Raw genomic sequence first — 44,447 nt, forward strand, 5'->3', positions numbered from 1 at the left:
TGAAAGATTGGCGGCGAGTGGCAACCCGATACGACAGGTGCCCAAAGGTCTTCCTCTCAGCCATCGCACTGGCGGCTACCGTCATCTATTGGCTATGAGTCCTGACCCTAGCTATAAAATGCCGTAGCTTTGCTTCGCCGGGGTTTACCTTCCTCCATTCACATTCAAGAAAATTGAATAGAGCGAGCTGGTCGCCGTTACAAAAAGCCGATTTAGCTTCGCGCCACCAAAGCAGACATTCGAGACAATTTCAGGAATATGCACTTTCCCGATCAAAACTCCTTGGGAATTGATGCAATGCACGCCGTCAGCGGCTGAGCTCCAAATACGGCCATCCCGATCCAGCCGGAACCCGTCAAAAAACCCGTTTGTACATTCGGCAAAAACATCGCCTCCGGAGAGAGATTTACCATCATCGCTAACCGAAAACTTGCGGACATGCGCGGGACCACCCGGTGTATGAGTACCACCAGTATCCGCCACAAAGAGCGTCTTGCCGTCACGTGAAAAGGCCAGACCGTTTGGTTTCATAAAATCCGTCGCGACCGCTGTCACCTCTTTCGTGTCGGGATCGACACGATAAACATGGCAGGCACCAATCTCGCTTTCGGCACGCTCTCCTTCATAGTCCATCATGATCCCGTAAGACGGGTCGGTGAACCAGATTGAGCCATCTGATCTAACGACTACGTCATTCGGAGAATTGAGCCGCTTGCCTTCCCAAGCATCTGCTAGAATGGTGATAGATCCATCATGTTCTGTGCGGGTCACCCGGCGGGTCAAATGCTCGCAGGAAACCAAACGTCCCTGCCCATCAACCGTATGACCATTGGAGTTGTTTGCAGGCTCGCGGAACACCGACACCGAACCATCCGTATCATCCCAACGCATCATCCGATTGTTGGGAATATCGGACCACACCAGATAGCGTCCAGCAGCAAACCAGGCAGGTCCTTCCGTCCAGCGCGCACCTGTCCATAGCCTTTCAACGCGGGCATGGCCGATGAAACAGCTTTCAAACTCTTTTTCGATGACCTCAAACCCGGTACCTTCTAAGACGCCAAACACTATTCTGCTCCTTCGCTTGAGGGGTTCTCCAATTGGTCCCCGGGCCGGACAGTACCCCATCCCATTTTTGCTCTTCTGTTACCTGGCAATGATGGGTCCGGCCCCCAAATCGCCTGATATGTATCATGTGCTCGGCCAGAGCGCTGCAGGAAAATGGCAACGGCAATCAAAAGGAACCAATATCCGGTGATCATAATCCACATCCAGCGCGGCGCGTTCGACAACCAAAGCCCGCTGAGGACAGCGAGCGCCGCCAAAAGCAGCGCAAAATATCCCAACGCGCGGTGAATATGCTCAAATGCGACTCGCCACGCTGTCATATCGTAGTGATCGCCAGACAGACTGCCATCGCTTGCGGGTGCCGTGGGGCCCCCTTTGCTGCCTCGGAAAATGCCTAAAATAACTTGTGTCGTTCCCAGACCAAGAACCGTATAGCCCAGAGTCGCATGCAGCCAAGCGTCAGGGCGCTCTCCTGTGTTAACAAGGACAAGCCCAAACCCAATGAGTGACAATACATAGGCAAAGGTCTGCCCTTTCCAGTGGCACACCCACCAGAACCGATTGTCCAACTCATGCGGCCAATTCTGACCAGGCAGGATCTTGAGGTAACGCGCTGCCAAGATCGCGGCAGGACAGATCACACCCCAGGCAATCACCATGCACCGAGCATGCCAAGACACGAAGAAACCGACGTCATGTCCACGCGTTGAATCGATAGGTGAAAGCAGCCAATCGATCATCAGCCCTTCACAGCCCCCGCTGTCATACCGGTGATGATCTGCCGCGAAGCCACAAATGTGAAAATGATCGGCGGTACGGCCAACAACATGCCCGTGGCCATGATCACACCCCAATCGATGTCATATTCGGTGATTGAGTTCACGATGGTGACAGGCACTGTCCGTGTCGATCTGCCAAGCAGGGCATTGGCCAAAAGGAACTCATTCCAGGCGATGCGGAATGTGAAGATCGCAGCCGCCGCAAGGCCGGGTTTGATGATCGGCAGAACAACCAGATAGAATACCTGAAAGGGGTTAGCACCATCCATACGCGCCGCTTCTTCCAGCTGTATGGGAACCTGTACGATAAAGCTCTGCAAAATCCAGATCACAAATGGCAGATTCATCGCCGTGTAAACCAGAATGATTCCGGCATAGGATTGATCCAGATGATACTGGAACGTCCAAATGCCAAATACTGGAACCAGCAACACAGCAGGCGGGACCATCCGCATCATCAATGTTGTCATTGAAACGGCACCACGGCCCATAAAGCGAAACCGGACCAGAGCGTATGCCGCCATGCAGCCAATCAGAAGCGTGATACCCGTCGAGATTGTCGCCACGATCAGAGAGTTGCGCAGAGCTCGCCCGAAGGTTGGATCGCAATACTGCACGTGATCCGGGTTGTACCACAGCACGTCGCACAAGACCGTTTCATAGTTCCTGATCGTTGGGGTGAAGAAAAAGGCCGACACGCTTTCATCATATATGTCGACATTCATTTTGAAGGACGTTGCCAGCATCAAAAGGATCGGCCCCGCTGACATGACTACCAGCGCAGCCAGCAAAGCATAGAAAGCCGGATTTTGTTTTTCGGTCTGAATAGCCATGATCTTCAGCTTTCCGTTTGCTCGGCGGCGGCACGCATTCTGGCGGCTCGGGCCTCTTGAACCTTGGTGTACATGAACATCCCCACGGTCAGCCCCATCAGCATCAGCAACAGGACATTCGACATCGCGGCGGCCTCACCCAGTTCCTGAAACTCCTGAGCGGTGCGGAAGATACGCAAGGCGATGATCTCGGTAGAAAGACCGGGACCGCCATTGGTCAGAACCAGAATAACCTCGAGCACTTTGAACGCATCGATCAGCCGCAATAGCAGGGTCACGATCAAAACCGGCATCATCAGCGGTATTTTGATCATGGTGATCTTCTGCCACTCGCTTGCGCCGTCGATCTCAGCTGCTTCCAATGCGGACCGCGGCAGCGACTGCATAGCCGCCAACGCGAGAATGAAAATAAAGGGTGTCCACTGCCAGACATCGGCAATTACAACAGCAATAAACGACCACGTGCTGTCCGACAGCCATGGAATACCTTCCTCAAACCCCAGGCTCTTAATCGTACGGTTAAAGATGCCGACCGTCGGGTGATACATATAGCGCCACATCAGGCCGACCACGATGGGGGCAATCATCATGGGCAGGATGAAAACAGTCCGCAGCATAGACATCCCGCGAATGTTCCGGTCCAGCAGCAAAGCCAGACCAACACCCAGTGCCATCTCCAGCGTCACCACGACGAAGGCAAACTTGATCGTGACCCAGAAGCTTTCGTGAAACGCGCTGTCATGCAGAAGATTGAAATAATTCTTAAGTCCAACAAACTCGGCCTGACCAATCCGTTGGCTGGGGCTCCAGTCGAGGAAACTGGCGTAGATCATATACCCGATCGGATAAAGCAACGCGAAGATCAGCACGAGCGCTGCAGGCGCAAGAAACAGATATGGGGTGAGCCGATTGGCCCGTGCGACAGCGCTCATGACAGCGACCCTTTGACTTGTTGGAGTATCGTCTTGGGAGGCAGCGCCCGAGCAAAACCTCAGGCACTACCTCGGGGAGAACCTATTGCTGCCAGGTGTAGTAGCCGGCGTCATCCATGATCGCTTTGCTGCGTTCAGCTACACCATCCAGCGCTGTCTGGATATCCAGATCTTCGGTCAGAACCTGGCTGAGCGTTGTCCCCAGATCAGCATTGATCTTACCCCAGACCGGGATGATCGGACGCCAGTCGGGATCAGCGTGTTTGAGCGCCTCGCCAAACACCTCAAGATGCGGCTGCTCTGCCAGTACATCCGGATCGGAGTGCGTCGAGAACCGGGATGGGTTGCCTCCGGCAATCGCGATTGCCTTGTCGGCCTCTTTCGAGGTTAGCCATTGCATCAGCAGGAAAGCAGCATCTTTGTTCTGGGCGTTTGTCGGGATACCAATGCCAAACCCACCGGTCTGACTGCCACGGCGCGCGCCTTCGGGATGCGGAGCCCAGCCGATTTGACCCACAACCTTTGATTTCTCGGGGTTGTTCACCTGACCTGCAAACACGGTGGAATCGAGGAACATAGCTGAATTGCCCTGCAGGAAAGATGCGCCTGCTTCGGCGAACCCGAAGGTCTCGGCCCCCTCTGCACCACAATCGACAATTGTCTTCAACGCTTCGGCCGCTTTGACCCCCTCAGCATTGTTCATAATCGGGTTCCAGTTTTCATCGAAGATGCGACCGCCCAGAGGAGCGAGGTGCAGCAGGTAGGCGTGCGATGCGTGATGCCCCGAGGCCGCGCGCGATGCCAACCCACCCATGCCGGGTTCCAGCTCGGGTATTTTACACGCCAGTTCCAGCAACTCGTCGTAGGTCTCAGGAACCTCAAGACCATGCTTTTCAAAGATGTCTTTGCGATACCCGAGGATTGATGTCTCTGACCCGAAGGGGATGCCAAACAGCGACCCGGTAGGTCCCGGTAGATACCCTTTGCTGCCGCCCGCGACACCGATGTTGCCGACATAGCCATCAATCAGATCATCCGCGTCATAGGCCGGATCTGCGAGCGCGGGATTCATGAAGTATTTGGCGAGGTTCTCCAACTGGTCGGCATAAACATAGTCAGCCTTGGAAAACACCACATAAGCGATCAGGTCATAATCGCCTTTGTTCTTGGTCAGTTCCAGTGTCTGCTTCTCGCGCATTTTCAGGTATTGAAGCTGGTCGACTTCCACGCGAATTCCGGTTTCTTCCGTGAATTGCGGCAGCACCTGCATGACCGCATCAAAATGCGGATGGGCCGGGAAGTTCACAACCAATGTCGTGCCTTCATAAGGTTCATATGGGCTGGCAGCGACCAACCCTGTCGTCAGCGCCAAGGCCGCGACGCCCACACCGGTTTGTTTAAGTAAGTTCAGCATTTGCTCCTCCCATGCTGGTCTTGGGCCGCTGTTAAAGGGCGACCTCCCTCTCGCGATCAAAGAGATGAATTGCGTCTGCGTTGACTTCGAACCGAAGAGTTTCACCCAAGGCGATGGGTGTGTCCGATTTCAGTTCGACCTCAACTTTTTGACCTGCGCAGTCACAGATCAGAACCGATTGCGCGCCGATATATTCCGACACCACAACCTTCAGGTCCAAACTGGCGGCTTCCGGGGCATCGGGGTTGTAGCTCAGGTCAGAAGGTCGGATACCGAGGATGACGTTGCTCAGGTCAGCGTCCGATAGTGTTTTCTGACGTTCCTGGCTTAGACCGATGGCAAAGCCTGCCCCGGTCACAAACAGCCGGCCACTTCGGTCTTCGACCGTCGCATCCAGAAAATTCATCGGAGGCGATCCGAGGAAGCCGGCGACAAACTTGTTGGCCGGGCGCTTGTACAGTTCTTCCGGTGTGCCTTGCTGCTGAATGTACCCGCCATGCATCACCACGATCCTGTCGGCGAGTGTCATCGCCTCGATCTGATCGTGGGTGACGTAGATCATGTTTTTCTGCACCTGTTGACGCATCAGCGCCAGCTCAGCCCGCATCTGCCCGCGTAGCTTGGCGTCCAGATTGGACAGCGGTTCGTCGAACAGAAAGGTACTGCTGTCGCGCGTCAGGGCCCGCCCCATTGCGACACGCTGGCGCTGTCCCCCTGACAACTCGCCCGGCTTGCGATGCAGATAATCGGTGAGACCCAGCATCTTGGCGACCTCGCCCACCTTCCTGTCAATCTCAGCTTTCGGGACTTTCTGCAGCCGCAACGCGAAAGACATATTCCGCGCTACGTCGAGATGCGGGTAGAGCGCATAGTCCTGAAACACCATGGCCAGATCACGGGCCTTGGGTTCCAGATGGCTGACCGGCTTTTCATCAATGAAAATCTCACCGTCCGACACCGTCTCGAGCCCGGCGATCATGCGAAGTGTCGTGGACTTCCCGCAGCCGGACGGCCCGACAAAGACCGTAAACTCATTCTCCTCCATCTCGAGGTCAATTCCATGCAGAACCTCAAAGTCCCCGTACCGTTTCACGAGGCCTTCCAACCGTATCCGGGGCATTGCTCCTCCACCCTTTGTTACCGGTCACAATATCAGTTATGTGACCGGTCACATAGTAAATTATATGCATCCTAATCAAAGGTTTAGAAAATTAAAGGGGCTTACAGCTTTCGCGAAACTCGACGCGCGGTGTCAGCGTTACGTGACGAGGCGAATCTGTTGGGCTTTCTTCCTCGCCCAAAAGCCGCGAAATAAGCTTGCCAGTTTGCCGCCCAATCTCGGTCGGATCAACAACAACGGTGGAAATCGAGGGGGAACTGAACCGCGAAACCTCAAAATTCCCAAACCCTACGACAGAGATGTCCTTTGGCACCGATTTACCAATTTGCAAAAGGCGGCTCTGAACACCAAAGGCCGCCATGTCCGACACGCAAAACACGCATTCTACCTCGGGGTATTGCTCCAAAATAACGTCTACAGCAGCGGCACCATTTTCGATGGTTAGCGGCGGCGTTCCCAACATGATCTGTGCTTTTGAGTCCAGCCCTGAACTGCGCATGGCCTGCTCAAAACCGTCCCGGCGTGCTGCGCCTCGGGTCCAGTCATCCTGTCCTTCGCCAAGAAAAACAATGTTCTTAAAGCCACGCTCAATTAGCGCCTTCGTCATGTCATAGGCGGCTTTGGAGTTCGAAAACCCAACCGTGTGCGCAATGGGATGTTTCGGTTTTTCCCAGATTTCCACGATGGGCACCGATACGTCGGCCAGCAAATCAAGCGTACGCTGTGTATGACCGTCGTATGAGAGAACGATCGCTTCCGGGCGGCGGCGCAACATGGTTTCGACCAACTGTTCCTCGCGCTCGGCCGAATAGTCCGTGTGCCCCAGCAGCAGTTGAAGACCCACCTTTTCCAGCTCTTCCGTCAGGCTTTGAACCGTCAACGCGAAGTGCAAGTTGTTCAAAGAGGGCAAAAGCACCGCCACAAAGCCGGATTTCTTTGTCGTCAGAGAACCCGCCATCTGGTCAGGCACATAATTCATCTGCTTGACAACTTGCAGGATATGGTCCCGGGTTTCTTTGGAAATAGGGCTGTTTTTCTTCAGTGCCCGACTGACCGTCATCCGCGAAACGCCTGCCGCTTTGGCGACATCTCGCATGGTGACATGTGTGCGACCGGGAATCTTGTTCGTCATGCAACTACCGCCTTTGGGCAGAAGTTAGACCACCTTGTTCCCGGTCACAATCTCAGAACGTCAGCCCTGCAATTCGCTGGGCAAAAGCGCCGCAGGCATATTCTGATAGCTTACAGGCCGCAGCCAGCGAACGATCCCCAGGGTACCAACCGACGTGGCGCGAACATCTGTGCTTGCCGGATAAGGCCCGCCATGCATCATCGCGGAACACACCTCGACCCCGGTCGGGAAACCATTGGCAAGCAAACGGCCTGCCTTTTCTTCCAGCACCGGCATCAGGTTGCTGGCAAGTTCTGCGTCTGCATCATCTAGGTGCAAGGTCAATGTCAGCTGACCCTCAATGCACTCAGCAACCGCCCGCAACTCGTCAATGTCGTCACAGCGAACGAGTATACCCGCCGCCCCAAAGACTTCGTGCTGCAGCTTTGGATTTGCCATCCATTCCTTGGCGCTGACCTTGAACAGCGCCGGAACGGCCGCTCGTTTTCCGGTTGCCGCCCCGCAAGACGTAACCTCGACCATCAGGTCGCGGAACTCGCGAACGCCTTGTTCGAAAGCCTCGTGGATACCGTCTGTCAGCATCTTCTGTTCAGCCGTATCATTCAGCGCGGCCACACAGGCCGATTCCAGCGTATCAGATTCAGGCCCGGCCAGCATGACAGCGACGCCGGGGTTGGTGCAGAATTGACCCGCGCCCATTGTCAGGGACGCGGCCCACCCTGCCCCGATCTCAGCAGCGCGCGCAGCCATCGCGGCAGGCAAGCAGAACATTGGATTGACCGAACCCAGCTCACCATAGAATGGGATGGGCTGCGGGCGCGCATGGCATAGATCATAAAGGGCACGTCCACCGGCCAGAGACCCGGTGAAACCAACCGCCCGAATCTCAGGATGCTGAACAAGGGCCGAGCCGACCTCCCGGCCTGAACCTTGCACAATTTGAAACGTACCTGGGGGCATACCGCAGATCTCTATCGCTTTTGCGATGGCCTGTGCCACCAACTCGGCGGTACCGGCGTGAGCGCTGTGCCCTTTGACGATGACTGGACAGCCTGCAGCCAAGGCCGAGGCCGTATCCCCGCCCGCCGTTGAGAAGGCGAGCGGGAAGTTTGACGCACCAAAGACGGCCACAGGGCCGATGGCTTTGTGCGTCAGGCGCAAATCAGGACGGGGGAGTGGCGTCCTGTCAGGTAATGCGCCGTCTTTGCGGATATCAAGATAGCCGGTTTCTTCAATCAGGTCGGCGAACATGCGTAGTTGTCCGGTTGTGCGCCCACGCTCACCCACCAAGCGCGCTTCGGGTAGGCCGGTTTCGGCCATACCGATCTGGGTGATTTCATCCCCCAGCACATCCATTTGGTCCGCAATCGTACGCAGGAACACGGCACGCTCAGCTCTGGATTTACCCGAATAGGTACGAAAATCGCGGCGCGCAGCGCGGCAAGCCTCGTCCACCTGAGCGGCTGTTGCCTGTGCAAAGCTTTGTCCGTCCAGATCGTCTGATGCGCGCAAGTTGTCTGATGCGACCCATTTGCCGTCGATCAGGTTTTGTCCAAGGATCATCTTATTTTCCCCATTTCAGGACCATTGGGTCCAACGGTTTCAAAAGGTCTATCAAACGGTCGCGAATGGCCGGTTGTAGCGGGTCAATCGGGTGGCGGCAGAATTCAGATCGGATAACTCCGCCCTCGACCATCGCGGCTTTGCACGACTGCCAGCCGCATTGGCGATTTTCATGATTGATTACCATCGCCACGCGCCCATAGGCAGCGGTGGCCTCTTCAATACAACCGGCATAGTGATGTGTAAGGACCGGCTTGATCTGATCAACGATCATCCCCGAGGTCATTGATCCTGTGGCTCCTGCATCCAGATCGGCCAAAAGGGTGATACCCTCTTCACCATCAAAGGGTGCTTCGATGGCGTCGCCACCTTCCGCAATCAGCGCGCGCAGCTTGTTAGCAGCGCGCGGACATTCGATCTTGAACAGCTTCACCATGTCGATCTCTTGTGCCATGCGCACCAGCAGCGGCACCGGCAGATCGACGCCCGACAATGGAGCGTCCTGCACCATGATCGGAATGCCAACCTCGCCAACGGCAGCAAACTGTTCAAACGTCTGTTGGGCGTTCCCTTTCAGCAGCGCCCCATGGTAGGGCGGCATCATCATCACAATGTCCGCACCCAGATTCTTGGCGAATTTCGCGCGTTCTACCGCGATCTGCGTCGCAAAATGGCTGATCGTCACGATCATCGGCACACGGCCAGCGACATGCTCAAGGCTAAGCCGTGTCAGGACAGCGCGTTCTTCATCCGAGATCAGGAATTGTTCCGAGAAGTTGGCCAGAATACAGATCCCGTCCGCACCCTGATCAATCAGGCAATCCAGAACCCGTTTCATCCCCTCCAGATCTAGCGTTCCGTCATCATTGAACGGCGTCGGGGCTACGGGCCATATACCAGTATAGGTCATATGCTATTCCGTAATTTCGAAATGTTTGAGGTGCTTATCCGTGATTTCGATGCCCAGACCCGGCTTATTATCATCCAGATCAATGAACCCATCGACTGCATCTGGATCACCTTCGAAGATATAATAAAACAGCTCGTTCCCAACCTCGACATCGAAGACGGGGAAGTATTCGCTGATCATGCAGTTGGCGTTGGCCATGGTGAGATGGTAGTTATGCATCTGCCCTGCATGCGGGATGACGGGCACTTGGAAGGCCTCGGCAATGGCGTTGATCTTTTGCGCCGCTGTGATGCCCCCCACCCGATTGGTGTCATATTGCAGGACACTAACGGCTTTGCTGGCGATCAGATCTTTGCAGCCAATAACCGAGAATTCATGCTCACCACCTGAGATCGGCACGATGTTCATTGCGTTGAGCTCCTGATACCCGGCAACATCGTCACCGATCACAGGTTCTTCCAACCAACGAGGCTCGTACTTTGCCAGTTTCGGCAGCATGCGCTTGGTGTAGTCCACGTTCCAGCCCTGATAGCATTCCAGCATCAGATCGGCGTCATAACCAACCACTTCACGCACCGCCTCGACGCGTTTAAGGTTCTCGCGCATGCCTGGCATCCCATCTTTGGGGCCCCAGCCAAAGCGCATCTTATACGCGTTGTAGCCATGCTTTTTAGCCTCTTCCGCCTCTGCCTGCATACTCTCGATCGAACCGGAATACAGCTTCGAGTAGTATACGGGGATCTTTTCCTTGGTGCGCCCCCCAAGCAGCTTGAAAACCGGCTTGCCCGCCAGCTTGCCCATCAGGTCCCAGATCGCCAGATCAACGGCCGAGATCGCTGTCATCCCGATCCCTTTGCGACCCCAGGCATGGCTGCGGCGGTACATTTTCTCCCAGAGATAGGCGTAATCAAACGGGTCTTCGCCGATCACCATGGGCGCAAACCAGTCGTCGATAGCTTTCTTAACTACAGTTGGCGCGAGCGCAGCGTTACCAATACCCACTGTGCCGTCTTCAGTCTCGATCTCGCAGGTCAGCCACTGATGGAAGCGAAACGATGACATGGCATCGCCCTTGTCCCAAAGTACGTCAGACGCATTCGTGCAGAAATTGCCGGTGGGCGGCACGGTCGGCCCGGTCCAGTTCCAGACGCGGGTGCGCACGGATTTAATTTTGGTCATCTTGGTCTCCTCAGTCCGCGCGACGTTCTGCGCGATGCGTCTTTGCCATACGCACCAACAGGTCGAACGCCTGTCGTGTCGCGCCCGGATTGGCCTTGTTCTGCCCGGCAATATCAAAAGCGGTGCCATGGGCCGGGGTCGCCACCGGTATCGGCAACCCGCCCGCAACGGTGACCCCGCGTTCAAATCCCATCAGCTTAATCGCGATCTGGCCCTGGTCGTGATACATGGTCACAACCACATCAACCTCGCCTCGCTGCGCCTTCAGGAACACCGTGTCCGAGGGCCACGGGCCGGTCACATTCATCTGCTTCTGCTGCGCCGTGCGCACGGCAGGCTCCAGAATATCGATCTCTTCTCGACCGAATTTGCCATTGTCCCCCGCATGAGGGTTCAGCGCCGCCACCGCGATATTGGGGCGTGCATTACCGGCTTTGCGCAGAGTGTCATTCGCGAGATTGACCGCCTTTAAAATCCCTTCTTCCGAGATATTTTCCGCCACATCTTTGAGCCCGATATGCGAGGTCACGCGGGTCGTCATCAACTTATCCAGAACGTTAATCTCAGAGTGATAACCCTTGTATCCCATGTATCGCGCCATATAGCGGTGTTCATCCTCGGCATTCAGTCCGGCGGCAGTCATCGCCGCCTTGTTGAATGGGCCAAACAGGATGCCGTCCACCTGCCCGGCCATCGCCATATCCATCGCCTTATCGAGACAGCGCAGAGACGTTGTGCCCCCCTCGACCGTCACCTCAGCGATCTTCACGTCCTCGGGCGCAATCGTATCCAGATCCAGATGTGTCAGACCCGGCTGATCTGCCACCGCGTTCATGGTGTTCAGAGGGACCTCCAGTGCAGCCTGTTCCGCGCCGCGCTGCCAAAGATGGCTGTCACCAATCAGCACAATGTCCGCAGCCTCCTGCACACCCTCCTGATTGAGCAGTTTGGCGATCAGTTCCGGCCCGATCCCGGAAGGATCGCCGGGCACAATTGCGATACGGGGCTTTGTCATGCCGCGTTCTCCCAGTGTTTCGAAAATCCGTCGGGCAGGATGACCATCACATCCGGTTCCTTGCCCGTATCAAAGGTCTGCACCACCTCGAAGGTGTCCAAATTGAACCGCTGCACCTGCTCGCAATCGATTGCGATATAGGCAAAGGCGGCCTCATCATCGATGCACAGCGCCAGCGGGTTTGCGGGCGTTTTCTGTTCATGCAACATCTCGCCTGTGGCTTCGTCGAACACAGAAAACGAGCCGCCGAAGTGGTTCATCGTCACAAGACGATTGCGTTTCGCGTCATAGTAAATGCGGCAAGGATCATCCGGCGTGGGGAAGGTCCGCTCAATCTCAAGCGTATCGGTATTGATTACCGCCACCGTGTTGGAGATCCGTTGAGAGGTATAAAGCGTGCTCGCGTCTTCCCGCAGACAACGCCCTTCAGGTTTCTCGCCGGTTTTGATCGGGGTCGGTGCAACAGACGCATCATACGGATTAAAAACCGTGACATCGCCGGAGGTCAGGTTCATCGAATAAGCTGTGTGCCCATCATTTGTCAGGGCAAACAGATGAGATTTGGAGCCGCCGGTTGGCGCTATATGATCCCAACCTTGATCGAACGCACGCGGGTTCTCCTTCACCAGAAGATGCGCGGTCCATTCCGATAGAACATAAAGCCGCCCTTGCGCGTCCAGTTCAATCCCGTGCGGGCGAGCATGTTCGCCCAGATCATAGGTATGCACGATCTCTTGTTTGCGAATGTCGATCACAACAACCGATCGGCCGTCAGTGCCCTCGATACCAGAGTTCTGAACCCCGTAGTGGCCGACATAGGCATAGTGAAACTCGTCATCTACCACAAATTCGTGGGGAAAGTGCGGCAGGTCCAAACGGCCCTGTAAAGCGCCGGTTTCAATATCATACCAGCTTACGCAATGGCTGCATTTCTCGATCAGCATCATGGATTGCGCCATCTTGGATCCCTTTCCACATCATCTTTTTTTATGTGACCGGTCACATCGTTATTAACCGCACAAGCAATCGTCAATCCCAATTCGGCCTGAACCGGGTGGGTTTGGGCGGGATTGCCCCGCCCAGACCGTTTAACGCTCCAGCGCGCCTACGCCTGAGAAGCGGAATGCTTCCTGTTCCAAGGCATCGATCTCTTCAGCGCTCATCTGGTCATGCGCGACAGTGATCCGACCCAGGAACACAAACGGCAGTTCGTCCTGACGACCTTCCATATGCGCTTTGATTGCCTCAGCGGTTGCGGCGCCGACATCGTCGCCCATCCGCATCGGGGTCGCGTCCAGCTCACCACGGCGAATGGCGTCCAGTTCGAGGCCCGTACCACCCCAACCGGTGGAAAAGACGTCTTTCTCTTTGCCAACGGCCACCTGAGCTTCGACCGACCCCATCGCCATCGCAGTGTTGGCGTTATGGATGATCGTCGCTTCAGGATAGGCCTGCAGGATCAGGCTGGTGCCTTCAAAGCCGCCTTCGCGCTGGTATTCACCGTAATGCTCGTAAACGGTGGTCCAATTGCCCTTCTCTTCGACGCAGGCTTTGAAGTCGCCCGAGCGCTGATCATCAGTAATACCCGGAATGCCCCGGTTCATCGCCATGGTCACGTCGTTGCCCAGACGTTCCAGCATGTAGTCACACATGGTCAGCGCGCCGGCGGCTGAGCTGAAGTCGAACCACGCATCTGGCTGATTTTCCAGCTCTTTCGGTGGAGTGTGGAAGGCCCAGACAAAGGTGGCGAACCCGTCAGTGCCTGCCATCTTATCGATATTATCCGCCTGAATGGCCAACTCTGAGGGACCAAAGATCACGAAATCATACAGATCAGCATCCTGAACGACCTGATTGGCATAGGTCGACTGCAAGCTGTGCTCGATCTGACGGCTGGCGAATTCGGTTGTTTCGTATTCGATCCCCAACTCGTCCAGACGCTTAGTCATCGCCAGATAATTGCGCGCCCAGAAATCCGAAGTATCAGCAGACGGATAGATCAGAGCGATCTGCAACGGATCATCCTGTGTGCCTGAATACTTGACTGCTTCGGCTCCGGTGGTCGCCTGCAGGGCTTCAAGCTTCCCATCGGCGTTGACCTCGCCCGGCACCCAATAGTCCCGATCTTCGATACCTGGCAGTTCTTTCAACGGCAACTTGCCATGGTGGTCTGCCAAGGCGGCAGTCGCACACAGGCAAAACGCGCTTGTCGTCAGTAGTGCTTTGTTCAATTGTTTCACGGTAAGTCCTCCCTTTCGCGAATATTGTGGGGTCTTGCAGGTGCGCCGAGACTCCTACCTCTCGGCGCACCACTTATGCCTTAGCCGCTTGGCGTAGGCTCAGTTGCCAGTCCCGCCCCAATGGCCAGCAACAGGATCAATGCCCCGATCAGCGCGGCCGAGAACCGCAGCAGTTTCTGAGCTTCTTTTGTGCGCAAACCGTCCAGCAGACTGCGTGCGCCATCCCGGTCTTTCTTCTGCATCCAAGTGTACAGCGCGACCGAGCTGACGATCACTACGCCCGAGGCGACGGATTGCCAGAAGAACTCGATCCGCAATGTCACCAGCGCGTTGATCATCATCGACAGCAGCAAGACACCCGCAAGCGAGCCCAACATTGACGCACGCCCACCAAAGAGCGACGTGCCACCCACCACAACCGCCGCAATGACGTGCAGATTGAAGTACGGGGCCGAGGTCGCCTGAATAGCGTTCAACTTACCAGTCAGCATCACACCTGCCATGGCAGCCGCCGCGCCCATCAGCACATAGGCATAGATCTTATGGCGGTCGACGGCGACACCAGTCATCTCACTGGCTTCGGGGTTCGACCCAATCGCGATGGTGTAACGCCCAAAATATGTACGCGTCAGGACAACGTAGCCGATCGCCATAGTAAGAAGACCCAGCACGACCGGCACCGGAATGAAACCCGGGATCTGACCGCGCCCGATCTCGGTGATCAATTCAGGGAACCGGGCCAGTACCAGTCCTTTTGCGATAACCAGCGCCAAGCCGCGATAAACAAGGTCCATCGCAAGTGTGCCGATCAGATCGGGGACTTTGAACCGTGTGATCACGAGGCCGTTTATCAGCCCCATCAGGGCGCCCAGAACTATAGCCAGCGGCACCGCCACCCACGCGGGGAAACCGTATTGCTTGACCAGAAACGCCATCAAAATCGCCGACAGGGCCGCGATGGAGCCGATTGAGAGATCGATCCCGCGTTGGGTGATGACGAAAGTCATCGCCATTGCCATCGGCATGTACAGCGCCGCGTCCAGCAGGATCAGGTTCAGGTTTGTCAGGCGGAAGTACCGCGCCGGTTCGGCAATCCCCATGAAAATCAGGATTGCGAGGATCATGACCATTGGGCCGATGAAGGCCAGATACGGCTCAAGCCGGTCCATTATGGTTCTCTGATCGGGATTTGTCATTGCTGCGGACATGTCGTTCTCCTTCACGCGGCCGCATCCTGGGCGCCAACGATCAGGCCCAGAACATCTTGAACGGAACTCTCCGCAGTTTTGACAACGCCAACAGCACGGCCACGGCGCTGCACATGCACGCGGTCGGCCACTTCGAAAACGTCATCCAGTGAGTGGGAAATCAGGATCACTGCCAGCCCTTGCTCACGCAGGGCTTTGATCAGCTTCAGTGTTCGCGCCGTTTCCTGCGGACCCAATGCCGCCGTCGGTTCATCCATAACCAAAAGACGCAGGTCTTCGTGATAGACCGCTCGCGAGATAGCGACCGCTTGACGCTGACCGCCCGACAGGCTCTCGGTCATGACGTCCATTGATCTCAGACGAACACCCAGACGTTCCTCAAGCACACGCGCGGCTTCTGTTTTCATCCGCTTGTTGTCCAGAAACGGGATGCCCATAAAGCTGCTGGTCAGCTCATTTCCCAGAAACATGTTGGCCGCTGGCGACAGATGATCGGCCAACGCAAGCGTTTGGTACACTGCGTCGATGCCGTTGGCGATCGCGTCCGAGTGACTGGCCATCTCCAGTGGCTGACCGTCCATCAAAATCCGCCCCTCGGTGGGCTGATATACACCGGTAAGGATCTTGATGAGGGTGGATTTGCCCGCCCCGTTATCGCCTACGATGGCAAGGACCTCTCCCGCATAGGCTGTCAGATCGACATCTTGCAATGCGGTCACACCGCCGAAGCGCTTAGTGATCCCTTGCATTTGAACCAATGGCTGTTCGCTCATGGTCTCCTCCTCCGCGCAAAGCTCCGCCATCACGGTCGCTGACCGCGTATCGAAACTGCGCTTTTTCATCTCATGTGTGGACGGCCCGGGCCTTAGATACCCGGGGCCGTCTCGATAGTTACTTGCCCCAGATCTTTGAGTAAGCCTCGCGATAGGGGATGTCCGGATCGAACCGGTTGCTGTCACCCAGCTTGGCCAGCCCTTCCTCAGTCACCAGCGCAGGTGAAGTGATATAGCCCGAGCACGCCTCGCCCTGAATGGCGCGGTTCAGCTCATCCACCAATTGCCAGCCCTGCAAGTTCAGCGGCTCGGCCACGGTGATGGTCTGATAGTTACCGCTGCGAATGCGCTGGAATGCGGCTTCTGATCCGTCACCGGCAGATCCTGCCTGCGGACCGTTGTCAGACGAAATCCCGGCAGCAGCCAGCGCAGGGCCCATGAAGTCAAAATACAGATCGTTGATCGCCAGGGCGTGGGTCCATTGATCGCCGTACTTCTGCAACAAGCTGGTTGTCAGCGGACCCATGCGAGTCGAGGTGTCGGCGATGGGCGTATCGACATATTCCAGCACCGTGCCGCCCTGCGCCTCAATCGTTTCCTTCAGGCGATCAGCCTTGTCGATCGCGATCTGATAGGTCGAGTCGGTGAAGATCACGACACCGACATCCTCACCTCCGTCCTCAATCGCCCATTCGGCTGCAACCTCGGACACGCGCATCGCATCTGTCGAAACATTGGCAAATATGCCACCTTCGGCTTCGCAACCAATTTTAGACCCGGAATGCCAAGCAACCACAGGGATTTCAGCATTGATGAGCCCTTCAAGAGCAGCCTGCTGTTCGACAACATCAAATCCCGTGATCACCACCCCGTCAGGTTGCAGCGCCATCGTCTGACCCAGAGCACCGGATCGTCCCTGAATCGAGCTGCCCCCGTCCAGAACGCGCACATCCCAGCCAATAGACTCTGCCGCTTCCTGAACGCCTTCGGTCACCCCCAGGATACCGCCGTTTTTCAGATCGGCTGCGACCACAACAATCGACTTTCCTTCTGCGGCCTTGGGACCTGCAGTTGGCCCATCCCACTCTGCGGCAATCGCTGGAATTGCCACCATCATCGTTGAAGCCATCAGCCCGGCCATAAAGGTGCGTTTCTGCATTGTTTCCTCCCTATGCAGTTCTTCTGTCTTTCAGACGGCTCTAAAGACAAACGCCTCCGAACCGGTCAAATGGTCCTCACCCTTTGTCAGCACCTTTCTTGCGCTGCGCGTATCCCGCGATGCCAATGGCAACCAGCAAGGTGACCCCGTTGAACATCGGCTCAACCCAGAAAGAGCCACCAAATTGTTGAATGCCCGAAATGCCCACGGCCAGGATGACGACACCAACAACGGTGCCCCAGACATTGACCCTGCCGGGCTTGATCGTTGTAGATCCCAGGAAGGCGCCAACCAATGCAGGCAGCAGGAATTCAAGGCCCACTGAAGCCTGACCAATCCGCAGTTTGGACGCCAGCAGAACACCAGCAAGCGCAGTCATCGTTCCCGAGGTTACAAATGCTCCGATGACGTATTTGCGGGTGGGAATGCCGTTCAACTGAGCTGCGCGCTGGTTGGCCCCGATGGCATAGAGATACCGACCGATCGGCGTGTATTCGAGGACAAGCCACATCACGACCGTGATAACGAGCAGGTAGTAGGCTGTGATCGGCAACCCGAAGACAAAAGTCGTGTTCAGCGCGTAGAAACCATCGGGCAATACGCCGACCATCTGACGTCCGCCGGTATGCCACAGAGCCAGCGCATACAGCACTGTTCCGGTACCAAGGGTTGCAATGAAACTGTCAATCTTGGCCACCTCGACCAGAAGACCATTCAGGAACCCGGTCACGGCGCCCAGCAAGAGAACGATGGCAACCGCAATGGGCCACGGCAAACCCAGCATGGTCTGCAGGCTGATCGCCAGGATGTGCCAGAGCACGATGCCATAGCCCACAGTCAGGTCGATGCGACCAGCCGCCATTGGGATCATCGCCCCCAGCGACAGCAGCGCAATGATCGCCTTGTCCGAAATGATGGACCTCAGGTTCAACATCGTCGGGAAAGTGTTGGGCAGCAGGATCGAAAACAGGATGATTAGAAAGCCAGTTAGCAGAACGAGACCATAAACCGGCAGAAACCTGAAGATACGGGTCTTTAACGAAGCATTTTTCAGCTCTGCTTTAGTAGGTTCCAGCGCGTTGGATTCAAGCGATTGCATAGTCGTATTCCTTAACTCGCCACGGCGTTTGACGCCGAGGCAGCCTGTATCAGGTTTTCAGTGGTCAGTTCGGTGCCGGTTAGCTCGCGTACGATCTGCCCCTGACTGAAGACAATGGCGCGGTGACAGATGGCTGCGACTTCCTCGAAATCCGTCGAGACGACAATAATGCCAACACCGTTCTCCATGGCGCGGTTCAGCAGGGCGTAGATTTCTGCTTTGGCGCCAACATCCACACCCGCTGTTGGATCCTCACAAATCAACAGCTTGCGTTTGGTTTCAAGCCAGCGCCCGATGACAACCTTTTGCTGGTTACCGCCTGACAAGCTTTCAATCGCCATACTCTGGTCATTTGGCGACAGGGCCACTTCGGCCCCTATCCGCGCAGCACTCTCCGTCTCAGCCCGATGGCTCATAAACGACAACAACGACCGCCCGATAGCGGCCGGATTCAGGAACGTGTTCTCACGAATGGTCAGCGACATAGCAACAGATTCTTCGGTTCTATCGCGAGCAACCAAGCCAATCCCAGAGGCCATGGCCGTTTGTGGAGAGCTCAAATCTGGCCGCTCACCATGGAGTATGATATCGCCGTCAGATACTTCGGAACCGAACAACGCACGCGACACATTCTCGTGCCCCGCGCCACGCAAACCCACCAAACCAACGATCTCGTTGGCTTGCAATTGAAAGCTAACATTGTGCGCCGCGTCCATATTTAATCCGGACACTTGGAGCAGAGTTTCACCCGGTGGCGTATCAGGTTTCATCACCTGCCGAGTCTTACGGCCAACGATCATATAAACCAGCTCTTCCGGCGTGGTGTGGTCAATGCTGCGCAGGCCCACCATCTCTCCGTCCCGCAACACAGCAACCCGATCCGCGATCTGAAAAATCTCATCCAGGCGGTGCGACACGTAAATCATCCCAACACCCTGTTCTTTCAAAGGACGCAGAGCCTCAAACAGTCTTTCAACCTCATCAGCAGGCAGCGAAGCCGTTGGTTCATCCAGAACCAGATAGTCGCAGTCCACAGCAAGAGCCCTTGCGATTGCGACCAGAGATTTTTCGGTGCGCGACAAGTCCTGAACTCGCGTGGTCGGGTCAAATTCACATCCGACCTTATCCAAGGCTTCTTGCGCAAAGCTTTCGACGGATTTCCAATTGATCAGCCCGCTTTTGCGAGAGTAGCCGAGCGCAAGTGCTATGTTCTCGGCCACAGTCATCCATTCGATCATGCCCAGATCCTGATGGATGAAGGCAACCGACTGGCGTTCACCGAAACCACCTGGACGATGCTCGTAAGGCTGGCCGTTAATCAAGACCTGACCTTCGTCCGCTTTGTGAATACCGCCAAGGATTTTGATAAGGGTCGATTTACCTGCCCCGTTTTCACCGAGCAGCGCGACAATCTCGCCGCGCTCAACATTCAGCGAAACATCGCGCAGCGCATAGGTGCCTCCAAAATGCTTCTTTATCCCATCAAAGAACAGATTGTTTTGCGCGGTGCCGGGCACAGCTGTCTCCTCCTAGACTTAGGTAACCCCAATGCTCCTCAACATCGTATTGAGTTACCCGTAACGTTACGCTAGCATTCTCACAGGCCATGCGGTTGTCAACAAAAAAGAGTTACCCGTAACGTAAATGAGCAGTGATCCCGATAAAATAAGCAAAAACAACAAGGTAAGCCTCGCAGAGGTGGCGAAGGCTGCGGGTGTTTCCAAGATGACTGCCAGCCGTGTGTTGCGAGACGAAGGCGGTTTCTCTGAGAAAACGCGTGCCAAAGTAATGGCTGAAGTGGACAGATTGGGGTACCTGCCGAATCGTTTGGCGACAGTTTTTGCCGGTGACAAAAAGTCAACTTTTGTCGGTGTCAGCATCCCGGAACTGGGCAACGAAATCTTCGCCCAGGTGCTGGAAGGCATAGACCGCAAACTTGGTGCGTTCGGACACCAGACTGTCTTGGGCCTTACAGAGCACGAGATCGACCACGAAGAAAAATGGATCGAAACCGTCCTGTCCTGGCAGCCTGCCGGGCTGATCATAACAGGCCGTTCTCATAGCCAGAAAGCCATTCAGATGCTGCGCGGCGCGGGAATTCCCTTGGTCGAAATCTGGGACTTCAATTCCAGCCCCCTAGATATGTGCGTTGGGCTGAACCATTTTGACAGCGGCTATAGCATGGGCCGCTACCTTGCCGGAATGGAGTACCAAAAGTTCGGTTACGTCGGCACGTCTCACGATGTCGCAAATGCAGCAACCGCGCGGCTTCATGGTTTCTCGAAAGCAATTGAAGACGCTGATGGACGACTTGAAAAACAACTGCTTCTCAAGGACACTCCGGGCTTTTACACTGGGTTTTATGGTACCGAACAATTGTTGGCGGCCCATCGCGATGTCGAGGTCATATTTTATCAGAACGACAATATGGCGATCGGTGGCCTGCAGTATGCAAAAAAAATTGGCCTGAGCGTCCCAGACGACATCGGCATCGCAGGGTGGGGCGACCTGCCAATTTCGGCGATACAACCTTATCGGTTAACTTCAATCGCGGTCCCTCACCTCAGAATTGGCCAGATCGCTGCCGAGATGGTACTGGCACAGATCAATGGTGAACCGACGAAATCCACAAAGGACGTCGGCTTTCGGCTCATTCCTGGAAGTACAGTGAGGAAAGCAAGGTCGAATGAATAGCTGGGCCTCCTGCATTTACCAGATTCTTTTTTCGCGCCATGCTCTGCGGAAAGTTTGCCAAGTGGAGCGACTAGCCCCTGAGTCTCCCCAACTGAGCTGATCGACCGCTATGTTCGGGAAACGAAGGATCAGGAATCGCAGACAAGAGCCCTAAGAGATTGTCTCGAATTTACGGCAGGTTGAAGTTCTGATGGGCAATGCATTTCCCGTCTTGATCTGATCAGGCAGATCGACGTTGTTGAGCAAGCCTATTGCCGCTGGCGCAAGAAGTACGGCGGAATGGGAGTAGATCAGTTGAAAGAACTGAAGCGGCTTCGGGTCTCTTACCTTTGACGACGTAGTTATAGCGACGCGCGATGCACCATGGGGGTGTTCGCTCGGATCATGAACGGGCTGGCTGCTGAAGACACGGATCACAAGACGATCATGATTGACGCAACATATCTCAAAGCACGCCGCACAGCCTCCAGCCTGCGGTTGGGCGAGCAAGAAAACGACTGGCGAAAGAGTAGAGACAAATCATTTGAGAAAACGCGGGAAAACCGCCCGGAACCGCCACTTTGACGGGTGAAATAGTATTCATTTTAACATTTCACCAGTTTGTCCAACTCTTAGCGTTCCGCCTTTAGCCACCTCAACATAGACACCCATGTCCGTATGACCCATCAATTTCCGAATAAGATAGGGTATCTTCAGGTCCCGCTCGGCCGTTTCCGGGTTCACTTCAGTGGCCGCACACCTTTTCGTGCGTGAGAGTATCTTTAATTCAACATCGCCAAATCTGAAAACTGATCCAGCTTCATCCAACTCAGAAAACGGGGGTAAACCGTCCATCTCGATATTCGCCCGGAAGCGCGCTGGGTGGATTTCCGCGTTCAGTACTTCACCAAACTTTTCCACAGACGCCAGATTTAAGACGGATATCGCGTTCATCATTTTAGGTGATACGACAGACACATCTGTAAACCGATGAGGAGCGGACGAAACGAATATTGGTGGTTCAGGATCTTTTAAGCCGATCTCTGAAGAAAGGAAATTTGACGCATTTCTCCGATCTTCTGCTGCTTGCATGTTAAAGCTGTGTGTTTTGCCGCTCGCTGTGATGACAAGATCTTGGGTCTCAATATCAAAATTCGTCTTAATACCTGCTAGAGCCGCCTCATTCAATAGAACAACAAAGCGATCTTTCGGCAGTGGCTGAGGGTTCTGCGCGTCGAAACCGGAGTTGTAACGCGCGAATCCGAACAGGCGATCACCCGGAATCCCCTCCCCAGCTCGCAGCATCACGGTTTGCATAGGCTCGGCACTCAAGCCTTTAATTGGATAGCGGTTCAATCTGGCGATAGAGAGAGTGTTCATAAGTCTGCACCTGAACAAACGAGTTATACACGATCCCGAGTGGTCCGCGCTATTTGACGCTATCTCCAATTCTCAAAGGTATCGACCAAATAATCTGTGAGTGCTTCAGCAGAGGGTTCGCTAAACGTGTTGGCCGCATGATGGCCGCGATTGCAGGCTGCGCCAATTTTAGTCCATAGGGCCATTTAATACCTCACTGCCGAAAATAGATGTGCATCAACGCAACCAAACAATTTCCCGAATAATCAGCGACTAAGAAGAAAAATGGACGTTCTTCTTTGACTATCTGAGGTACGAACCTCAAATATTTCTGGACCTGAGGTGCGTACCTCAAATAGCTTTGGGGGTATGCCGCGATTCGCACATCCTCGATTGACGGCGCAAAAAGGGAGGAATGGATGACTTACACAAAACTGGCCTCGGCCAGCGCAATAGTCCTTGCCGCTACTACTCTTTCTACCAAGGCAAATGCTGAAGATCTGACGCTTTGTTGGGCTGCATGGGACCCGGCCAACGCGCTTGTTGAGCTATCAAAAGAATTCGAAGCAGAATCCGGCCACTCGATGAACTTTGAGTTTGTTCCCTGGCCAAATTTTGCGGACCGGATGCTGAATGAGCTGAACTCTGGGGGTAAGCTCTGCGACCTGCTGATTGGTGACAGCCAATGGATCGGCGGTGGCGCTGAAAATGGTCATTATGTCCAGCTGAACGAGTTCTTTGATGCTGAAGGCATCAGCATGGACGATTTCGCGCCGGCCACTGTCTACGCTTATTCGACTTGGCCCAAGGGTACACCGAACTACTACGCCCTGCCTGCGATGGGCGATGCGAATGGTTGGTTCTATCGTAAGGACTGGTTCGAAAACCCTGAAATCCAAGCCGCATACAAAGAGGCAACGGGTCAGGACCTACGTGAACCTCAGTCTCAGAAAGAATTGTTGCAGATCGCGCAGTTCTTCCAAGGTCGTGAGATCGACGGCAAGACGGTGTACGGGGCAGCAATCTTTACCGAGCGCGGCTCGGAAGGGATCACCATGGGTGTGACCGGAGCACTGTATCCTTGGGGCTTCAAATACGAAAACACCCCGGGCTCATATGACATGGAAGGCGCTGTAAACTCACCCGAAGCGGTTGAGGCGCTGGAATTCTACAAGGAGTTCTACAAAACGGCGACGCCTCCGGGATATACCAACTCTTATATGGGTGAGAGCCTGGACGCCTTTAAGTCCGGTCAGGTCGCCATGGCTATGAACTGGTTTGCGTTCTTCCCGGGTCTCTATGCCGATCCCAATACCGGTGGTGACAAGATCGACTTCTTCGTGAATCCACCACAAAATCAGGCAGGTTCGACCCTGGGCGGACAAGGTATCTCTGTTGTCAGCTACTCTGACAAACAGGACGCCGCACTTGAGTACATCAAGTGGTTCGCGCGGCCAGAAGTGCAGGCCAAATGGTGGGAGCTTGGCGGATACTCCGCACATAACTCGGTGCTGGAAGATCCTGGTTTCGTGGACAGCCAACCGTTTGCCGGTGACTTCCTGGAAGCAATGGGCGGTGTGCAGGATTTCTGGCAAGAGCCTGCCTATGCGGAGCTCCTGCTGGCTATGCAGAAACGCATCCACGACTACGTGGTTGCTGACCAAGGCACTGCTCAAGAAGCGCTTGATCTTCTGATCGAAGATTGGACGGAAGTCTTCGAAGACGAAGGCAAGCTGTAACCCGGACACAGGCAGGAGCGGGGGCAATCCCGCTCCACCTTCACCCGTGAGTCCGAAACCAACGAGAACTGGCAAAGAGATGTCTGACAGGACTGTAGATCGCGTTGCGCAGGCAACGCCCCAGCGAGTTGCGCGAAAAATTCGGGGGTTATCCGACCGTGCAATCGCCTGGATATTCATCTCCCCAACGATATTTCTACTGCTGGCGATAAACATCTTCCCGTTGATCTGGACCATCCAACTGAGCTTTACCAACTACAAAGCCAACCGGATCGGGCGTGAAGTGAAAGATGTCGGGTTCCGGAATTACGAGCGTATTCTAACGGACTCGGACACCTGGCTGAATATGCAGGCGACGGCGCATTTCCTGTTCTGGACGATCTTCTTCCAGGTCCTAATCGGGTTTACTTTGGCGTGGCTGATCAACAAGAAATTCAAGGGCAACGATCTTTGGACCACGATTATCGTGTTACCGATGATGCTGTCTCCGGCGGTTGTCGGAAACTTCTGGAAGTTCCTTTATCAGCCTCAGATCGGCCTGTTCAACTACATCGTGTCTTGGTTTACCGGCAAAGACCCATCGAGCTTTGAGATGCTGGGCTCAGTGACGCTGGCCCCGTGGGCGATCGTTATCGTTGACACCTGGATGTGGACGCCCTTCGTGATACTGATCTGTCTGGCCGGGCTGCGCAGCATTCCCGATTACATCTACGAAGCGGCTGAGATCGATCGGGCCAGCAAACTGCGGCAGTTCTTTACAATCACCATCCCCATGGTCCTGCCGTTCCTGATGCTTGCGGTGCTGTTTCGAGGGATCGAGAACTTCAAAATGTTCGACCTGGTGGTTCAGCTAACAGGCGGAGGGCCCGGTTCTGTTACGGAACTCACTTCGATCAATCTTAAGCGAGAGGCGTTCGAGAAGTGGCGTACGGGCTATGCCTCGGCCTATGCGATCATCCTATTCGTCACCGTGTTCGGCCTTGCGTCGATCTACGTCAAAGCCCTGAACAAAGTGAAACAGAGATGAGCAGTTTTTCCGTCACCGAACCCTCGAACCAGTCCAAGTGGATCGCAGGCTTATTAGTCATCACTTATGCACTGATCACGATGATCCCACTGGTTTGGATTTTACTGACTGGCTTCAAGTCCCCGGCCGATGCGATCAGCTACCCGCCTAAGGTGGTCTTTGACCCAACACTAGAAGGCTACGTCAATCTCTTCACCACACGAACGCGGCAAACGCAGGAATTTCTGGAAGCCAACCCGCCACAGAATTGGGCCGATGAGATCGTGCGCCAATACGACATGGTGATCGTTGGACCATCCAAATTCGGTGAGCGCTTTATGAATTCGGTTATCATCGGATTTGGCTCGACGTTCTTGAGTATCTTCCTTGGCACGCTGGCTGCCTATGCGTTCAGCAGGTTTAAAGTCCCGCTTAAGGACGATCTACTGTTCTTCATCCTCAGTACAAGGATGATGCCCCCGGTCGCCGTCGCCATCCCAATCTTCTTGATGTTCAGAAACCTTGGGCTGAGCGATACGCATCTGGGAATGATCCTGCTGTATACGGGTGTGAATATTTCCCTGGCGGTCTGGTTGCTGAAGGGATTCATCGACGAAATCCCAAGAGAGTACGAGGAGGCCGCCCTAATAGATGGCTACACCCGTTTTCAGGCATTCTACAAAGTGGTGCTGCCGCAAGCCGCAACCGGCATAGCCTCGACAGCTATCTTTTGCCTGATCTTCGCCTGGAATGAATATGCGTTTGCGGTGCTGCTGACGTCTGCGAATGCGCAGACCGCACCACCTTTCATTCCAACCATCATCGGGATCGGAGGTCTGGATTGGCCCGCGGTTGCGGCTGGCGCCACGATCTTCCTGATCCCGGTCATGATTTTCACCATCCTCATGCGCAAACATTTGCTGCGTGGGATCACATTCGGAGCCGTACGTAAATGAGCGAGTTTCTTACTGGATTACTACGGCTCCGCCGCGGCCCATGGGAGATGGTCGCAACCATCCTCATCGCTTTGGGGGTCTTCATGCTGATGCAGCCCTTTGTCCTTTGGGGCTTCACCTACTCTTTCATCGTCACGCTGATCGGAACCGTCATGTTCATCATCGTCAGCCATTTCCCGGAGTAGAAATGGCCCAGATCGTAGTTAAAAACGTAAAAAAGATGTTCGGCGATTTCACGGCTGTCCGCGAAAGCTCGTTCACGATCGAGGATGGTGAGTTTTTCATGTTGCTGGGGCCATCCGGCTGCGGAAAGACGACAACACTGCGGATGATCGCAGGGTTGGAGCTTCCAACGTCGGGTGAAATCTATCTGGACGGTGAAGAGATCAGCCAGCGGCCGCCATCAGAGCGAGATATTGCATTCGTGTTCCAGATGTTCGCGCTCTATCCTCACATGAACGTGCGCAAGAATATCAGCTACCCCCTGATATCGCAGGGCATGCCGCGAGCTGCCGTCAAAGCCAAAGTCGATGAAGTCGCGGGAATTCTGGGGATCAAGGACATCCTCGATAGCCCGGTAGGTGGACTGTCAGGCGGCGACAGACAGCGCGTGGCGCTGGGTCGCGCGATTGTTCGCGAACCCAAGGCGTTCATGATGGACGAGCCCCTTGGTGCCCTGGATGCCGAGTTTCGTGAGCACATGGCCGAAGAACTACGCGCGCTTCATGATCGCATGGGCGCAACCACTGTTTACGTCACACATGACCAGCTGGAAGCCATGCAAATGGGTGACAAGATCGTGGTGATGAACAACGCCGTGATCGAACAATTCGGCACGCCGCAGGAAATCTACGACAAACCAGCTACGATGTTCGTTGCAGATTTTATCGGGTCTCCTTCGATGAACTTCCTGCCGTTTCAGGGAAAGGTCGAACCTGGCTCGGAAATGGTACGACTGAATGGCCATGACGAAGCCGTGCCCAAACTGATAGAAGGGGCGGAAGGTGACTTGGTTTTCGGCGTTCGCCCCGAGCATGTTTTTCTATCGGATGCGAGTTCCTACCGGGCAAAGGTTCTGGCCGCAGAATATTTGGGAACCACCCAGATCGTGACATTGCAAAGCCCGAACGGAGAGCTGAAAGCCCGAATTGATGCTCGCGAAACCGTCAGTCCCGGTGAGACAGTGGGATTGGAGTTCCGCTCCCCCGCAGTAACCCTCTTTGAAAAATCTACCGGACGCGCGTTGAGGTCCACTCTGAACGACGAGGTACTAAGCAATGGCTGAAGTCGTTTTGGAGAATATCTCGAAGTCATTCGGCAATCTTAAAGCGGTGGATGATATCTCAATGACGATCCCCAACGGTGCCTTTGTGGTGTTGTTAGGCCCGACCGGCGCGGGAAAAACAACAACACTGAGATTGATATCCGGACTTGAGAAACTGGATTCAGGCACGGTGCGCATTGCCGGGCGAGATGTTGGAATAGAAACGCCAGCCCAGCGCGATGTAGCGATGGTCTTCCAACAATACTCGCTCTACCCGCATATGACAGTGCGTGAAAACCTGTCTTTCCCTCTGCGATCGCCTATCCTGAAGACGCCAGAGGATGAGATCGCCAGGAAGGTTAACGAAGTCTCGGAAATCCTCCAGATCCCACACAAACTGGACAACAAAGCCACTGAACTGTCGGGCGGTGAAATGCAGCGCGTTTCAATTGGACGGGCACTTGTGCGCGACCCCCAGATATTTCTGATGGACGAACCGCTCAGTTCTTTGGACGCCAAGCTTCGGGCGGATTTGCGGGTCGAGCTGAAAAGGATTCAGGCCGATCTAGGATCAACCTTGCTCTACGTGACCCACGACCAAGTCGAAGCCATGACAATGGCGACGCATATTGGCGTTTTGGAAAATGGCAGGCTGGTTCAATATGGAACACCCCGGGATATCTACGAAAACCCAGGCAGTGTTTACGTTGCCAGCAGGTTGGGTCTGCCACGGATCAACATCCTGCCGTCCAAGTTGTTCGGAGGCGATCACAAAGGCCCACAGATTGGTCTTCGCCCGGAAAACATCATTGAAGGCGAAGGCAGTGAGGCGCAGGTGATACGTGCCGAGCACCTTGGGGATCAAACGCGGCTTCACCTGGACCTAAATGGCCACCCGGTTGTGACCTTGATTGATGTTCATCAGGACTATCCATCTGGAAAATTTATAAAAATCCGACCCCACAACCCGTTGTATTTTGACGCGTCCGGCGCGCGCGTGAATTAAGGAGCAAAAGCATGGCCCAGTTCCTCAACACAAAAGAAACCTTAGTGACAGAGGCCATAGACGGCCTTCTGGCCTCCACCGGAGGGCAACTTACCCGATTGGACGGCTACCCGCACATCAAGGTCGTTTACAGGTCGGATTGGGACAAGTCGAAAGTCGCCCTGGTTTCTGGCGGAGGGTCTGGTCACGAACCAGCCCATGCAGGTTTTGTTGGCGCCGGCATGCTGACAGCCGCAGTGTGCGGGGAAGTGTTTGCATCCCCTTCAGTCGAGGCGGTTCTGGCGGGCATTCTTGCGGTCACAGGTGAGGCTGGGTGCCTGCTTATCGTCAAAAATTACACCGGTGATCGGTTGAACTTTGGACTGGCAGCCGAACGCGCCCGTGCATTAGGCCGCAAAGTAGAGATGGTCGTTGTTGATGATGACATCGCCCTGCCCGACCTTCCGCAACCACGTGGCGTGGCAGGTACGTTGTTCGTGCACAAAATAGCCGGAGCGCTTGCTGAAAGCGGTGCTGATCTGGACGCCGTCACCGCCGCAGCAAGACGCACCATAGCAAAGGTTGTCAGCATCGGTATGAGCTTGGACACCTGTACCGTTCCGGGATCTCCAAAAGAAGACCGGATCGCACCTGGCAAAGCGGAGCTCGGCTTGGGCATCCACGGCGAGCCCGGTGTACAGCAAGTCGAATTCTCAAATGCTGTATCGGCTATGTCCACAGTGGTGGAGAAGCTAGAGCAAAGGTTAGGTGCTGGGGATTGCGTGGCGCTGGTCAACAACCTAGGTTCAACAACTCCGCTAGAAATGGCTGTCCTCACGCATGCGTTGTCCGAAACTGGTATAGCCCACCATATCATCGGCCCGGCACCCATGATGACATCGCTGGATATGCACGGGTTTTCGGTTTCCATTCTGCCCGTGGATCAAGACGATTTGTCAGCACTTAAAGCTCCGGTTGATCTGGCCGCGTGGCCCGGGGTCAATGCCATCGCCCCGATCAAAGTCGCACCATTGCCTGATGGCCTGACCCCGATCGATCCAATTCCTTCGAACAATCCCGCAACAAAGGAAACGATAACCCGTCTGTCAGATCTGCTAGTCAACGCAGAGAAGGCCCTGAACGAGCTGGACGCGAAATCCGGAGATGGCGATACAGGAAGCACATTGGCGACCGCTGCTCGGGCGTTGCAGGGCAGCCTTGATCGGATGCCGCTGGCTGATCTGACACAGCTGTTTCCGGCGTTGGGCAACGAACTGAGCCAGACAATGGGTGGGTCATCGGGTGTGATCCTTGCGATCTTTTTCAACGCAGCCGGGGATGCCTGTGCAAGCGGAGCCTCCGTGCCTAAATCCCTGGTCGAGGGCCTTAACCGTGTCAGTCAGGTCGGAGGTGCCAAGGTCGGTGACCGGACAATGATTGATGCCCTGGCACCAGCGCTTGCCGCACTGCCATCTGGTCTGACGCACGCGGCCGAGGCTGCCCGTGAGGGCGCGAACAACACCGCAAATATTCGTCGTGCGAAGGCAGGCCGCGCGGCCTATGTTCCCGAAGAAAACCTAGTTGGATATAACGACCCGGGCGCTGAGGCTGTTGCTTTGTTGTTTGAAGGCTTGGCGCGGGAGATTGAGGGCTGAAGAACACGTGGAAGACCAAAAACAAAAACTAGAATTGGTGAAGAAGCCAACCGTCAACGACCTCGCGCGCGTCGCTGGCGTCAGTCTGGCGACTGTTGACCGGGTCTTGAACAGACGCCCCGGCGTGCGGGCCGTAACCGTACAGAAAGTACAAAAGGCAATTGATGAGCTGGGGTATGTGCGCGACACCGCTGCAGCCAACCTGGCGCGAAACCGAGTTTACAACTTCCTCTTTGTTCTGCCGGACACTGACAACGAGTTTGTGGAGGCAATCAACAGCCAGATCGCCGAACAGACACGTGACCAGTTTATCGAGCGGACTCGCATCGCGATAAAAAAGGTCGCTCCGTTTGAGCCGCAAGATATCGTCAACATTCTGGACGCTGTGGACAGTTTGGATGTCGACGGTGTCGCCGTTTTCGGACCCGAAACGCCTTCTGTCAGGGATGCCGTCAAAAGGCTCAGGGACAGAGGCGTCCCGGTGGTTGCCTTGGTGTCTGACTTGCCAAGTTCTGAGCGAGACCACTTTGTGGGGATCGATAACGTTTCGGCAGGACGAACCGCCGCTCAGCTGATGGGGCGGTTTGTCCATCGCGACGGCAAGGTCTTAGTTCTTACGGGCTCTCGTTTGGCGCGTGACCACCTGGAACGTCGCCAAGGCTTTGATATTGTTGTTGACGAGGAATTTCCGCACCTCCAAGTCGTAGCGTCGGTTGAGGGTCGGGATGATCCGGATCTGATCTACAAGATGATGCCTGAAATCTTTGAAACCTATCCGGATCTGGTTGGAATATACTCTTCGGCAGCGGGCAACGCGGGCCTGATTCAATTTCTTTCAGAGAACAAGCTCAGCAAAGATCTGGTGATCATAGCTCATGAGCTTACTCCGCTCAGTCGTGAGGCGCTTAGGCTTGGAACATTTGACGCCTTAATCTCGCAAGACACCGGGCATATTGTTCGTTCAGCCGTCCGTCTATTGCGCGCAACTTCGGATAAGGTTCCATTCAACAAAGCGCAGGAACGTATCCGTATCGACATCTATCTGAAGGAAAATTTACCGCCATAGAGGCTTAGGTTTTGGGGAGGAAATTTTATGAAGACGATCAAAGGTCCAGCTTTGTTTCTTGCGCAATTTGCGGGGGACGAAGCACCGTTCAATTCGTGGGACGCGATCACCAAATGGGCGGCTGATTGTGGATACAAGGGCGTTCAGGTTCCCAGTTGGGATGGTCGGTTGTTCGACTTGGAACAGGCTGCGTCCAGCGCCGATTATTGCGATGACTTCAAAGGCAAAGCCAGGGAAAATGGTGTCGAGGTCACCGAACTTTCAACGCACCTTCAGGGCCAGCTTGTGGCCGTTCACCCGGCCTATGACAGTGCGTTTGATGGTTTTGCCGCCGAAAGCGTCAGAGGAAATCCGAAAGCCCGGCAAGAATGGGCAGTAGACCAGGTCAAGAAGGCGCTATCCGCTTCGAAAAATTTGGGCATTTCGGCACATGCGACATTCTCAGGCGCTTTGGCCTGGCCCTATGTCTATCCTTGGCCTCAGCGCCCTGCGGGCTTGATCGAAACCGCGTTTGATGAGCTTGCGCGTCGTTGGGTGCCCATCCTGAATCACGCCGAAGACTGCGGCGTTGATGTCTGCTACGAAATTCACCCCGGAGAGGACCTCCACGATGGTGTGACGTACGAGATGTTTCTGGAACGGACGGGAAATCACTCACGGGCCTGCATGCTTTATGATCCGTCGCACTACGTGCTGCAATGCCTCGACTATTTGGACAATATTGACATCTACAAAGATCGAATTCGGATGTTCCATGTCAAAGATGCCGAGTTTAACCCAACGGGTCGGCAAGGAGTTTATTCCGGGTATCAAAGCTGGGTTGATCGTGCCGGACGCTTCCGGTCACTTGGCGATGGTCAAGTGGATTTCGGGGCAGTCTTTTCAAAAATGGCGGCGAATGACTTTGATGGCTGGGCAGTTGTGGAATGGGAATGCTGCCTCAAACACCCTGAGGATGGCGCGCGTGAGGGCGCTCAATTTGTATCAGATCATATAATCCGTGTGACCGAGAAAGCCTTTGATGATTTCGCTGATGGTGGCACGGACGAAGCGGCCAATCGCAAAATGCTGGGGATTGAGTAATGGTTACAGGACGCAGTGAAGAAACCTCAGGACGCATTCGCCTTGGCATGGTTGGCGGCGGAAACGAAGCCTTCATAGGCGGGGTTCATCGCATAGCAGCGCGACTGGACGACAAGTTCGAGCTGGTTGCCGGTGCCCTGTCCTCAACGCCAGAGAAGTCTCTTGAAAGTGGTCAGGCATTGGGGCTCGAACGGGTCTATGAAGACTTCAAACAGATGGCGATAAGGGAAGCCCGGCTGAAATCTGGGATCGAGGCGGTCTCAATCGTCACGCCAAATCACGTCCATTATGCGGCCGCGCGTGAGTTCCTGAAACGCGGGATTCATGTCATTTGTGACAAGCCACTCACCTCGACCCTTGCCGATGCGAAAAAGCTGGTCAAAGCAGCGGAAAGCGCGAATGCCTTATTCATTTTAACCCACAATTACACGGGCTATCCAATGGTTCGGCAGGCGCGTGAAATGGTTGCCAACGGCGATATTGGCAAGACTCGCGTGGTGCAGGTTGAGTACCCGCAGGATTGGCTGACCGAGCAGCAGGATTTCAAACAGGCTGAGTGGCGAACCGATCCCGAACGCTCGGGCGCGGGTGGATCAACCGGTGATATCGGGACTCATGCTTACAACCTCGCTTGCTTTGTAACCGGGCTGACCGCGGAAAGCTTGGCGGCAGATTTGCAGGCCTTTGTGCCGGGGCGCAAAGTCGACGACAATGCCCACGTCTTGCTGCGCTTCGAAGGCGGAGCGCGGGGGATGTTGTGGTCTTCTCAGGTGGCTCCCGGAAATGAAAACGCACTTCGTTTACGGGTCTATGGCGAAAAAGGTGGGCTGGAGTGGTCTCAGGAAGATCCCAATTACCTTTGGTTTACACCATACAACGAACCCAAACGTCTGATCACCCGAAATGGAGCTGGTGCTGGTGATGCTGCCAATCGGTTGAGTAGAGTCCCTCCAGGCCATCCCGAGGGATATCTCGAAGGTTTCGCCAATATCTATGGAGAGGCTGCTGAGGCGATCCAAGCTTTCCGGAATGGGAGTTTACCTGACGTTTCCGTTGTTTATCCAACGGTTCATGACGGGCTCAATGGTGTAAAGTTTGTAGCCGCATGCGTGCAAAGCTCTTCAAGGAATGCGGCTTGGGTCAGCTTAACTTAAAATCTGGCTTTGGGCATAGGGCAAACATCTCAGAAGGCCGTGTGGGTATATGCCAAAAAGTCGAAGCGCACGCAACCTATAGATGCACACTCCGGAACAACGAACCGCGAACGTCTCTGAAGGGATGTTATGTAAAGAGATCTTTGGTTGAGTGGTCAGTTCTCCTGCGGATCAAACGAACCATTGCTTTAGTCGCCGGATAGCAGTCATTGATCCTGTGCGCCGAGAACGTCTGTTTCGAGCCCACTTTGATCGATACCACACATTTTACCAAAGCACACGAAACGATGGAAGGAGGCATTGCTTTGACATTGAAAGGCCACGAACCAACCAAAGAGTTCGCATGGTATTTCCAAATCGAACAGTTAATTTCCAAACACTGTTTCTAAAGCATGCTTGGTCTCGCCATCAGAAGGAAAGAAAAGTTCAATCTTTAGTTCTTCCAAGGTTGTATCCTCTGGTGTTCCAAATTGAGCGATGGTGCCAAACATCGAGAAACGCTGGTCCCCGAACCGAAACACCGTAAGCATTGTGGGGCCTTGATCCGTGCCAACACGCGCATGGTCAATCAAAAATGCTACAGCGGCATCCAGCTCGTGAACACCACCCTGAGCTGCGCTTTCTGTTCTAAGCCTCAGCATAGTACTGTAAGCAAATTCAGGCCAGTTTTCGACGGTTTCCCACAACAATGGATTTCGCAGAAGCTCTAGCATACAGCTGCCTTCTGCTATTCCGAACATCCCGAACATTTTTTGCGCAGGCTCGTTCATCCGCGTTAACCGCCATAGCCGGTCGATAGCGATCCCTGGGTAAGGCGCGTGGTTTTGAAGCGTGCGATCAATTGCCTGCCGGATTGGTGCCATCTCAGTATCGTCCCAGTCTCGAGCCTCATACCGAGACGCAAACCCTATCGCATTAAGCATCTGGTTTCGAGCGGAGAGCGGCACCGTCAGCGCTTCCCCTAGTTGAATGATCATCTCTCGGCTCGGTCGTGCGCGCCCAGTTTCAAGAAAGGAGATGTGACGCGCGCTGACGTTGGCCTCGAGTGCAAGGTCCATTTGGCTAAAGCGCCGCGTCTGTCGCCAATGCCGGAGCAGTTCGGAGAATTGTGTCATGGCGCATGAGTAGCTCTATAAATGGCGCGGGTCACCTACCTAAGAGGTAATTGTCTGGCGTCGCACGCTATGGGAACTGAACTCATGTCATCAAAGGAGGCCACGTATGACAAAAGAACAAAAACGAATGCGCATCAATGGGATCATCGTTGCTTTTTTAGGGTTTGCACTAGCCCTAACAGCATGGCCGCCACTTTATCCTCTGGCAGAGCTTTTCCTAGACCTAGCCCATTGGCCGGTCTCGGAAGCCCCTGCGATCTTAGATCCAACTGGGCGATTAATGCTTGCTATCGGAGGCGGTTTGACTGCTGGAATAGGTGCGATGATGTGGACCGTCGGAACCGAGGTGATGCCAGTTGCCCCTGTTGAGGGCCGAAAGGTTGTCTTGTATTCCGCTGTTGTATGGTTCCTTATAGATTCCACGTTTTCTATTGTTGCGGGCTCACCCTTCAACGCGGCATTGAACTTGATCTTCCTAGCGTTGATGCTCGGGTCAGTCACTTTCAAGAAGCGACAAATCGCTGCTTAGCTTGAGGGCCCATCAGCCCAAAGCGGCCATTGGTTTCAACGAAACCAATGGCCGCTTCGTCCCCAATCTTTCTAGTTGCTAGCAACACAGGCGATGTCCCGTTTATGCGTTTAGCGACCTGCTGCATGAACAAAGTCCTAGAGCACGATCAATGGCCGGTAAGGACTCTAGGAGATTGCTCTATTGGTGTTGGGTTCCTTGTCTGTATCTGCCTTGCCAAACCTCTGATGAAAGCTCGATGGCAGCATGCGGCGACGTTTTTCTGGGGTATTCTCCCAAACTTCCGCATCAGTCATCGGCTCAGTCCTGACGTCATAGTTGCCGCAATCGAAGCGTGACAGATCATTTGGAGGAGCATCTGTGTGACGATCTTTACCCAAATCTCATCTCCTTGTTTCCACCTCATCATGCCTGCGGGTACATAGCACTTCGTTGCTCTTAACTGCCGTTCATCGTCATTTCCTTTGTCGCGCAGCAGCTTGCTCAAAGCGAGCCTTCGGCTCGCGATACATAGTCGTTTCTCGGAATGCGCACGCCTCTTAACGCCCGCTTATCACCGACCCCAAGTGTGCAATGTGCCTTTAACGAGAAAGAGGCGAACATCGCCATTTACTCGTTGGTCAATCAATAGAGCTCGCCCATGTTGCACTTCATGTTTCGCGCCGTGGGGCAGGTGCTGTAGCAAAAAGCAATACGTCCTGAGCGTAAACAATAAGTGGAGCCAATTCGGGGTGCATGTCAGTCAAAACTACTGCAGGATTTTGAGACCGCTGCAAAGGCCCAGTTGCGACTGAGCACGAAGTTGAGTGTGGCCACAAATACGATCACAAGAGACAATGCGAGAGTCTCAGGCATCCAATAGAAAATCATGATTGTCGCAAGTAAGGCTTGACCGCACAGGAAGCTACCCAAAGACACGACGCCATATCTAGCCAGTGATCTTACCTTGTGGATACCGCGATCATGAAAGGTAAAATGCCGGTGACCAAGAAAGCCCAACCCGAACGCTCCTAAAAATCCGATCGCATTTGCCTGCAAAGCGGACATACCCAACATCAAAACGACTATAGCAATACCATAGTGCAGTACCGTCGCGGCACCGCCGACAAAGCCGAATCGTATGATTTGAAGAAGGTTTTTCATATACAGAAGTTTGATTTGTATTCCTCTGCCACAATGAAACCCGGACGCTGTTTGACCTCAGAGAACACTCGCGAAAGATATTCGCCAATCACGCCAATTGAGATCAGCTGAAGCCCGCCAAGAAAAAAAATAGCGGTGGTCGTGGTTGCAAAACCAGGGACATCGACACCCCAGATCAAGGTTTTTAGCACAATCCAGAAGCTCATTAGCATGGATATACTGGCAAAGGCGAAACCAATCACAGTCCAGATGCGTAGTGGCCAATCAGAAAAAGAGGTCAGGCCGGTCAAAGCGAGCCTGAACAGATTGCGCAAGCCAAACTTGCTGGTTCCCGCGTGTCTGACACGCAGTTCTATTGGAACGGCACAACTCTTAAACCCGACCCAGCTGAACAATCCTTTCATGAACTTGTTGCGCTCAGGCAAAGACAACAACGCCTCGACAACCCGCCGATCCATAATGCGATAGTCCCGCGCATCGGGCGGTATCTGGCATTCGCTTCCTATGCTGAGAAGGCGATAAAACCCACTGGTGAGCAACCGTTTTAGTGGGCTTTCGTCATGCCGATGCGCCCGCACAGCGTAGACCACATCATACCCTTCTTCGAAACGTTCAATCAGATGCTGCAGGGTTGCGAGAGGCTCCTGCAAATCTGCGTCCAGAATGACAACCGCTTTGCCACGTGTGCGCATAAGCCCGGCTGACATGGCCTGCTCTTTACCAAAGTTTCGCGACAGCCGGATCGCAGACAAGGGTAGTTTGCCACCAATACAGACAATCTGATCATAGGTCTTGTCCGTGCTTCCGTCATCGACGACGACAATTTCGAAGGTTTTCTTCAGCCGTTTCGCTTCTGCGGCAACTTCCAGCAGAGTCTTGCGAATGTTTTCTTCTTCGTTGAATGCAGGAATGACGAAACTCAAGTCGGGCCTGGGTGTTGCATCGGCGACCACGGCCGGGAAATGAAACAAAGACTGCTCAGGGACGCTCATTGGCTGATCTCCGTCCCGGCGGCTGATCTATAGAACAGCACATGGCGACCAAACTGTCCGATACGCTCAAAGCCATCAACCAGATTTTCGGTGTCAGACAATTCGGAATTCGACGGGACCGCAATCGCATACGCAACCTGATCCGTAGTATCGATTTGAGCGAGGTCTTGAATAACCCGCGCGCGGCCCTGCGTATAAAACTCACCGGAATAGCTGCGCCGACCCAGATAGTAGAGCTTTGCATTCTGGTCGATTTGGTGCAGTTGGCTGACCAGAACCTTAGCACTGCGCAATCGCAACGCATCAGGTTGAACCTGTGCCAAAACCATCATGATAGCCCCTGTAGTCAACGTAAACAGGACACCGCCGACAAAACACATACGTATTATGCTTTGGTGAGCCCCTGACCATATCGCGCCATACAGGTAGACAATCAGGATCGAGGCCGCGGGTAACGATGGCAGCGTGTAAGCCGCCAGAATGTTGGCCGACAAGGTAAACAGGATCATCGGTGACAGCGTCCAACAGAGTAGATACAACAGCCAACCGGATCGGTCCGCTAGGAATGCGGACTTGAGACCAGCGGGTTTAAAGATCAGTGGGATCAGGAATAGAGACCATGGCAAGAATGCCAGCATCCAGTCAGACCAAATCGCCCCTTTCGGGCGCTCATGCCCTGATCCGTACAAGTCACCCTGCCAATCCGGAATCGTGAAGCGCTCAAAGTGCTCACCGACAAGAAAGTAGTAGAGAAATCCAGGGGTTTTCAACTCTGCCAGCACATACCAAGGCAATGCCAAGACAAGTGTTAACAACGCTCCCATGCCCCAACGCACGCGAAGTAAGCTGCGAGCCTGACCGCTGAGTACAGCCCATAGGACAACCGGGATCCCGCAAAGAACCAAAGCCACCGGTCCCTTTGCCAGCAACCCAATCGCAAGACCGACACCAGCAGGCCATACTCCCCACGAACGGGTGTTATCGGCACACATTGCCTGCCACAGTGAGATCATGACAAGCGTTGTTCCAAGAACCAGAACCAGATCTGTCATGACAAATGCACTAGCCCCGAAAAACAGGATCGCGCTGGACAGGACAGAAATCACGCATAGCGCAGCGCCAGCGCCGAGGTTCTGACGCACCCATCGAAAGAGTAAAACTAGCAGCGCAATGGCGCAAATAAGGATGAGAACACGTGCGCCAAACGCATTGACGCCGAAAAGCTCCATTCCCAGCGCAGAAAGCCATGTGTGAAGTGGTGGTTTCCCCCAAAACGGGATGCCGTAGTCGAACTGAGGTGTAATCCAATCCTGTGTCTCGACCATTTTTCGGGCGATTTCTGCATAGCGAGCTTCGGTTGTATCAGTTAGCGGGACCGTGAAAATCCCAATCAGACGCACAAACCCCAAGGCTATCAACCCGCCAACCAACACGATAACCTCACGTTGCGATAGAGCAATAATCTGGCGGGCCGCTCCGCTCATAGTCGCGGGTTTCGCCCCAACCTCCGACACGCGGCTACTCTGCTGGACAATTGCAGTTGGATTTGAGGTTTCCACGGCTGCATCCCTTCTCTGCATGAGACCAGTCATCTGGGTTTGTTGCGTACGAAAAAATCCCAAAGCCATCATCCCGTAACACCATCGCTTAGGCCGGGGATCCGATAGGCTTTGATGCCTGGGGCTGACTCTGTGTACTCGTGATCTTGCAAGACGAAAGCCATGTCATTCACAAGTGCCAAACCCGCAGGATCGGGATTGCCCGAAATGAGGTAGAGATCCTTGATCCAGCCGGTGGCCGGGTCCACTTCGAGGATCGAGGGGATTGTGCTTGTCAGTACGAACAAACGCCCGTCGCGGATGTCCATCCCGGTAAACTCAAGGTCGCCCAAGCTGCGCCCTGGCTTTTTTGCTCCGCTAAGGGGAAGCAGAGACACTTCGGCGTTATGCGTGTCGATGGTTCCCAGAACGCCAGTTTCAGTACCAAAATATAACTTCTGACTGCGCGGGTCATAAGCCATCGCCGACAACGCGGTCACCTGATCGGCGCTTGGGCCATTGGGAACAATGTCGCTTTGTTGAGACCAAATGCCATCCTGTTTTTCCCAAACCTGAATGATGCCGGTATCGCCCGAAACAAAGACCTCATCTGCGCCGGCTGCCACTGTTTCGATTGAACCCTGCCGGAACACCAAAGGAATACTTCTCATCAGAGCCCGTGACGATACAGCAAGCGTATCGCCATCCAGCTCAAACAACTCTGCCTGATCGGTCACAAGAAACAGGTGGTGCCCATCTTCGCCCAGGCTCACACCAGACGGCTGCTCGATGCTATCTGGCAGACTAATAACTCCACTCGGTTTGATGGTCCCGGTCTCGGGAACCGGCGGATTGGTAGGGGCATATTCTGCAACGTCGTCTGGCGAGACAAAGTTGATCACCTCGAAAACACCATGAACACCAATTCTCGTATTGGTCGCGATGTATAAAATTCCAACAACAAGAATAGGTACCCGCAGCAGGCGGAAAACCTTGTATAGGTTGGATTTCAAAGGTTGAGTCATAAGTTACTGCTCCAGTGGGCAGGTCCGCATCTGCGACCTGTTGTGTCTTCAAGACTCTGGTGGGAAAAGTCAGAGCCCCCAATGGCAGCTCTGACAAGGAGCCTCTCAGCTAGAAGCGAAAGACAACACCTGTGGTGAATTCAAGCTGCGACGAATCGAAGGTGACGGGGCTATTTTTTGCGTCGCTTTGCAATGCGTTGTATTCTGCAACGCCGTAAAGACCGAAGCGATCGTTGAAAAAATGTGCGATGCTCAGCTCCAGGCCAATCTGCTCGATACCCGACCCGGCTTTATGCTCTGAAAAATTGCTGTTGGCCGCCTCGCTGGCGGAAACACCATAAAACGCATTCATGTAGCTGGAGTTTGCCCATGTAACAGAAGGCGCGAAGCCCAAATACGTGCTTTCACCAAGCGGGTATTCGAAATTCGCACTCAGTTCCGCCGTAAGCCCCTCGTGACCATCGCTGCCAAAGGCGCGTGAAACGTTAAGCTCTATCTCGGCTTGCCCTAACTCGTATTCCATCAATAACCGCAACGCCGGGCTACCTTTTACATCGCGCAGCCCGGTCAGGCGGCTGTCATCAGCAACCAACCGCTCGGTGAAATCATACCCGACGGCTGTCCCGAACGAGAAGTTTCCGCCAGTTCTTTCGGCGTTGATCAAATAGGCCCCAACCCCGGATTCTGTACGCAAGAAAAACAGGTTATTCCAGGTCACATCGACGTCCAGTCCCGCCGAATTCTCCATCCTGTCTGAGCCGGGATAGACATTTTCGCGACGCAGACCGATACCAAAATACCCTTCCCAATCAGAGTTGGTCTCTTGTGCGACAACCTGCGTTGCCGCGATCGAGCTTACGACAAGCGCAATACTGGCCGACTTAGTGTTGTAACTCATATGTATGTTTCCGTTCAGACAGTTTCCCAAAGACGAGGTATCAGGAGGTCCTGATGCCTTGCTGGGATGTCAGGGAACTGCGTGTATGGGCCAGCTAAGTTTCGTTTGTGGTCGTTTTCATGCGTCAACACGCCGGCGGTTTTCGCCAACGGTCGTTATACTACCGCTGGCGAAATAAGTGTTGATGTGTCTATGTTCGAGACGCATTGGCGACTGTAATCTGCAAGGAAATGAACGGTCCAGAAACATGAGCTTTTCTAAACATCTGACATCTATCGTATCGTCAGGTCTGAAAAATGCCTCAGACCATCTTGCCATCCCTGAGGATTTCACCAGTTGGCCCGGATTGCTGAAGTTCGCGATGCTTTACTCACTGATAGGAGCGATTACTCTGACCGGCTTTGGTCCTGAAGGGACGCAAGGCTTGGACTTTGTCGCAGCAACCCTGCATTGGTTCCTGCATTTGTTCGTGTCGATGATGATCATGATTTCAGTAAATGCGATTGGAATCATCGCGGGACTACGTGCCCCATGGACTTTGATCCTGTCTGTGATTTTGCTGCCGTTCATATTGGCAGTTCCGTCGCTGCTGATCGACACAGTGATCGGCGTTGAGGAGCAGGACGCAGAACATGCCACTCTCATTTACGCTTACTTGCAAGAAGTGGTGGATATTTTTCATCCGGCAATCAGCCTTGCCGCTATAACTGTTTTGTTCGCCGCGCGAACGGTGACGCTTGCCAAAAAACTGCGAGAGTCTCTGGTCGAAAAAGTGAGTAGCGAGCCGGTGTTGCAAACCGTTCTACCTCAGGTCCCACACCACCTTGAACAGGATCTCATACGAATTCAGGCTCAGGACCACTATATCCTCGTTGTCACTAAAGAGGGGCAGGCAATCATTCACATGCCGTTTTCCCAAGCCGTCAAAGCTCTGACCGAGTTTCGGGGTGCTCAATGCCACCGGTCCCATTGGATCCGCTACCGTCATGTATTGCGAATTGATGTGGACGGTAGCGCTTATCAAGCGAAGTTGGACAATGGGGATGTCGTACCGATCAGCCGCCGCAGATACTCCCTTGTTCGGGCCGAAACTGCGCTGAAAGGGCAGTTCCGCACAAATAGGGAAGCCGTAATTTCAGCTTAAGCTTAGAGAAGGTGACGAACCTTTGTGTGCGACTAGCTTCGGACTTTTTCGCCACCAAAAAGGTTTGAGAAGTGTTAGATAGTGTAGCTTCTTCCGGTGTTGTTTCGATTGTCGATTATCCAACGATTTTACAGACTAACAAGGTGTTTCTTTGTATTTGGGCACGATGCTATCAACGAAATAGTCAAGGTAACGTGAAGGAAAACCTGACATTCGCCGCCAGTTAGATGTTTAAGTGAGGCTGAACTTACGGTTGCTGGTGATCTCATCTACTGAATGGCTGCTTTGGTGAAATCACATAGACATCATGCAACTGCAACGAAAGTCTAGTTCCTGCCTGACCCCCTTGAAATACCATCGTCGCAATGTGCTGACAGCCGCCATTGGGGCGCGTGCAGCGAAAGCTAACTTTGTTCCGCGATCTGGGAGTTCCAAGGAAATCTGATCAAGCAGGCGCAGCGAGAGCCCGATCTAGCGAAGCTGCGTCGCGGCGCTTGACTAATATTGGCATGTCCGGAATGGGATGCTTTGAACGCCACCAGCACAAACCCATGCAAATGGGTAACTGGCGGCCAAGATATCTAATACAGCAATGTCACCAAGTCACTTCAAATTTGCACTCGACCTAGGCCGATTTGTTCTGTGCCTTTTTATCTGTCTTAGTTGGCCATTTCCGATGTTGTCGGCAGTTCCGTTTAGTGCTTGATGCCAAGCAGGCTGCTTGACGGGGTTTGCACCCGGGCACCTTACCTTGGTTTTTTTTGATTTAGGTATCGGGCGTCCTATCTTGGTTTCAGGCAAATTTATTGGATTTGAGACCGGATTGATACCACCCAGCTCAGTCTTCGGCACGATGTTGGGCTAGAGGATTCGAAGCAGTCCAATCGTATCTCCAGGTAAAAACTCTTTTTGCTTGCTTTGCCAGGGTTCCCGTTTGATAGGGCAGTATGTTCAAGAACCGAGCTATTGTCTTCATTCTTCTAACGCTGATGATCGACGCCATCGGCATCGGTATCGTGTTCCCGATTATGCCGGATTTGATGGACCGGGTTGGCGCGGGTGATACCGGGCAAGGTGCACTTTGGGGTGGGTTGCTGATGGCTGCCTATGCAGGGGCATTGTTCCTGTGTGGACCCATCGTCGGAAGCATTTCAGATGCAGTTGGCCGCAGGCCGATATTGTTAGCGGCGCTTGTCACGCTCACGCTGGACTATGTGATCATGGCTATGGCCGACAGTTTTTGGCTTCTTCTTCTAGGGCGGACCGTCGCGGGCCTTGCAGGGGCGACCTATATCACTGCGACGGCCTATATTGCCGACATTTCTTCTCCTCAACAGAAGGCGGCGAATTTTGGCCTTATCGGCGCGGCATTCGGGATTGGCTTTGTACTAGGTCCAGCCGTTGGTGGCATCGCAGCAGAAATCAGCGTCGCCGCGCCGTTTTGGATTGCGGCGGTTCTGTCGGCGAGCAACGCCTTGTTTGGTTACTTCGTGCTACCAGAAAGCCTGACGTCAGACAAACGCCGCCCTTTTGGAAAGCTCGACCTCAACCCATTCAAGTCGATCTTTGATGCTTTCCGCATACCAGGCCTTGCTGTGCCCCTGCTTTGCATTTTTATCTTTGAGTTTGCCAATATGGTCTACCCAACACTTTGGGCATTCTGGACGCGTGAAGTATTCGACTGGCCTACACTCTATATTGGACTGTCTCTTGCAGCCTACGGCGTGCTGTTGGCTTTGGTCCAGGGTGGGTTAATGCCCATCTTTATCAAATGGATCGGGGACTTTCGCACGCTGATGTTGGGCATGATTTCGGCGCTGATCGGGATGATCGGCTTTGGCTTTACCAGCTCGGTTATGGCCCTGATCATCTTCCTTGTTCTAGCGGCGTTGTCTGATCTTGTACCAGCGTTGATGACAGCAATGGCATCGAACCAAGTAGATGAAGATCGGCAGGGAGTTGTGCAGGGCGTTATTGCGTCACTGTCATCCGTTGCCGCAGTTTCATCTCCCTTGGTTATGACCGGATTGTTTCAGACATCCGTTGATGGGACAGGCCTTTATTTCCCGGGTGCACCGTTCCTTTTCGCGGCCGCACTAATTCTGCTGATGACGCCGCTGGTGATCCGATTGCGTGGGCATGCCTCCGTTTGAAGGTCAATCATTTCAAAAAAATTGCTTAAGCGGGCTACGGCGGTTTTGTCCGCTATGTGTGAGTTCAGCGACCCCAAGACTTTGCAGTTGCGACGAAGGACCGGTTCAGCTGTGCTGTGATGCAGCGTAGGCTTCCACCATGAATGGCGGCAATGGGCGGCTAGAACGGTCGCCGGGCACTACACCAGGAAACACTGTGCCACACCTAGTCTAGGCATTTGCCATCAAACTCTACGCCGCCTGACCTTCAAATCGCACCCAATTTTCCGGTTGGGAAACGGGACCAACGAAACAAGCGGGACTATGGGTTCGAAGCGGAGAGCGTCAAAATAGGAAAGACTTTGGCGCAATAGGAAGAACTATGTGTCGCTTCACAACAAGTGTCGGGGGACACATAGTTTTACCAGTCAGCGACAGCTAAGTCGTTGATTTTGAGTGACCCAGCCCCCTGAAATCAGGCCATTGAGGTGTTAGTAATCCGTCCAAGCAAAGGATGGACTATGAAACGCAGATTTAGCGACGAACAGATCATTGGAATGATCAAGG

The 44,447-nt window shown here is 54.2% G+C and carries 40 protein-coding genes and 3 pseudogenes; 17 read left to right on the plus strand and 26 right to left on the minus strand.

Annotated elements, in window-relative coordinates; translation table 11 throughout:
* A pseudogene (locus ACR0I7_RS18550) lies at positions 1-98 on the plus strand (IS5/IS1182 family transposase); the annotation flags it as partial.
* A 46-nt stretch (positions 99-144) separates the two neighbouring features.
* Here ACR0I7_RS18550 and ACR0I7_RS18555 read toward each other — a convergent pair.
* The 18 genes from ACR0I7_RS18555 to ACR0I7_RS18640 form a co-directional block, all read right to left on the minus strand.
* Complete coding sequence (locus ACR0I7_RS18555; protein ID WP_480513643.1) at positions 145-1,068, minus strand: SMP-30/gluconolactonase/LRE family protein; 924 nt, start codon at positions 1,066-1,068, stop codon at positions 145-147.
* On the minus strand, positions 1,068-1,808 hold the full coding sequence (locus ACR0I7_RS18560) for a cytochrome b561 domain-containing protein (RefSeq protein ID WP_480513644.1): 741 nt from the start codon (positions 1,806-1,808) through the stop codon (positions 1,068-1,070). Before ACR0I7_RS18560 ends, ACR0I7_RS18555 begins: the two co-directional genes overlap by 1 nt.
* Positions 1,808-2,680 (minus strand): carbohydrate ABC transporter permease, encoded by an 873-nt coding sequence (locus tag ACR0I7_RS18565; protein WP_170537286.1) that lies wholly within the window; start codon positions 2,678-2,680, stop codon positions 1,808-1,810. The genes ACR0I7_RS18560 and ACR0I7_RS18565 overlap by 1 nt, the downstream gene beginning before the upstream one ends.
* Before the next feature lie 5 nt (positions 2,681-2,685).
* Positions 2,686-3,612, minus strand: coding sequence for a carbohydrate ABC transporter permease (locus ACR0I7_RS18570; protein ID WP_480513646.1), 927 nt, complete (start codon positions 3,610-3,612; stop codon positions 2,686-2,688).
* A gap of 82 nt (positions 3,613-3,694) precedes the next feature.
* The gene (locus tag ACR0I7_RS18575; RefSeq protein WP_480500511.1) at positions 3,695-5,026 is read right to left on the minus strand and encodes an extracellular solute-binding protein; all 1,332 of its coding nucleotides are present in this window, start codon (positions 5,024-5,026) and stop codon (positions 3,695-3,697) included.
* Positions 5,027-5,057: 31 nt separating this feature from the next.
* A complete protein-coding gene (locus tag ACR0I7_RS18580; protein WP_480513648.1) occupies positions 5,058-6,146 on the minus strand; it encodes an ABC transporter ATP-binding protein in 1,089 nt (362 codons plus the stop codon).
* Positions 6,147-6,237: 91 nt separating this feature from the next.
* Complete coding sequence (locus tag ACR0I7_RS18585; protein WP_480513649.1) at positions 6,238-7,278, minus strand: LacI family DNA-binding transcriptional regulator; 1,041 nt, start codon at positions 7,276-7,278, stop codon at positions 6,238-6,240.
* 60 nt (positions 7,279-7,338) lie between these two features.
* The gene (locus tag ACR0I7_RS18590; RefSeq protein ID WP_480513650.1) at positions 7,339-8,841 is read right to left on the minus strand and encodes an aldehyde dehydrogenase (NADP(+)); all 1,503 of its coding nucleotides are present in this window, start codon (positions 8,839-8,841) and stop codon (positions 7,339-7,341) included.
* A 1-nt stretch (position 8,842) separates the two neighbouring features.
* Positions 8,843-9,751 carry a dihydrodipicolinate synthase family protein gene (locus tag ACR0I7_RS18595; RefSeq protein ID WP_480513651.1) on the minus strand — a complete coding sequence of 303 codons (909 nt, stop codon included), beginning with the start codon at positions 9,749-9,751 and terminating at the stop codon, positions 8,843-8,845.
* Between the two features lie 3 nt (positions 9,752-9,754).
* Complete coding sequence (locus tag ACR0I7_RS18600; RefSeq protein ID WP_480513652.1) at positions 9,755-10,930, minus strand: L-rhamnonate dehydratase; 1,176 nt, start codon at positions 10,928-10,930, stop codon at positions 9,755-9,757.
* A 10-nt stretch (positions 10,931-10,940) separates the two neighbouring features.
* On the minus strand, positions 10,941-11,945 hold the full coding sequence (locus ACR0I7_RS18605; protein WP_480513654.1) for a 4-hydroxythreonine-4-phosphate dehydrogenase PdxA: 1,005 nt from the start codon (positions 11,943-11,945) through the stop codon (positions 10,941-10,943).
* Complete coding sequence (locus ACR0I7_RS18610; RefSeq protein WP_480513655.1) at positions 11,942-12,904, minus strand: YncE family protein; 963 nt, start codon at positions 12,902-12,904, stop codon at positions 11,942-11,944. The genes ACR0I7_RS18605 and ACR0I7_RS18610 overlap by 4 nt, the downstream gene beginning before the upstream one ends.
* 129 nt (positions 12,905-13,033) lie before the next feature.
* On the minus strand, positions 13,034-14,185 hold the full coding sequence (locus ACR0I7_RS18615; protein ID WP_480513656.1) for a substrate-binding domain-containing protein: 1,152 nt from the start codon (positions 14,183-14,185) through the stop codon (positions 13,034-13,036).
* Between the two features lie 80 nt (positions 14,186-14,265).
* Positions 14,266-15,393 (minus strand): ABC transporter permease, encoded by a 1,128-nt coding sequence (locus tag ACR0I7_RS18620; protein ID WP_480513657.1) that lies wholly within the window; start codon positions 15,391-15,393, stop codon positions 14,266-14,268.
* Between the two features lie 11 nt (positions 15,394-15,404).
* Complete coding sequence (locus tag ACR0I7_RS18625) at positions 15,405-16,166, minus strand: ATP-binding cassette domain-containing protein (RefSeq protein WP_480513659.1); 762 nt, start codon at positions 16,164-16,166, stop codon at positions 15,405-15,407.
* Positions 16,167-16,284: 118 nt separating this feature from the next.
* Positions 16,285-17,325 (minus strand): substrate-binding domain-containing protein, encoded by a 1,041-nt coding sequence (locus ACR0I7_RS18630; RefSeq protein WP_480513660.1) that lies wholly within the window; start codon positions 17,323-17,325, stop codon positions 16,285-16,287.
* A gap of 76 nt (positions 17,326-17,401) precedes the next feature.
* Entirely contained in the window at positions 17,402-18,424 is a 1,023-nt protein-coding gene (locus ACR0I7_RS18635; RefSeq protein ID WP_480513661.1) for an ABC transporter permease, read from the minus strand.
* Positions 18,425-18,435: 11 nt separating this feature from the next.
* Positions 18,436-19,941: a sugar ABC transporter ATP-binding protein gene (locus ACR0I7_RS18640; protein ID WP_480513662.1), complete on the minus strand. Its 1,506-nt coding sequence runs from the start codon at positions 19,939-19,941 to the stop codon at positions 18,436-18,438.
* Positions 19,942-20,068: 127 nt separating this feature from the next.
* Between ACR0I7_RS18640 and ACR0I7_RS18645 the strand changes: the two genes are divergently transcribed.
* The 3 genes and pseudogenes from ACR0I7_RS18645 to ACR0I7_RS18655 form a co-directional block, all read left to right on the plus strand.
* Complete coding sequence (locus ACR0I7_RS18645) at positions 20,069-21,118, plus strand: LacI family DNA-binding transcriptional regulator (protein ID WP_480513663.1); 1,050 nt, start codon at positions 20,069-20,071, stop codon at positions 21,116-21,118.
* A gap of 157 nt (positions 21,119-21,275) precedes the next feature.
* Positions 21,276-21,436: pseudogene (locus ACR0I7_RS18650) on the plus strand (IS3 family transposase); the annotation flags it as partial.
* A 48-nt stretch (positions 21,437-21,484) separates the two neighbouring features.
* Positions 21,485-21,595: pseudogene (locus ACR0I7_RS18655) on the plus strand (IS5/IS1182 family transposase); the annotation flags it as partial.
* Between the two features lie 102 nt (positions 21,596-21,697).
* On the opposite strand, the gene ACR0I7_RS18660 reads toward ACR0I7_RS18655, so the two are convergent.
* Complete coding sequence (locus ACR0I7_RS18660; protein WP_480513664.1) at positions 21,698-22,477, minus strand: MOSC domain-containing protein; 780 nt, start codon at positions 22,475-22,477, stop codon at positions 21,698-21,700.
* A gap of 398 nt (positions 22,478-22,875) precedes the next feature.
* Between ACR0I7_RS18660 and ACR0I7_RS18665 the strand changes: the two genes are divergently transcribed.
* From ACR0I7_RS18665 to ACR0I7_RS18710, 10 genes are all read left to right on the plus strand, one after another.
* A complete protein-coding gene (locus ACR0I7_RS18665) occupies positions 22,876-24,195 on the plus strand; it encodes an ABC transporter substrate-binding protein (RefSeq protein ID WP_480513665.1) in 1,320 nt (439 codons plus the stop codon).
* Positions 24,196-24,274: 79 nt separating this feature from the next.
* Entirely contained in the window at positions 24,275-25,222 is a 948-nt protein-coding gene (locus ACR0I7_RS18670) for a carbohydrate ABC transporter permease (RefSeq protein WP_480513667.1), read from the plus strand.
* On the plus strand, positions 25,219-26,157 hold the full coding sequence (locus ACR0I7_RS18675; protein WP_480513668.1) for a carbohydrate ABC transporter permease: 939 nt from the start codon (positions 25,219-25,221) through the stop codon (positions 26,155-26,157). The genes ACR0I7_RS18670 and ACR0I7_RS18675 overlap by 4 nt, the downstream gene beginning before the upstream one ends.
* Positions 26,154-26,342, plus strand: coding sequence for a hypothetical protein (locus tag ACR0I7_RS18680; RefSeq protein ID WP_480513670.1), 189 nt, complete (start codon positions 26,154-26,156; stop codon positions 26,340-26,342). The genes ACR0I7_RS18675 and ACR0I7_RS18680 overlap by 4 nt, the downstream gene beginning before the upstream one ends.
* Positions 26,343-26,344: 2 nt before the next feature.
* Complete coding sequence (locus ACR0I7_RS18685) at positions 26,345-27,442, plus strand: ABC transporter ATP-binding protein (protein ID WP_480513671.1); 1,098 nt, start codon at positions 26,345-26,347, stop codon at positions 27,440-27,442.
* Positions 27,435-28,427, plus strand: coding sequence for an ABC transporter ATP-binding protein (locus ACR0I7_RS18690; protein WP_480513673.1), 993 nt, complete (start codon positions 27,435-27,437; stop codon positions 28,425-28,427). The genes ACR0I7_RS18685 and ACR0I7_RS18690 overlap by 8 nt, the downstream gene beginning before the upstream one ends.
* 11 nt (positions 28,428-28,438) lie before the next feature.
* The gene (locus ACR0I7_RS18695) at positions 28,439-30,061 is read left to right on the plus strand and encodes a dihydroxyacetone kinase subunit DhaK (RefSeq protein ID WP_480513675.1); all 1,623 of its coding nucleotides are present in this window, start codon (positions 28,439-28,441) and stop codon (positions 30,059-30,061) included.
* Positions 30,062-30,068: 7 nt separating this feature from the next.
* On the plus strand, positions 30,069-31,127 hold the full coding sequence (locus tag ACR0I7_RS18700) for a LacI family DNA-binding transcriptional regulator (protein ID WP_480513677.1): 1,059 nt from the start codon (positions 30,069-30,071) through the stop codon (positions 31,125-31,127).
* Positions 31,128-31,154: 27 nt separating this feature from the next.
* Positions 31,155-32,210: a sugar phosphate isomerase/epimerase family protein gene (locus ACR0I7_RS18705; RefSeq protein WP_480513678.1), complete on the plus strand. Its 1,056-nt coding sequence runs from the start codon at positions 31,155-31,157 to the stop codon at positions 32,208-32,210.
* Between the two features lie 47 nt (positions 32,211-32,257).
* Entirely contained in the window at positions 32,258-33,364 is a 1,107-nt protein-coding gene (locus tag ACR0I7_RS18710; RefSeq protein WP_480513679.1) for a Gfo/Idh/MocA family protein, read from the plus strand.
* Positions 33,365-33,729: 365 nt separating this feature from the next.
* On the opposite strand, the gene ACR0I7_RS18715 is transcribed toward ACR0I7_RS18710, so the two are convergent.
* On the minus strand, positions 33,730-34,479 hold the full coding sequence (locus tag ACR0I7_RS18715; RefSeq protein WP_480513681.1) for a helix-turn-helix domain-containing protein: 750 nt from the start codon (positions 34,477-34,479) through the stop codon (positions 33,730-33,732).
* Between the two features lie 106 nt (positions 34,480-34,585).
* Here ACR0I7_RS18715 and ACR0I7_RS18720 point away from each other — a divergent pair, with 106 nt between their 5' ends.
* On the plus strand, positions 34,586-35,008 hold the full coding sequence (locus ACR0I7_RS18720; RefSeq protein WP_480513682.1) for a hypothetical protein: 423 nt from the start codon (positions 34,586-34,588) through the stop codon (positions 35,006-35,008).
* Between the two features lie 167 nt (positions 35,009-35,175).
* On the opposite strand, the gene ACR0I7_RS18725 is transcribed toward ACR0I7_RS18720, so the two are convergent.
* From ACR0I7_RS18725 to ACR0I7_RS18750, 6 genes are all read right to left on the minus strand, one after another.
* A complete protein-coding gene (locus tag ACR0I7_RS18725; protein ID WP_480513683.1) occupies positions 35,176-35,388 on the minus strand; it encodes a hypothetical protein in 213 nt (70 codons plus the stop codon).
* Between the two features lie 358 nt (positions 35,389-35,746).
* A complete protein-coding gene (locus ACR0I7_RS18730; RefSeq protein ID WP_480513685.1) occupies positions 35,747-36,151 on the minus strand; it encodes a GtrA family protein in 405 nt (134 codons plus the stop codon).
* Complete coding sequence (locus tag ACR0I7_RS18735) at positions 36,148-37,143, minus strand: glycosyltransferase family 2 protein (protein ID WP_480513686.1); 996 nt, start codon at positions 37,141-37,143, stop codon at positions 36,148-36,150. The genes ACR0I7_RS18730 and ACR0I7_RS18735 overlap by 4 nt, the downstream gene beginning before the upstream one ends.
* Positions 37,140-38,723 carry an ArnT family glycosyltransferase gene (locus ACR0I7_RS18740; protein WP_480513687.1) on the minus strand — a complete coding sequence of 528 codons (1,584 nt, stop codon included), beginning with the start codon at positions 38,721-38,723 and terminating at the stop codon, positions 37,140-37,142. Before ACR0I7_RS18740 ends, ACR0I7_RS18735 begins: the two co-directional genes overlap by 4 nt.
* Before the next feature lie 47 nt (positions 38,724-38,770).
* Positions 38,771-39,706: a hypothetical protein gene (locus ACR0I7_RS18745; protein WP_480513689.1), complete on the minus strand. Its 936-nt coding sequence runs from the start codon at positions 39,704-39,706 to the stop codon at positions 38,771-38,773.
* A gap of 109 nt (positions 39,707-39,815) precedes the next feature.
* Positions 39,816-40,604 (minus strand): MipA/OmpV family protein, encoded by a 789-nt coding sequence (locus tag ACR0I7_RS18750; RefSeq protein ID WP_480513691.1) that lies wholly within the window; start codon positions 40,602-40,604, stop codon positions 39,816-39,818.
* A gap of 247 nt (positions 40,605-40,851) precedes the next feature.
* Here ACR0I7_RS18750 and ACR0I7_RS18755 point away from each other — a divergent pair, with 247 nt between their 5' ends.
* Together ACR0I7_RS18755 and ACR0I7_RS18760 are read left to right on the plus strand one after the other, a co-directional pair.
* Positions 40,852-41,748: a LytTR family DNA-binding domain-containing protein gene (locus tag ACR0I7_RS18755; RefSeq protein ID WP_480513693.1), complete on the plus strand. Its 897-nt coding sequence runs from the start codon at positions 40,852-40,854 to the stop codon at positions 41,746-41,748.
* A gap of 947 nt (positions 41,749-42,695) precedes the next feature.
* Positions 42,696-43,901, plus strand: a complete 1,206-nt coding sequence (locus tag ACR0I7_RS18760; protein ID WP_480513694.1) for an MFS transporter — start codon at positions 42,696-42,698, stop codon at positions 43,899-43,901.
* Positions 43,902-44,447 lie beyond the last annotated feature (546 nt).

The organism is Ruegeria sp. AM1, assembly GCF_056540745.1.

What these genes read in the sequence shown, in the direction of transcription:
- ACR0I7_RS18645 (WP_480513663.1), top strand. Translation starts at nt 20,069, where the DNA reads ATGAGCAGTGATCCCGATAAAATAAGCAAAAACAACAAGGTAAGCCTC.
- ACR0I7_RS18610 (WP_480513655.1), bottom strand. Translation starts at nt 12,904, where the DNA reads ATGGCGCAATCCATGATGCTGATCGAGAAATGCAGCCATTGCGTAAGC.
- ACR0I7_RS18635 (WP_480513661.1), bottom strand. Translation starts at nt 18,424, where the DNA reads ATGCAATCGCTTGAATCCAACGCGCTGGAACCTACTAAAGCAGAGCTG.
- ACR0I7_RS18585 (WP_480513649.1), bottom strand. Translation starts at nt 7,278, where the DNA reads ATGACGAACAAGATTCCCGGTCGCACACATGTCACCATGCGAGATGTC.
- ACR0I7_RS18740 (WP_480513687.1), bottom strand. Translation starts at nt 38,723, where the DNA reads ATGCAGAGAAGGGATGCAGCCGTGGAAACCTCAAATCCAACTGCAATT.
- ACR0I7_RS18590 (WP_480513650.1), bottom strand. Translation starts at nt 8,841, where the DNA reads ATGATCCTTGGACAAAACCTGATCGACGGCAAATGGGTCGCATCAGAC.
- ACR0I7_RS18720 (WP_480513682.1), top strand. Translation starts at nt 34,586, where the DNA reads ATGACAAAAGAACAAAAACGAATGCGCATCAATGGGATCATCGTTGCT.
- ACR0I7_RS18685 (WP_480513671.1), top strand. Translation starts at nt 26,345, where the DNA reads ATGGCCCAGATCGTAGTTAAAAACGTAAAAAAGATGTTCGGCGATTTC.
- ACR0I7_RS18730 (WP_480513685.1), bottom strand. Translation starts at nt 36,151, where the DNA reads ATGAAAAACCTTCTTCAAATCATACGATTCGGCTTTGTCGGCGGTGCC.
- ACR0I7_RS18595 (WP_480513651.1), bottom strand. Translation starts at nt 9,751, where the DNA reads ATGACCTATACTGGTATATGGCCCGTAGCCCCGACGCCGTTCAATGAT.
- ACR0I7_RS18670 (WP_480513667.1), top strand. Translation starts at nt 24,275, where the DNA reads ATGTCTGACAGGACTGTAGATCGCGTTGCGCAGGCAACGCCCCAGCGA.
- ACR0I7_RS18675 (WP_480513668.1), top strand. Translation starts at nt 25,219, where the DNA reads ATGAGCAGTTTTTCCGTCACCGAACCCTCGAACCAGTCCAAGTGGATC.
- ACR0I7_RS18760 (WP_480513694.1), top strand. Translation starts at nt 42,696, where the DNA reads ATGTTCAAGAACCGAGCTATTGTCTTCATTCTTCTAACGCTGATGATC.
- ACR0I7_RS18745 (WP_480513689.1), bottom strand. Translation starts at nt 39,706, where the DNA reads ATGACTCAACCTTTGAAATCCAACCTATACAAGGTTTTCCGCCTGCTG.
- ACR0I7_RS18660 (WP_480513664.1), bottom strand. Translation starts at nt 22,477, where the DNA reads ATGAACACTCTCTCTATCGCCAGATTGAACCGCTATCCAATTAAAGGC.
- ACR0I7_RS18665 (WP_480513665.1), top strand. Translation starts at nt 22,876, where the DNA reads ATGACTTACACAAAACTGGCCTCGGCCAGCGCAATAGTCCTTGCCGCT.
- ACR0I7_RS18750 (WP_480513691.1), bottom strand. Translation starts at nt 40,604, where the DNA reads ATGAGTTACAACACTAAGTCGGCCAGTATTGCGCTTGTCGTAAGCTCG.
- ACR0I7_RS18735 (WP_480513686.1), bottom strand. Translation starts at nt 37,143, where the DNA reads ATGAGCGTCCCTGAGCAGTCTTTGTTTCATTTCCCGGCCGTGGTCGCC.
- ACR0I7_RS18690 (WP_480513673.1), top strand. Translation starts at nt 27,435, where the DNA reads ATGGCTGAAGTCGTTTTGGAGAATATCTCGAAGTCATTCGGCAATCTT.
- ACR0I7_RS18620 (WP_480513657.1), bottom strand. Translation starts at nt 15,393, where the DNA reads ATGTCCGCAGCAATGACAAATCCCGATCAGAGAACCATAATGGACCGG.
- ACR0I7_RS18580 (WP_480513648.1), bottom strand. Translation starts at nt 6,146, where the DNA reads ATGCCCCGGATACGGTTGGAAGGCCTCGTGAAACGGTACGGGGACTTT.
- ACR0I7_RS18680 (WP_480513670.1), top strand. Translation starts at nt 26,154, where the DNA reads ATGAGCGAGTTTCTTACTGGATTACTACGGCTCCGCCGCGGCCCATGG.
- ACR0I7_RS18705 (WP_480513678.1), top strand. Translation starts at nt 31,155, where the DNA reads ATGAAGACGATCAAAGGTCCAGCTTTGTTTCTTGCGCAATTTGCGGGG.
- ACR0I7_RS18715 (WP_480513681.1), bottom strand. Translation starts at nt 34,479, where the DNA reads ATGACACAATTCTCCGAACTGCTCCGGCATTGGCGACAGACGCGGCGC.
- ACR0I7_RS18630 (WP_480513660.1), bottom strand. Translation starts at nt 17,325, where the DNA reads ATGCAGAAACGCACCTTTATGGCCGGGCTGATGGCTTCAACGATGATG.
- ACR0I7_RS18575 (WP_480500511.1), bottom strand. Translation starts at nt 5,026, where the DNA reads ATGCTGAACTTACTTAAACAAACCGGTGTGGGCGTCGCGGCCTTGGCG.
- ACR0I7_RS18695 (WP_480513675.1), top strand. Translation starts at nt 28,439, where the DNA reads ATGGCCCAGTTCCTCAACACAAAAGAAACCTTAGTGACAGAGGCCATA.
- ACR0I7_RS18570 (WP_480513646.1), bottom strand. Translation starts at nt 3,612, where the DNA reads ATGAGCGCTGTCGCACGGGCCAATCGGCTCACCCCATATCTGTTTCTT.
- ACR0I7_RS18600 (WP_480513652.1), bottom strand. Translation starts at nt 10,930, where the DNA reads ATGACCAAAATTAAATCCGTGCGCACCCGCGTCTGGAACTGGACCGGG.
- ACR0I7_RS18605 (WP_480513654.1), bottom strand. Translation starts at nt 11,945, where the DNA reads ATGACAAAGCCCCGTATCGCAATTGTGCCCGGCGATCCTTCCGGGATC.
- ACR0I7_RS18625 (WP_480513659.1), bottom strand. Translation starts at nt 16,166, where the DNA reads ATGAGCGAACAGCCATTGGTTCAAATGCAAGGGATCACTAAGCGCTTC.
- ACR0I7_RS18755 (WP_480513693.1), top strand. Translation starts at nt 40,852, where the DNA reads ATGAGCTTTTCTAAACATCTGACATCTATCGTATCGTCAGGTCTGAAA.
- ACR0I7_RS18710 (WP_480513679.1), top strand. Translation starts at nt 32,258, where the DNA reads ATGGTTGGCGGCGGAAACGAAGCCTTCATAGGCGGGGTTCATCGCATA.
- ACR0I7_RS18565 (WP_170537286.1), bottom strand. Translation starts at nt 2,680, where the DNA reads ATGGCTATTCAGACCGAAAAACAAAATCCGGCTTTCTATGCTTTGCTG.
- ACR0I7_RS18560 (WP_480513644.1), bottom strand. Translation starts at nt 1,808, where the DNA reads ATGATCGATTGGCTGCTTTCACCTATCGATTCAACGCGTGGACATGAC.